52 protein-coding genes and 2 tRNA genes (1 of these 54 cut by a window edge) are annotated in these 56,401 nt (G+C 63.3%); 25 read left to right on the top strand and 29 right to left on the bottom strand.

Going from position 1 to position 56,401, the window contains the following annotated elements:
- Both ttcA and rpsD read right to left on the bottom strand, forming a co-directional pair.
- Positions 1-635 carry the 5' portion of a tRNA 2-thiocytidine(32) synthetase TtcA gene (gene ttcA / locus FJ418_RS28695; protein ID WP_181167129.1) on the bottom strand. The gene continues 250 nt to the left of window position 1, outside the view, so the window shows 635 of its 885 coding nt (coding positions 1-635); the start codon lies at positions 633-635; its stop codon lies beyond the left edge, outside the window.
- Positions 636-746: 111 nt separating this feature from the next.
- The gene (gene rpsD / locus FJ418_RS28690; RefSeq protein WP_140627561.1) at positions 747-1,364 is read right to left on the bottom strand and encodes a 30S ribosomal protein S4; all 618 of its coding nucleotides are present in this window, start codon (positions 1,362-1,364) and stop codon (positions 747-749) included.
- Positions 1,365-1,730: 366 nt separating this feature from the next.
- Between rpsD and FJ418_RS28685 the strand changes: the two genes are divergently transcribed.
- A complete protein-coding gene (locus tag FJ418_RS28685; protein ID WP_140647512.1) occupies positions 1,731-1,931 on the top strand; it encodes a hypothetical protein in 201 nt (66 codons plus the stop codon).
- A gap of 68 nt (positions 1,932-1,999) precedes the next feature.
- Here the strand turns inward: FJ418_RS28685 and FJ418_RS28680 are convergent, their stop codons facing one another.
- Positions 2,000-2,182, bottom strand: a complete 183-nt coding sequence (locus FJ418_RS28680; RefSeq protein WP_140647513.1) for a DUF3008 family protein — start codon at positions 2,180-2,182, stop codon at positions 2,000-2,002.
- 173 nt (positions 2,183-2,355) lie between these two features.
- Between FJ418_RS28680 and FJ418_RS28675 the strand changes: the two genes are divergently transcribed.
- Positions 2,356-3,738, top strand: a complete 1,383-nt coding sequence (locus FJ418_RS28675) for an RNB domain-containing ribonuclease (RefSeq protein WP_140871461.1) — start codon at positions 2,356-2,358, stop codon at positions 3,736-3,738.
- A gap of 152 nt (positions 3,739-3,890) precedes the next feature.
- Here the strand turns inward: FJ418_RS28675 and murI are convergent, their stop codons facing one another.
- The 3 genes from murI to FJ418_RS28660 all read right to left on the bottom strand — a co-directional run bounded on the left by murI (position 3,891) and on the right by FJ418_RS28660 (position 6,397).
- Complete coding sequence (murI, locus tag FJ418_RS28670; RefSeq protein ID WP_140871458.1) at positions 3,891-4,691, bottom strand: glutamate racemase; 801 nt, start codon at positions 4,689-4,691, stop codon at positions 3,891-3,893.
- 176 nt (positions 4,692-4,867) lie between these two features.
- Positions 4,868-5,467: a hypothetical protein gene (locus FJ418_RS28665; protein WP_140871456.1), complete on the bottom strand. Its 600-nt coding sequence runs from the start codon at positions 5,465-5,467 to the stop codon at positions 4,868-4,870.
- 81 nt (positions 5,468-5,548) lie between these two features.
- Positions 5,549-6,397, bottom strand: a complete 849-nt coding sequence (locus FJ418_RS28660) for an RNA methyltransferase (protein ID WP_140871453.1) — start codon at positions 6,395-6,397, stop codon at positions 5,549-5,551.
- A gap of 208 nt (positions 6,398-6,605) precedes the next feature.
- Between FJ418_RS28660 and FJ418_RS28655 the strand changes: the two genes are divergently transcribed.
- Positions 6,606-7,817: an NADP-dependent isocitrate dehydrogenase gene (locus FJ418_RS28655; RefSeq protein ID WP_140871450.1), complete on the top strand. Its 1,212-nt coding sequence runs from the start codon at positions 6,606-6,608 to the stop codon at positions 7,815-7,817.
- 86 nt (positions 7,818-7,903) lie between these two features.
- Positions 7,904-8,530, top strand: coding sequence for a glutathione S-transferase family protein (locus FJ418_RS28650; RefSeq protein WP_140871447.1), 627 nt, complete (start codon positions 7,904-7,906; stop codon positions 8,528-8,530).
- 239 nt (positions 8,531-8,769) lie between these two features.
- Here the strand turns inward: FJ418_RS28650 and alaS are convergent, their stop codons facing one another.
- A complete protein-coding gene (gene alaS, locus FJ418_RS28640) occupies positions 8,770-11,439 on the bottom strand; it encodes an alanine--tRNA ligase (RefSeq protein WP_140871444.1) in 2,670 nt (889 codons plus the stop codon).
- Positions 11,440-11,778: 339 nt separating this feature from the next.
- Positions 11,779-12,876, bottom strand: coding sequence for a recombinase RecA (recA, locus tag FJ418_RS28635; RefSeq protein ID WP_095765184.1), 1,098 nt, complete (start codon positions 12,874-12,876; stop codon positions 11,779-11,781).
- A 281-nt stretch (positions 12,877-13,157) separates the two neighbouring features.
- Between recA and FJ418_RS28630 the strand changes: the two genes are divergently transcribed.
- Positions 13,158-14,096, top strand: a complete 939-nt coding sequence (locus tag FJ418_RS28630) for a carbohydrate kinase family protein (protein WP_140871441.1) — start codon at positions 13,158-13,160, stop codon at positions 14,094-14,096.
- A gap of 39 nt (positions 14,097-14,135) precedes the next feature.
- Positions 14,136-15,053, top strand: a complete 918-nt coding sequence (locus tag FJ418_RS28625) for a pseudouridine-5'-phosphate glycosidase (protein WP_140871438.1) — start codon at positions 14,136-14,138, stop codon at positions 15,051-15,053.
- Positions 15,054-15,314: 261 nt separating this feature from the next.
- Here the strand turns inward: FJ418_RS28625 and FJ418_RS28620 are convergent, their stop codons facing one another.
- Positions 15,315-15,638 carry a TfoX/Sxy family protein gene (locus tag FJ418_RS28620; protein WP_140871435.1) on the bottom strand — a complete coding sequence of 108 codons (324 nt, stop codon included), beginning with the start codon at positions 15,636-15,638 and terminating at the stop codon, positions 15,315-15,317.
- Between the two features lie 89 nt (positions 15,639-15,727).
- Between FJ418_RS28620 and FJ418_RS28615 the strand changes: the two genes are divergently transcribed.
- Together FJ418_RS28615 and FJ418_RS28610 are read left to right on the top strand one after the other, a co-directional pair.
- Positions 15,728-16,225, top strand: a complete 498-nt coding sequence (locus FJ418_RS28615; protein WP_140647785.1) for a GFA family protein — start codon at positions 15,728-15,730, stop codon at positions 16,223-16,225.
- A 15-nt stretch (positions 16,226-16,240) separates the two neighbouring features.
- Entirely contained in the window at positions 16,241-16,699 is a 459-nt protein-coding gene (locus tag FJ418_RS28610; RefSeq protein WP_140856994.1) for a RidA family protein, read from the top strand.
- A 22-nt stretch (positions 16,700-16,721) separates the two neighbouring features.
- Here the strand turns inward: FJ418_RS28610 and sufA are convergent, their stop codons facing one another.
- The 8 genes from sufA to FJ418_RS28570 form a co-directional block, all read right to left on the bottom strand.
- Complete coding sequence (gene sufA, locus FJ418_RS28605) at positions 16,722-17,102, bottom strand: Fe-S cluster assembly scaffold SufA (RefSeq protein WP_140647787.1); 381 nt, start codon at positions 17,100-17,102, stop codon at positions 16,722-16,724.
- A gap of 88 nt (positions 17,103-17,190) precedes the next feature.
- The gene (locus tag FJ418_RS28600) at positions 17,191-17,583 is read right to left on the bottom strand and encodes an SUF system Fe-S cluster assembly protein (RefSeq protein WP_140647788.1); all 393 of its coding nucleotides are present in this window, start codon (positions 17,581-17,583) and stop codon (positions 17,191-17,193) included.
- Between the two features lie 5 nt (positions 17,584-17,588).
- Positions 17,589-18,830, bottom strand: a complete 1,242-nt coding sequence (locus FJ418_RS28595; RefSeq protein ID WP_140871432.1) for a cysteine desulfurase — start codon at positions 18,828-18,830, stop codon at positions 17,589-17,591.
- An 85-nt stretch (positions 18,831-18,915) separates the two neighbouring features.
- Positions 18,916-20,187 (bottom strand): Fe-S cluster assembly protein SufD, encoded by a 1,272-nt coding sequence (gene sufD, locus FJ418_RS28590; protein WP_140783291.1) that lies wholly within the window; start codon positions 20,185-20,187, stop codon positions 18,916-18,918.
- A 22-nt stretch (positions 20,188-20,209) separates the two neighbouring features.
- Positions 20,210-20,965 (bottom strand): Fe-S cluster assembly ATPase SufC, encoded by a 756-nt coding sequence (gene sufC, locus FJ418_RS28585; protein ID WP_140871429.1) that lies wholly within the window; start codon positions 20,963-20,965, stop codon positions 20,210-20,212.
- A gap of 33 nt (positions 20,966-20,998) precedes the next feature.
- Positions 20,999-21,238: a hypothetical protein gene (locus tag FJ418_RS28580; RefSeq protein ID WP_140647792.1), complete on the bottom strand. Its 240-nt coding sequence runs from the start codon at positions 21,236-21,238 to the stop codon at positions 20,999-21,001.
- Positions 21,235-22,758, bottom strand: coding sequence for a Fe-S cluster assembly protein SufB (gene sufB, locus FJ418_RS28575; RefSeq protein ID WP_140647793.1), 1,524 nt, complete (start codon positions 22,756-22,758; stop codon positions 21,235-21,237). The genes FJ418_RS28580 and sufB overlap by 4 nt, the downstream gene beginning before the upstream one ends.
- A gap of 239 nt (positions 22,759-22,997) precedes the next feature.
- The gene (locus tag FJ418_RS28570) at positions 22,998-24,158 is read right to left on the bottom strand and encodes a cysteine desulfurase family protein (RefSeq protein ID WP_140871426.1); all 1,161 of its coding nucleotides are present in this window, start codon (positions 24,156-24,158) and stop codon (positions 22,998-23,000) included.
- Positions 24,159-24,425: 267 nt separating this feature from the next.
- Between FJ418_RS28570 and FJ418_RS28565 the strand changes: the two genes are divergently transcribed.
- Positions 24,426-25,100, top strand: a complete 675-nt coding sequence (locus tag FJ418_RS28565; RefSeq protein ID WP_140647795.1) for an alpha/beta hydrolase — start codon at positions 24,426-24,428, stop codon at positions 25,098-25,100.
- A 26-nt stretch (positions 25,101-25,126) separates the two neighbouring features.
- On the opposite strand, the gene FJ418_RS28560 is transcribed toward FJ418_RS28565, so the two are convergent.
- Together FJ418_RS28560 and FJ418_RS28555 are read right to left on the bottom strand one after the other, a co-directional pair.
- A complete protein-coding gene (locus tag FJ418_RS28560; protein WP_181167128.1) occupies positions 25,127-25,996 on the bottom strand; it encodes a phosphatase PAP2 family protein in 870 nt (289 codons plus the stop codon).
- A 47-nt stretch (positions 25,997-26,043) separates the two neighbouring features.
- Positions 26,044-27,687, bottom strand: coding sequence for a glycosyltransferase family 39 protein (locus FJ418_RS28555; protein WP_140871423.1), 1,644 nt, complete (start codon positions 27,685-27,687; stop codon positions 26,044-26,046).
- 222 nt (positions 27,688-27,909) lie between these two features.
- Between FJ418_RS28555 and tyrS the strand changes: the two genes are divergently transcribed.
- Positions 27,910-29,163, top strand: a complete 1,254-nt coding sequence (gene tyrS / locus FJ418_RS28550) for a tyrosine--tRNA ligase (RefSeq protein WP_140871421.1) — start codon at positions 27,910-27,912, stop codon at positions 29,161-29,163.
- 26 nt (positions 29,164-29,189) lie between these two features.
- Here tyrS and FJ418_RS28545 read toward each other — a convergent pair whose 3' ends face one another.
- Positions 29,190-31,883 carry an AAA family ATPase gene (locus FJ418_RS28545; RefSeq protein ID WP_140871418.1) on the bottom strand — a complete coding sequence of 898 codons (2,694 nt, stop codon included), beginning with the start codon at positions 31,881-31,883 and terminating at the stop codon, positions 29,190-29,192.
- A gap of 180 nt (positions 31,884-32,063) precedes the next feature.
- Here FJ418_RS28545 and FJ418_RS28540 point away from each other — a divergent pair, with 180 nt between their 5' ends.
- Positions 32,064-33,500: an aminotransferase class V-fold PLP-dependent enzyme gene (locus FJ418_RS28540; RefSeq protein WP_140871415.1), complete on the top strand. Its 1,437-nt coding sequence runs from the start codon at positions 32,064-32,066 to the stop codon at positions 33,498-33,500.
- A 79-nt stretch (positions 33,501-33,579) separates the two neighbouring features.
- Here the strand turns inward: FJ418_RS28540 and FJ418_RS28535 are convergent, their stop codons facing one another.
- Complete coding sequence (locus FJ418_RS28535; protein WP_140871412.1) at positions 33,580-36,981, bottom strand: DUF3971 domain-containing protein; 3,402 nt, start codon at positions 36,979-36,981, stop codon at positions 33,580-33,582.
- Between the two features lie 95 nt (positions 36,982-37,076).
- On the opposite strand from FJ418_RS28535, the gene FJ418_RS28530 reads away from it, so the two are divergent.
- Positions 37,077-37,544: a peroxiredoxin gene (locus tag FJ418_RS28530; RefSeq protein WP_140647802.1), complete on the top strand. Its 468-nt coding sequence runs from the start codon at positions 37,077-37,079 to the stop codon at positions 37,542-37,544.
- A gap of 140 nt (positions 37,545-37,684) precedes the next feature.
- On the top strand, positions 37,685-38,965 hold the full coding sequence (locus FJ418_RS28525) for a M23 family metallopeptidase (RefSeq protein ID WP_140871409.1): 1,281 nt from the start codon (positions 37,685-37,687) through the stop codon (positions 38,963-38,965).
- A gap of 17 nt (positions 38,966-38,982) precedes the next feature.
- On the opposite strand, the gene FJ418_RS28520 is transcribed toward FJ418_RS28525, so the two are convergent.
- The 3 genes from FJ418_RS28520 to FJ418_RS32110 are packed head-to-tail and all read right to left on the bottom strand — an operon-like array spanning position 38,983 to position 41,522.
- Positions 38,983-40,209, bottom strand: a complete 1,227-nt coding sequence (locus tag FJ418_RS28520) for an amidohydrolase (protein WP_140871406.1) — start codon at positions 40,207-40,209, stop codon at positions 38,983-38,985.
- On the bottom strand, positions 40,196-41,374 hold the full coding sequence (locus tag FJ418_RS28515; RefSeq protein WP_140871403.1) for a M24 family metallopeptidase: 1,179 nt from the start codon (positions 41,372-41,374) through the stop codon (positions 40,196-40,198). Before FJ418_RS28515 ends, FJ418_RS28520 begins: the two co-directional genes overlap by 14 nt.
- Positions 41,367-41,522 carry a hypothetical protein gene (locus FJ418_RS32110; RefSeq protein ID WP_181167127.1) on the bottom strand — a complete coding sequence of 52 codons (156 nt, stop codon included), beginning with the start codon at positions 41,520-41,522 and terminating at the stop codon, positions 41,367-41,369. The genes FJ418_RS28515 and FJ418_RS32110 overlap by 8 nt, the downstream gene beginning before the upstream one ends.
- Before the next feature lie 115 nt (positions 41,523-41,637).
- On the opposite strand from FJ418_RS32110, the gene FJ418_RS28510 reads away from it, so the two are divergent.
- The 7 genes from FJ418_RS28510 to FJ418_RS28480 all read left to right on the top strand — a co-directional run bounded on the left by FJ418_RS28510 (position 41,638) and on the right by FJ418_RS28480 (position 47,572).
- The gene (locus FJ418_RS28510; RefSeq protein WP_246683251.1) at positions 41,638-43,074 is read left to right on the top strand and encodes an FAD-binding oxidoreductase; all 1,437 of its coding nucleotides are present in this window, start codon (positions 41,638-41,640) and stop codon (positions 43,072-43,074) included.
- Positions 43,071-43,805, top strand: coding sequence for a FadR/GntR family transcriptional regulator (locus FJ418_RS28505; RefSeq protein ID WP_140871400.1), 735 nt, complete (start codon positions 43,071-43,073; stop codon positions 43,803-43,805). The genes FJ418_RS28510 and FJ418_RS28505 overlap by 4 nt, the downstream gene beginning before the upstream one ends.
- A 2-nt stretch (positions 43,806-43,807) precedes the next feature.
- Positions 43,808-44,242, top strand: coding sequence for a VOC family protein (locus FJ418_RS28500; protein WP_181167126.1), 435 nt, complete (start codon positions 43,808-43,810; stop codon positions 44,240-44,242).
- Between the two features lie 68 nt (positions 44,243-44,310).
- A complete protein-coding gene (locus tag FJ418_RS28495) occupies positions 44,311-45,363 on the top strand; it encodes an ABC transporter substrate-binding protein (protein ID WP_181167125.1) in 1,053 nt (350 codons plus the stop codon).
- Positions 45,363-46,136 (top strand): ABC transporter ATP-binding protein, encoded by a 774-nt coding sequence (locus tag FJ418_RS28490; protein ID WP_140651283.1) that lies wholly within the window; start codon positions 45,363-45,365, stop codon positions 46,134-46,136. The genes FJ418_RS28495 and FJ418_RS28490 overlap by 1 nt, the downstream gene beginning before the upstream one ends.
- Positions 46,133-46,888, top strand: a complete 756-nt coding sequence (locus FJ418_RS28485; RefSeq protein ID WP_140650919.1) for an ABC transporter permease — start codon at positions 46,133-46,135, stop codon at positions 46,886-46,888. Before FJ418_RS28490 ends, FJ418_RS28485 begins: the two co-directional genes overlap by 4 nt.
- Positions 46,889-47,032: 144 nt before the next feature.
- Positions 47,033-47,572 (top strand): hypothetical protein, encoded by a 540-nt coding sequence (locus tag FJ418_RS28480; RefSeq protein WP_348639925.1) that lies wholly within the window; start codon positions 47,033-47,035, stop codon positions 47,570-47,572.
- An 80-nt stretch (positions 47,573-47,652) separates the two neighbouring features.
- Here FJ418_RS28480 and FJ418_RS28475 read toward each other — a convergent pair.
- Positions 47,653-47,728, bottom strand: a tRNA-Val gene (locus FJ418_RS28475).
- 218 nt (positions 47,729-47,946) lie between these two features.
- Between FJ418_RS28475 and FJ418_RS28470 the strand changes: the two genes are divergently transcribed.
- Positions 47,947-48,023, top strand: a tRNA-Asp gene (locus tag FJ418_RS28470).
- Between the two features lie 287 nt (positions 48,024-48,310).
- The gene (locus FJ418_RS28465; RefSeq protein WP_181167124.1) at positions 48,311-49,216 is read left to right on the top strand and encodes an ankyrin repeat domain-containing protein; all 906 of its coding nucleotides are present in this window, start codon (positions 48,311-48,313) and stop codon (positions 49,214-49,216) included.
- 49 nt (positions 49,217-49,265) lie between these two features.
- Here FJ418_RS28465 and FJ418_RS28460 read toward each other — a convergent pair whose 3' ends face one another.
- Positions 49,266-50,222, bottom strand: a complete 957-nt coding sequence (locus FJ418_RS28460; RefSeq protein ID WP_140871394.1) for a phytanoyl-CoA dioxygenase family protein — start codon at positions 50,220-50,222, stop codon at positions 49,266-49,268.
- Between the two features lie 147 nt (positions 50,223-50,369).
- Here FJ418_RS28460 and FJ418_RS28455 point away from each other — a divergent pair, with 147 nt between their 5' ends.
- A complete protein-coding gene (locus FJ418_RS28455; RefSeq protein ID WP_140871391.1) occupies positions 50,370-51,230 on the top strand; it encodes an AraC family transcriptional regulator in 861 nt (286 codons plus the stop codon).
- 66 nt (positions 51,231-51,296) lie between these two features.
- On the top strand, positions 51,297-51,500 hold the full coding sequence (locus FJ418_RS28450; protein WP_140871388.1) for a hypothetical protein: 204 nt from the start codon (positions 51,297-51,299) through the stop codon (positions 51,498-51,500).
- Between the two features lie 229 nt (positions 51,501-51,729).
- Here FJ418_RS28450 and rbsK read toward each other — a convergent pair whose 3' ends face one another.
- The 3 genes from rbsK to ugpC are packed head-to-tail and all read right to left on the bottom strand — an operon-like array spanning position 51,730 to position 54,202.
- Positions 51,730-52,659 (bottom strand): ribokinase, encoded by a 930-nt coding sequence (gene rbsK, locus FJ418_RS28445; protein ID WP_140871385.1) that lies wholly within the window; start codon positions 52,657-52,659, stop codon positions 51,730-51,732.
- A 4-nt stretch (positions 52,660-52,663) separates the two neighbouring features.
- Positions 52,664-53,116, bottom strand: coding sequence for an RbsD/FucU family protein (locus tag FJ418_RS28440; protein WP_140677348.1), 453 nt, complete (start codon positions 53,114-53,116; stop codon positions 52,664-52,666).
- Between the two features lie 27 nt (positions 53,117-53,143).
- Complete coding sequence (ugpC, locus tag FJ418_RS28435) at positions 53,144-54,202, bottom strand: sn-glycerol-3-phosphate ABC transporter ATP-binding protein UgpC (protein ID WP_140871383.1); 1,059 nt, start codon at positions 54,200-54,202, stop codon at positions 53,144-53,146.
- Positions 54,203-54,483: 281 nt separating this feature from the next.
- Between ugpC and FJ418_RS28430 the strand changes: the two genes are divergently transcribed.
- Positions 54,484-56,148, top strand: a complete 1,665-nt coding sequence (locus FJ418_RS28430; RefSeq protein WP_140647812.1) for a sugar ABC transporter substrate-binding protein — start codon at positions 54,484-54,486, stop codon at positions 56,146-56,148.
- Positions 56,149-56,401: the final 253 nt, after the last annotated feature.

Raw genomic sequence — 56,401 nt, 5'->3', positions numbered from 1 at the left:
TCGGCCTCAGCACCATAGGCGAGCGGCCGCAGCACCAAGACGTCACCTTCGTCATTGAGGAGCTTGGGCGGCATGGCGGCGAGACGCCCGCCGTGGAACAGGTTCATGAAGAAGGTTTCGAGTATGTCCTCGCGGTGATGGCCGAGCACCAGCGCCGAGCATCCCTCCTCGCGCGCGATGCGGTAGAGATGGCCGCGCCGTAGCCGCGAGCAGAGCGAGCAATAGGTGCTGCCCTCGGGCAACTTGTCGGTCACCACCGAGTAGGTGTTCTGGTATTCGATGCGGTGGGCGATGCCGTTGGCGTTGAGATAGTCAGGCAGGATGTGCTTCGGGAAATTCGGCTGGCCCTGGTCGAGATTGCAGGCGAGCAGTTCGACCGGCAGCAGGCCGCGCCATTTGAGATCGAGCAGCAGCGCGAGCAGGCCATAGGAATCCTTGCCGCCGGAGAGCGCCACCAGCCAACGCTCGCCGGGTTTCACCATGGCGAAATCCTCGATCGCCTGACGGGTGAGCCTCAACAGCCGCTTGCGCAGCTTGTTGAATTCGACCGAGGACGGCACGTCGGCAAACAGCGGATGGAAGCCGCCGTCGGTCTCGTCGCCGATCGGCTCGAGCGTTTTGACATCTGGCAGCATATTCATGGCGCCGGCCCTGCGTTCTGTTGGCGCCCGGCTTAGCGGACATAGCGGACAAAGAAAAGGCCGCCTCGAGAGGCGGCCTTGGATGCTGCGGCTGATTGATGTCGATCAGCGCGAGTAGAATTCGACGACCAGGTTCGGTTCCATCTGCACGGCGAACGGAACGTCCGACAGGCCGGGAACGCGAGCAAAGGTCGCGGTCATCTTGTTGTGGTCGGCTTCGATGTAGTCCGGCACGTCGCGCTCGGCGAGACCAACCGATTCCAGCACGATCACGAGCTGCTTCGACTTCTCGCGCACCTCGATGACGTCGCCCGGCTTGCAGCGATACGAACCGATGTTGGTGCGCTTGCCGTTGACGTTGACATGGCCGTGGTTGACGAACTGACGGGCGGCGAAAATGGTCGGCACGAACTTGGCGCGGTAGACGACCGCGTCAAGACGCGACTCGAGCAGGCCGATCAGGTTCTCGGAGGTGTCGCCCTTGCGGCGGTTGGCCTCTTCATAGACCTTGCGGAACTGCTTTTCCGAAACGTCGCCATAGTGACCCTTCAGCTTCTGCTTGGCGCGCAGCTGCAGGCCGAAGTCGGAAAGCTTGCCCTTGCGGCGCTGGCCGTGCTGGCCGGGGCCGTATTCACGCTTGTTGACCGGGGACTTCGGGCGGCCCCAGATGTTTTCGCCGAGACGGCGGTCGATCTTGTATTTCGCGGATTCGCGCTTGCTCATCGCATTCCCTTTCAAAACAATATACCCGGAACCCCATGGCTCCGGGCGAAGGAAACGCGCCCTCCTCTGGCCTCCGTTTTCGAGACCTGACAGGGTTTTCCACGCAAAGCGACGGAGAACCCACGGGACACGTCAAAAGAAACCACCGGGCGTCGCCACCCGGTGTTGGTGGGGCTGTTAAACACAGATTTAACCGCTGTCAAGCTTACGGCTGGCCGCGCGGGTCGCAACCCGATAACATTTCCCGCGTTGCGTGCGGTGCCGGTTGTGGCGAAGGCCGCCGGCAGCAGAGGGGCGTAGCGTTCAAGGAGCCGCGCTGCTCTGCCATCTTAATGAAGGGACTGGAGCAGAGGAGCCCGAATTCCCATGAAAAAGTTCTTCCTTACCCTGACCGGGGCCGCTGTGCTGGCGGGGTCCATGGCTGTCATGACGCCGGAACCCGCCATGGCCAGGCATTGGAGTGGCCACAGGCAGGTATGCCGCGTCGTGGTGACGAAAAGAGTGGTCTGGCGCCACGGCCATCGCCACGTTGTCCGTTACAAGACGAAGCGCTGCTGGTGGCGATAGCGGGCAGCTGAGTCAACCTGAACAAGCCCGCGAGCGATACCGCGGGCTTCTTCATGTGATGCTGCGATCTATGACTTTTTGCCGGGCAGATCCTTGCGTTTGGTCTCGGCGAACTCTTCGAGTTGCTTCTCGCTCATCGATTCATACATTTCGCGCGAAGCGCCCCTGAGCTCGCTTTTCTTGATCTCGCCGCGCTTGGCGGAAAGTGCTGCCCCGGCGGCCTTTTGCTGTGCTTGTGATGTGGCGGGCATGGCGATTTCTCCGGTTTCTCCTTTGCTGTGAGAAGAAACGCCGCGCTGAAGCGGCAGTTCCAGCGGCAGTGGCTCGGCCGTCGGTCTGCTTGGGGCCGGCCGTCGGGCGGGCGGCCTTGGCGGTCTCGCTGGCAAGCCTTCCCGTGTCGGGAACGCCAGTGTAGGACGGTTGCATGAAATCGCTGACCGATCCCTCACAAGCGCTCTCCACCGGCCTCGCCAAAATCCGCACCGAGTTCCACGTGCCGGACGGATTTCCGCCTGCTGTGGTTGCCGCGGCGGAGGCGGCGGCAAAGCGTGTGCCCGGGCAGCATGCCGACCGGACGGCAATGCCCTTCGTAACACTCGATCCGGCAAGTTCCACCGATCTCGACCAGGCGTTCTCGATCGAGGCCAGCGGTGGCGATCTTCTCTTGCATTATGCCATTGCCGACGTCGCCTGGTTCGTCGAGGACGGCGATGCGATTGATATCGAAGCCTGGAACCGGGGCGAAACGCTCTATTTGCCGGACGGCAAGGCCGGGCTGTACCCGCCGGTGCTCGCCGAGGCTGCGGCGAGCCTGCTGCCCGATGGACCGCGCCCTTCGGTCATCTTCACGGTCCGGGTCGCTGGCGACGGCGCGGTGAAATTGGACGGCGCGGAACGGGCCATTATCCAAAGCCGCGCGAAGCTCGCCTATGACAGCGTGCAGCCCTCGGACGTTCCAGCCGGCTTCGCGGAACTGGCGCGGCGCATGGCGGCAAACGAAGAGCGGCGCGGCGCCTCGCGCGTCGATCCGCCCGAGCAGGAGGTGGAGAAGGTCGCCGACGGCACGTTCCGGCTGTCGTTCAGGCCGCTGCTGCAATCCGAGCAGGACAATGCAGCACTTTCGTTGGCCGCCAATATGGCGATTGCCGACGCCATGCTGGCGCGCAAGACCGGGTTGTTCCGGGTGATGTCGGGGCCGGACGCCTCCAAGGTGCAAAGACTGCGCAACGCGGCACAGGCGCTTGGGCTTTCCTGGCCCGCCTCCACCAGCCTGCGCGACTATCAGCGCACGCTCGATCCGGCCGATCCGAAACAGGCCGCGCTGATGCTGGAAATCCGCCGCGCAGGCAACGGTGCGTCCTACCAACCCTATCACGAGGGTGTCGTCCCCTGGCATGAGGCGATGGCTGCGACCTATGCGCATGCCACCGCGCCGCTCAGGCGGCTGGCCGACCGCTATGTCGTGCGCTGCACGCTGGCGATCGCCAACGGCCAGCCCGTGCCGCAGGCCGTCACCGACGCGTTCGCCAGATTGCCGAAGGTGATGGGGCGTGCGGATGCCCGCGCTTCGCAGATCAACCATGCCGCCATCGACCTTGCCGAGGCGGTCATGCTCAAGGGACGCGAGGGCGAGACGTTCAAGGCCGTCGTCACCGACTTCGTCGATCATGGCGTGCGCGCGCAGCTTGCCGACATGCCCGTCGTCGCCAACGTGAAGGCCTCCGGGCTCAGGCAGGGCGACAATCTCAACCTGAAGCTGGTCTCGGCCGATCCGGATCAGCGCAGCATCGTCTTCGAGCCTGTTTAGCGGCTGGGTGAAGGCGCGTTGAGATTCAGGTCAGGCCGAGTCGAAAATGGCGGGTTCCGAGAACCGGAGCGGAGCGTACTTAAGGTACGTGAGCACCGGAAGCGCAGGAACCTGGCATTTGCGGGCCGGCCTCACCTGAATATCGACACGCCTTAGCGCGCGGTCAGTCCAAAGCCCTGGATGAGTCGCCTGGTGGCAAAATCCACCTTGCCGGAAGTGAAGACGGCGAGATCGGGCTCGCTCTCGCCCGATGTCTCTCCGACCGGTTCGATGAGCGACATGGCGCGCCGCGCGATCGCCTCGGCCGGATCGATCCAGTCGACCGGCCAGGGCGCGGTCTTGCGCATGCGGTTGACGAGAAACGGATAATGCGTGCAGGCGAGCACGACGATGTCGGTGCGGTTGCCGTCGCGCTCGATGAAGCAGGGCGCGATTTCGGCGCGCACGGCCTCCTCGTCGACGAAACCTTGGCGCATGTAAATCTCGGCGAGCCCGGCCAGCCGGTCGCTGCCGACCAGGCGCACATGGCATTTCTGCGCCCATTTGCTGATCAGGTCGCGCGTGTATTGGCGCTTCACCGTGCCCGGCGTCGCCAGCACCGATACCAGGCCCGAGCGGGTGCGTTCGGCGGCCGGCTTGATGGCCGGAACGGTGCCCACGAAAGGATGGCCGGGGAATTTGTCGCGCAGCGCATCGATCACCAGTGTCGAGGCGGTGTTGCAGGCAATGACCGAAATCGCCGGCTGAAGCCGATCGAGCACCTTGCGGAACAGCGTAAGTATGTGATCCTTGAGCGCCGGTTCCTCCCAGGCGCCATAAGGAAAAGCCGCGTCGTCGGCGACATAGACGAATCGGCGATCGGGCATCAGCACGCGCGCCTCGCGCAGCACGGTCAGCCCGCCAACGCCGGAATCGAACATCAGGATCGGGCGTTGGCTTGATCGATCGCTCATTGTCATCCGGCCCTGAGAAGCATCAGGCCCGTGATTGGACCGACGGCGCTTCTATCGCGAATGATCGTGGTCTTGAAGAGGCGAATGCGAGCAGCTTTTGCGCAGGCGCCAGGGCATGGTGCCGAAAAGTGTGAAGCGGTTTTCGGACGACGTCATGCTCTATCTCTAAGACTTACTCAAATCCCGCGCTTGCCGAAGCCGGCGGGGCGCGGCCTGCCGAAAGGCTGCGGTGCCGGCGGGACGCGCGCGGCGGCACGTGGGGCGGCCGGCACGCTGGCTGTTACGGTGCGTCCGGCACGCGCCGGTGCCGGCAGCGGACCGTCGAAGTCGAAAACATCGGTCAATTCATCGATATTGCTGCCCGCGACCGGCTTCGCCCACAGGATCGTGCACCAGAGGCCGAACACCGAAAGTCCAAGCAGGTTCAGCCCGCCTGGAATGCTCGCGGGATCGCCGAATTTGACGGCCAGCAGGACGCCTGCCTGCAGAAGGGCGTAGACGGCGGAAAGGGCGATGTAGGCCCACAGGATCCAGCGACGCCCGTTGGCATCGCGGGTGCGGCGCGAGGCGATGTTGCCGCGCAACGCGACAAAGACGAGGGAGGCGATGAGGACGGCACCCGCCATGCCCTGCCGCGCCGGACCAGGCCCTGAATTGAGCAGCCCTTCGAAGCCGATCGTGCTGACAATGCAGATAAGGATTACCACGGTTTCGGCGACGGCGAGACCGAGAGAGTAAAGGAAAAAGCGCAGTCGACCAATATTGGACGTAAACATGTGCCACCCCCACTATTGCGGTCAGGATGGCGTATAACCGAATAAAATTCGGTTACTTCAAATGCTCACAGCTTACCGATTTTAACCTTCTTCGTCTTTGGCGCGACTGCGTGCACCGGCCGGCAATCGTCTCGGATCGTCCCCAGGCGAGCCGTCGCCGCGCGGCATGGCCGGCGAGAACCGGTCGAGCGACGAGATGATGCCGCGCAGCACCTTCAGTTCCGGCTCGGCAAAGCCCGCGCGCGTCAACACGGCGCGCAGATTGTCGACCATCTTCGGCTTCTTTTCTTCTGGGCGGAAGTAGCCTCGCGCTTCCAGCGCGTTTTCCAGATAGGCGAACAGGCTGTGCAATTGCTCCTTGGTCGCCGGCACAAGCTCCGGTCCGGAGAAGTTGGTCTGGGTCTCGTCGGCGAGGCCGGATTTCATCCATTCATAGGACATCAGCAGCACCGCCTGGGCGATGTTGAGCGAGGAAAAGCCGGGATCGACCGGGAAGGTGACGATCTCGTCGGCGAGCCCAACCTCGTCATTATAGAGGCCGAAGCGCTCGCGGCCGAACAGGATGCCGGTATGCTCGCCCACCTCGACACGTGCTCTCAGCGCCCTGCCCGCTTCCACGGGACCGCGCACCGGCTTGAAGCCGTCGCGCTCGCGCGCCGTCGTGGCGAAGACGAAGTTCAGGTCGGCGACCGCCGAGGCCAGATCGTCGAAAACCCTGGTGGCGTCGATGACGTGGTCGGCCCGGCTGGCGGCCGCGCGCGCCTTCTCGCTCGGCCAGCCGTCACGCGGGTTGACCAGCCTGAGCTCGGACAAGCCGAAATTCGCCATTGCGCGGGCGACCATGCCGATATTCTCGCCGAGCTGCGGCTCGACCAGGATGATGGCCGGTCCGGCGGAAGCGGTCTTGGCTGTATTTTCGATGGCTGGCATAGCTGTGGGTAACCGGGGTTTGCGGCGTTTCGGCGTCCCCTGCCACATCCGGACCGGAAAATGAAGCATTCACAACAGCGGCACCCGCCCGCTCCGGCGCGGATCGCGGTTTGCGCGCTGAAAAAGCCTTTGATATACGCTCCGCATCCCCGGCTGAAACCATGCGGGCAAGGCCGTTCAGATCCCCCAGCAACGAGGCATTCTTTCCATGGCGAAGATCAAGGTGGCGAACCCGGTCGTCGAACTCGACGGCGACGAGATGACCCGCATCATCTGGCAGTTCATCAAGGACAAGCTGATCCACCCCTATCTCGACCTGAAGCTTGAATATTACGACCTCGGCATCGAAAACCGCGACGCCACCAACGACCAGGTGACGATCGACTCGGCCAACGCCATCAAGAAATACGGCGTCGGCGTGAAATGCGCGACGATCACTCCCGACGAGGCACGCGTCGAGGAATTCAAGCTGAAGAAGATGTGGAAGTCGCCCAACGGCACCATCCGCAACATCCTCGGCGGCACCATCTTCCGCGAGCCGATCATCATGAAGAACGTGCCGCGCCTGGTGCCGGGCTGGACCAAGCCGATCATCGTCGGCCGTCATGCCTTCGGCGACCAGTACCGCGCCACCGACTTCCGCTTCCCCGGCAAGGGCAAGCTGACGATCAAGTTCGTCGGCGAAGACGGCCAGGTGATCGAGCATGACGTCTATGACGCGCCGGGCGCCGGCGTGGCCATGGCCATGTACAATCTCGACGAGTCGATCCGCGAGTTCGCCCGCGCCTCGCTGAACTATGGCCTGCTGCGCAACTTCCCGGTGTATCTCTCGACCAAGAACACCATCCTCAAGGCCTATGACGGCCGCTTCAAGGACATCTTCCAGGAAGTCTACGAGAAGGAGTTCGAGGCCGAATTCAAGGCGCGGAAACTCTGGTACGAGCACCGCCTGATCGACGACATGGTCGCCTCCAGCCTGAAATGGTCGGGCGGCTATGTCTGGGCCTGCAAGAACTATGACGGCGACGTGCAATCCGACACCGTGGCGCAAGGCTTCGGCTCGCTCGGCCTGATGACCTCCGTGCTGATGACGCCGGACGGCAAGACGGTGGAGGCGGAAGCCGCGCACGGCACCGTGACGCGCCACTACCGCCGGCACCAGAAGGGCGAGGAAACCTCGACCAATTCGATCGCCTCGATCTTCGCCTGGACGCGCGGCCTGGCGCACCGCGCCAAGCTCGACGACAACGCCGCGCTGAAGCGCTTCGCCGAGACGCTGGAAAAAGTCTGCATCCAGACCGTCGAGTCTGGCTTCATGACCAAGGACCTGTCGCTGCTGATCGGCCCCGACCAGCCGTGGCTCTCGACCACCGGCTTCCTCGACAAGATCGACGAGAATTTGCAGAAGGCGATGGGGTGAGGAGCGGTGCGCGAAGCGCATGAAAGGCCCCGAAATGGGCTTTTCAAGCGACGAACGCCCGTAGCCATAGCGGAGGGCCGGGCCGAATGACAAAACCGACCCTCTACGGCGCCGACTACAGCGTCTATGTGCGCATCGCGCGGATGGCGCTGGAGGAGAAGGGCATCGGCTACGAACTGGTGCCGATCGACATCTTCGCCGCCGAAGGCATTCCGGCCTGGTATCTGGAGCATCACCCGTTCGGCCGCATCCCGGCCTTCGAGCATGACGGTTTTCACCTGTTCGAGACCGGCGCAATCGCGCGCTATGTCGATGAAGCCTTCGATGGTCCCGCGCTGCAGCCGGCCGACGTGCGCGGCCGCGCCAGGATGGGCCAGATCATCGGCATGCTCGACGCCTACGGTTATCGCGCGATGGTCTGGGACGTTGCCGTCGAACGGCTGGAAAAGACGCCGGCGAATGAGGCACTGATTGCCAGCGGGCTGAGCCAGGCTGAGACGGTGCTCAAGGTTCTGACCTCGCTGAAGGCTAAGGGCCCGTGGCTGCTCGGGGACCAGTTGACGTTGGCGGACCTGCATGCGGCCCCGATCATCGCCTATTTCCTCAAGGTCGCGGAAGGACGCGATCTGCTGGCGCGCTTTGCGGATATCCGGGATTGGTATGCCCGAATAGCCGGACGGCCGAGCTTTACGCGGACGGAAAAGGTCGCGTAACTCGCTCAGCCTCGGCGCTGCCCCTCATTGCCCTGCCGGGCATTTCTCCCCGTAAACGGGGGAGAAAGAGGCTGGGCGTGGCGCCGCGCCATCTCTCCAACGCTGGCGATTGGCGAAAGCCGCGTTGACAGCGCCCTTCTCCCCGTTCAACGGGGAGAAGATGGCGGCAGCCAGATGAGGGGCAGCGCTGCCCTCGAAGAGGTAGGAACCGGCTTAAGCTAAGCGTATCGCCGGGATCATCACGCCGCTTCCAGCGCCGCCCTCACCGCCGCGATCGCGTCATCGGCCTTGGAAGCGTCCGGGCCGCCGGCCTGGGCCATGTCGGGACGCCCGCCGCCGCCCTGCCCGCCGAGCGCGGCGGAGGCGACGCGGACCAGATCGACGGCGCTGAAACGTCCGGTCAGATCGTCGGTGACGCCGACGACCACGCTTGCCTTGTTGTCCTCGCCCGCGCCGACAAAGACGACTATGCCGGAGCCGAGCGTCTTCTTGCCGGCATCCGCCAGCGGCTTCAGGTCCTTCGGCGCCACGCCGGTGACCGCCTTGCCGAGGAAGCCGACACCTGCGACGGTCTCGTTCGCGGCCGGAGCATCGGCAACGGCCGAGCCGCCGCCCAGCGCCAGTTTCTTGCGCGCCTCGGTAAGCTCCTTTTCGAGCTTTTTGCGTTCTTCGAGCAGCGCCTCGACGCGCAACGGCACGTCGGCCGGCGAGATCTTCAAGGTCGCCGCCGCGGCTTTCAGCCGCCTGTCCTGTTCGTCCAGATGCCTGCGCGCCGCCTCGCCGGTCAGCGCCTCGATGCGGCGCACGCCGGCCGCCACCGCGCTGTCCGACAGGATGCGCACCAGGCCGATATCGCCGGTCGACCTCACATGCGTGCCGCCGCAAAGCTCGACGGAATAGGGCCGATTGGCCTTGGCGCCATGCAGGCCGGTGCCCATCGACACGACGCGCACCTCATCGCCGTATTTCTCGCCGAACAGCGCCATGGCGCCCTCGGCGATCGCGTCGTCGACCGACATCAGACGCGTCGTCACCGGGCTGTTCTGCACGACGATCTCGTTGGCCATGCGCTCGACCTCCTCGAGCTCATCGGCCGAGATCGGCTTGTTGTGCGAGATGTCGAAGCGCAGCCGGTCGGGCGCCACCAGCGAGCCCTTCTGCGCGACATGGGTGCCCAGCAGCTCGCGCAGCGCCTCGTGGATGAGATGCGTCGCGGAATGGTTGGCGCGCAGCCTTGAGCGGCGGGCATGATCGACCTTCAGCTCGACGGCATCACCCGTCTTGACCGTGCCATTGCCCACCTTGCCGAGATGCACGAACAAGCCATCGGCCTTCTTCTGCGTGTCCGAGACCTCGATTGAAAAACCCTCGCCGGAAATCACGCCGGTGTCGCCCATCTGGCCGCCGGATTCGCCGTAGAACGGCGTCTGGTTGACGACCAAGGCGACCGCATCGCCCTGGCTCGCGCTGTCGATGGTCTTGCCGTCCTTGACCAGGGCCTGGACGATGCCTTCCGCCTGCTCGGTCTCATAGCCGAGGAATTCGGTCGCGCCGGTCTTTTCGCGCACCGAGAACCATACCGTCTCGGTCGCGGCCTCGCCCGAGCCCGTCCAATGCGCGCGCGCCTCGGCCTTCTGCCGCTCCATCGCGTCGGTGAAGCCGGCGATGTCGACCGAGATGCTGCGCTGGCGCAGCGCATCCTGCGTCAGATCGAGCGGGAAGCCATAGGTGTCGTAGAGCTTGAAGGCCGTCTCGCCATCCAGCATGTCGCCGGCATGCAGCGTCTCCGTAGCGTCCGAAAGCAGACCGAGGCCGCGCACCAGCGTCTTGCGGAAGCGTGTTTCCTCGAGCTTCAAGGTTTCGGTGATCAGCGCCTCGCCGCGCACGAGCTCGGGATAGGCCTGGCCCATCTCGCGCACCAGCGCCGGCACCAGCTGCCACATCAGCGGCTCCTTCGCGCCAAGCAGCTGCGCATGGCGCATGGCACGGCGCATGATGCGGCGCAGCACATAGCCGCGCCCCTCATTTGACGGCAGCACGCCATCTGCCACCAGGAACGAGGACGAGCGCAGATGATCCGCGATGACGCGATACGACCCCACGTTCTCCTGGTTCGGCCCCTGGCCTAGCGCCGAGGACGCCGCGTCGATCAAATGCCTGAACAGGTCGGTCTCGAAGACGCTTTCGACGCCCTGCAGGATGGAGGCCATGCGCTCCAGGCCCATGCCGGTGTCGATCGAGGGACGCGGCAGGTCGATGCGCTCTTCCTTCGTCACCTGCTCATACTGCATGAACACCAGGTTCCAGAATTCCAGGAACCGGTCGCCGTCCTCTTCCGGGCTGCCGGGCGGGCCGCCCCAGATATGCTCGCCGCGATCGATGAAGATTTCCGAGCACGGACCGCACGGGCCGGTGTCGCCCATCGCCCAGAAATTGTCCGAGGTCGGGATGCGGATTATGCGGTCGTCGGAGAAGCCGGCGATCTTCTTCCAGTAACCAGCCGCCTCGTCGTCGGTGTGATAGACCGTGACGAGCAGCTTGTCCTTCTTCAGGCCGAAACCCTTGGTGATCAGATTCCAGGCAAGCTCGATCGCGCGCTCCTTGAAATAGTCGCCGAACGAGAAATTTCCGAGCATCTCGAAGAAGGTGAGATGGCGCGCGGTATAGCCGACATTGTCGAGGTCGTTGTGCTTGCCGCCTGCACGCACGCTCTTCTGCGCGGTGGACGCTCGCGAGTAGGGACGCTTCTCCAGGCCGGTGAAGACGTTCTTGAACTGCACCATGCCTGCGTTTGTGAACATCAGTGTCGGATCGTTGCGCGGCACCAACGGGCTGGAGGCGACGATCTCGTGGCCCTCCTTGCGGAAGTAGTCGAGAAATGTCGACCGGATATCGTTCACGCCACTCATTGCGTACTGCCTTTTCGCGAGAACCGCCGGCGTCGCCGGCGGCTGATGGGCTTTGGTGTTTCCAGAAGATAGATGGGCCTTTTAGCCGTAGCTCTTGAGCCTGTCCAGAAACACAGAGTTAGGTCAATCCGCCGGCGAGCGACGGCCCGGCGCCGCCCGCAAAATGCAAAACCGCCGGCGCGAAGGCCGGCGGTTCGGGTACGCAGTACTCAAGAACTCGATTACATAAGCATAAGACGATAAACAAGGATTGTGGCCGAACTCCGGCTAAGCCGACGAATAGCTTTCGCCCAATCCCGAACAGGAACTGCTGCGCGGTCTTCCTGGAACGAACCGGCCCTACAAGGCGCCGGCTTCGTCCTCGAAACCGTCGTCGCCGCCTTCGGAGCCGCCATTCTCGAGAAATTTCTCGGCGATCAGCCCGGCATTCTGGCGCAATGCAAGTTCGACCTCACGCGCCGTATCGGGATTGTCGCGCAGGAACAGTTTTGCGTTCTCGCGACCCTGGCCGAGGCGCTGCGAATTGTAGGAGAACCAGGCGCCTGACTTCTCGATGACGCCGGCCTTGACGCCGAGATCGATAAGCTCGCCGGTCTTCGACACGCCCTCGCCATACATGATGTCGAACTCGACCACCTTGAAGGGCGGGGCCAGCTTGTTCTTCACCACCTTGACGCGGGTCTGGTTGCCGACGACCTCGTCACGGTCCTTGACCGAGCCGATGCGGCGGATGTCGAGGCGCACCGAGGCGTAGAATTTCAGCGCGTTGCCACCGGTGGTCGTCTCGGGCGAGCCGAACATGACGCCGATCTTCATGCGGATCTGGTTGATGAAGATGACCATTGTGTTGGAGCGCGAGATCGAGGCGGTCAGCTTGCGCAGCGCCTGGCTCATCAGGCGAGCCTGAAGACCGGGCAGCGAATCGCCCATCTCGCCTTCGATTTCAGCGCGCGGCGTCAGTGCCGCCACCGAGTCGACGACCAGCACGTCGATGGCGCCCGAACGCACCAGCGTGTCGCAGATTTCCAGCGCCTGCTCGCCGGTGTCGGGCTGCGAGATCAAAAGGTTCTCGAGGTCGACGCCAAGCTTGCGGGCATAGACCGGATCGAGCGCGTGCTCGGCATCGACGAAGGCGCAGATACCGCCCTTCTTCTGGGCTTCCGCCACCGTGTGCAGCGCCAGCGTCGTCTTGCCCGAGCTTTCCGGCCCGTAAATCTCGATGATGCGGCCGCGCGGCAGGCCGCCGACGCCGAGCGCGATATCGAGACCGAGCGAGCCGGTCGGCACGGTTTCGATCTCGACCACCTGCTCGTTGGCGCCGAGCCGCATGATCGAGCCCTTGCCGAAAGCGCGCTCGATTTGCGACAGCGCCGCGTCCAGAGCCTTTGATTTGTCCACTGCCTTATCCTCTACAAGCCGCAAAGAATTCTGAGCCATGATACATCACCCCTTGGTCGTCAATGAAGGCCGGACAATCCGTGATCCCGGTGTGTTTTGTACCTTTTTTGTTCTCACTTGGCAAGGGGCAGCAAGCAGCTGAAAAACAATCAATATCTGGATATGTTCTTTCTTTGTCCCACCAGGGCTGGAGCGAAACAGAACCACTGGTCCAGAAGAGATTTGATATCCGCATGTCCCGAATCGCGGCGCCGATTGCGAGGCGACGCGCAGAAACCTAGTGTGCGCAGCCAACTATCAACCAAGGTTACCATATCCGCATGCCGACATCCCCAACAATCCTGGCGCTGGGCGGAGCCCATATCGACCGGCGCGGTCAGGTCTCGGGCGCCTATGTGCCCGCCGCTTCGAATCCCGGCATCATGCGCGAGGACGTCGGCGGCGTGGTTTTCAACGCGCTGCGCAGCGTGGTGAAGCGCGGCGTGTCGGCCTCGCTGATATCGGTGCGCGGCGGCGACGCTGCGGCCGACACCGTCGCCTTGGCGATCGACAACGCCGGAATAGCGGACCTCTCGGTGGTGTTCCTCGACCGCACGACGCCGAGCTACACGGCGTTGATCGACGCCGAAGGTGAACTGATCGTCGGGCTGGCCGACATGGTGCTCTACGATCTTGCCTTCCCCAAGCAGATGAGGCGTTCCAAGGTGCGCGAGGCGATAGCCGCGGCCGACGCCATCCTGTGCGACGCCAACCTGCCGACGGCGGCGCTGGAGCGCCTGGTAGCGCTTGCCGGTGGCCGGCCGGTCTTCGCCATCGCCGTCTCGCCGGCCAAGGTCGTGCGCCTGGCGCCGCTGCTCGACGACCTGTCGGTGCTTTTCATGAACCGCCGCGAAGCCGCCGCGCTGGCCGGCGCCGAGCTAATCGGCGAAACCCTTGTCGACGCGCTCAGGCGGGCCGGCCTGAATACCGGCGTGGTCACGTCCGGCAGCGCCCCGGTTCTGGGCTTCGACGACACCGGCATCTTCGAGATCGATCCACCCGCGCCGCGCAAAGTTGCCGACGTGACCGGAGCCGGCGACGCCTTGACCGGCGCAACCGTCGCCGCCTTGCTGCGCGGCCTGCCGCTGCGTGCCGCGCTGCGCGAGGGCCTTGCCGCGGCGATGCTTGCCATCGAGAGCCCGGAGGCCGTTCCGTCCTTCACGGCGGGCAACTTCACGCAGGCGCTCGGCCTTGTGCCGGAGGCGCGGGAGGTGGCATAGGGCCACCAGACATCCACTTCCTCCTGATCGGAGACAGCCGTGACACCCGACACCGCCCGCCCCTTCGTCGACATCCACCCGCCCGTGGCGGAGGCGCTTGCCGCCGGCCGGCCAGTGGTGGCGCTGGAAAGCACCATCATCACCCACGGCATGCCCTACCCCGACAATGGCGCGATGGCCGCCAAGGTCGAACAGATCATCATCGATGGCGGCGCGGTGCCGGCGACGATCGCCGTGGTCGACGGCCGCATCAAGATCGGCCTGTCCGACGGCGAGCGCGAATCGCTTGCCATGACCGGTGACGCCATGAAGCTGTCGCGCGCCGATATCGGCTTCGCCGTCGCTCAAAAGCGTACCGGCGGCACCACCGTTGCGGCCACCATGATCGCCGCGCACATGGCCGGCATAAAGGTCTTCGCCACCGGCGGCATAGGCGGCGTCCACAAAGGCGCGGAAAAGAGCTTCGACATCTCGGCCGATCTCGACGAGCTGGCGCGCACGCCGGTTGTCGTCGTCTCTGCCGGCGCCAAGGCGATCCTCGATATCGAAAAGACACTGGAAGTGCTGGAGACGCGCGGCGTGCCGGTGATCGGCCATGGCTGCGAGACGATGCCCGCCTTCTGGTCCAGGCAGTCGCCCTTCCGCGCGCCGCTGACGCTCAATGCGCCGCAGGACATTGCGCATTTCTATCGCACGCGGCAGGCGCTGGGCCTCGGCGGCGGCATCCTCATCGCCAATCCGGTGCCGCGGAACGACGAGATCCCGGCCGACGAAATGGCCGGCTATATCGAAGCCGCGCAGAAGGCCGCCGAAGCCCAGAACGTCACCGGCAAGGCGGTGACGCCCTTCCTTTTGTCGAAGATCCTGGAGCTGACCGGCGGCCGCAGCCTGAAGACCAACATCGCGCTGGTAGAGAACAATGCTCGGCTGGCGGCGGAGATTGCCAAGGCGTTGTAGGCGCGAAACGCTCAGCTACCGGCAGCGATAGCCAAAAGCGAACGCCGCGTTCCGTCACACCCCCCTCTGGCCTGCCGGCCATCTCCCCCGCAAGGGGGGAGATTAGCAGCTTGGCCGCCGGCATTCTTCTTGCAACGTCGGCGATTGGCGAAAGTCGTGGCGAGGGTCAATCTCCCCCCTTGCGGGGGAGATGTCCGGCAGGACAGAGAGGGGTGCTGTCCCTCGGCATCTCCAAAAAGCCGTCACAACGCCCCTCGAAAATTATCTCTCCGTCCGCCTACCCGCCTCATAAGCGCGCCGCGCCCATACCGCCATTTCGTCGGGGTCGTCGAAAGCCTCGTCGGGAATGCTCCAGTATGGCATCGCCACCTCCTTGCCGTGCCGCGAGCCTGTATAGGTCCATTGCTTGCAGCCGGCGGCTTCGAAGTCGGGGATGCTCTCCTCGTCGGCCTTGAGCAGCAATTCGCCGCGCACGACGAGCGCGACGATGACGCCGTCGCGATAGATGCCCTTGCCCCCGAACAGTTTTCTGATGCTGATCGGTCCCAGGCTTTCGAACAATTCTTCAAGGCGCGCGTTGTCCATGCCGCGATCATCTCATCCGGCATGGGCCTTGTCATCGCCGCAACCAAAAGCATGCTGACAGGTTGAGATCGGAAAACGGAGATCCCGCCATGCCCGTCCTGCTCAAAGGTTCCTGCCGCTGCGGCGCCGTCCGCTTCGAGGTGGAAAGCCACACCCCGGTGCCGTTCATGCTCTGCTACTGCTCGATCTGCCGCAAGCAGCAGGGCGGCGGCGGTTTCGCCATCAATCTCGGCGCCGACTGCGAGACGCTTGATATCAGGGGCAAGCGCAATCTCGGTGTCTACCGCGCCGAGATCGAGGACGACGAGCATCCGCATTGCGAGGTCTCGACCGGCGAACGCAATTTCTGCAGGAAATGCGGCGCAGCGCTGTGGCTCTACGACCCGACCTGGCCGGACCTCGTGCATCCCTTCGCCTCGGCGATCGACAGCGACCTGCCGACGCCGCCGGAAAAGGTGCATCTGATGCTGAAATACAAGGCGAACTGGGTCGAGCCGGTGGTCGGGAAAAAGGACAAGGTGTTCGACGTCTATCCCGAGGAATCGATCGCCGACTGGCACAAACGGACGGGGATGTGGGTGGATTAGCGACAGGAGGCCGAAATGAACCTCACGACGCACAAGAAATTCAAAGGCGATCGTTTGATGCCTTGGGGCAAGGGCACGGTCGTCTCGGACGCGAAGGGATATGTTTTTCTGTCCGGCAACACCGCCACCATCGACGATTACGATCCGTCGAAACACCAAGGGGGCGCCGTTGGCGACGCGGCAACGCAGTGGCGCGAGATCCTCGCGAACATCAAGTCGGATCTGGAGGAGCTTGGCAGCTCGCTCGACCATCTGGTCAAGGTGACGTTCTACGTCAAAGGACCTTTCCCGTCCGGCGGCGTTCTCAGCTCACCCAACTTTCGTCTGGACGTGCTGGACGAATTCTTCGCCGAACATTGCCCGAAGCACTGCAGCCACAACAACCCGCCGCCATCGGAGGTGATCGGCGTCGCCGCCCTGGCGCAGCCGGATCTTGTTGTCGAGCTCGTCGTCATTGCGGCGCTGCCGGACTGAGCGGAAGCGCCGGCGGGCTTGGTCAGGCCGAGGCGCGTGCCTCGGCAAGCGCCTTGAGGTCGGCAGGCTTCAGCTCGACGGATTCGCCGCAGCCGCAGGCCGAGCTCTGGTTCGGATTCCTGAAGGTGAAGCCGGTGCGCAACGTCGTCTGCTCGAAATCCATCTCGGTGCCAAACAGGAACAACGCCGCTTCCGGCGCGACATAGACATGCGCGCCGTCGCGTTCGATATGGTCGTCCTTGGGGTTCGGCTCGGTGACCAGGTCGACCGTGTATTCCATGCCGGCGCAGCCGCCCTTCTTGATGCCGAGCCGGATGCCATGCGCACCTTCGCGCGTGGCGACGATCTCGCGCACCCGGTCGGCGGCCTTTTCGGTCATCGTGATGACGGCGAAGCGTCCCATATCATTCTCCACGTTCGCGCGGGTTCAAGGCCCGCGGAATGAGTCTGCCCTTAAGATGGTGAAGTTTCACCTAGCGTGCAAGTCAAGCTCAATACCACCCGACCGCGACCTGCGCCTCTTCCGACATGCGGTCGGGCGTCCATGGCGGGTCGAACGTCATGTTGACCTCGACGCCGGAGACGCCTTCGACGGCGCCGACGGCGTTCTCGACCCAGCCAGGCATCTCGCCGGCCACCGGGCAGCCCGGAGCGGTCAACGTCATGTCGATCTTGACCGAGCGGTCGTCCTCGATGTCGATCTTGTAGACCAGGCCGAGCTCATAGATGTCGGCCGGGATTTCTGGGTCGTAGACCGTCTTCAGCGCCGAGACGATGTCGTCGGTCAGCCGCGCCAGCTCATCGGCGGGGATCGCCGACGCCGAAACGATGCCGTTCGCGGCCGTTTCCGGCGCTTTTTCTGCGGTGGTGCTCACGTCGTCCATCATCGTCACGCGAAGAACTTTCGCGCCTTTTCAAGCGCCTCGGCCAAGGCGTCCACTTCGGCCCTGGTATTATACATGCCGAACGATGCCCTGCATGTGGAGGTTACGCCGAAGCGTTTCAACAGAGGCTGGGCGCAATGCGTGCCGGCACGGACGGCGACGCCTTGCCGGTCGATCACCATCGACACGTCATGCGCATGGATGCCCTGCAATTCGAACGAGATGATGGCGCCTTTGCCAGGCGCGTCGCCGAAGATGCGCAGCGAGTTGATCGCGCGCAGCCGCTCATGCGCGTAAGTCTTGAGGTCCGCCTCGTGCGCGGCGATGCGCTCGCGGCCAACCTTCTCCATGTAATCGAGCGCCGCGCCCAGACCGATCGCCTGCACGATCGGTGGGGTGCCGGCCTCGAAGCGATGCGGCGGCTCGTTATAGGTGACGATGTCCTCCGTCACTTCCTCGATCATCTCGCCGCCGCCCATGAAGGGGCGCATCTCTTCCAGCCTGTCCTTCTTGCCGTAGAGCACGCCGATTCCGGAAGGGCCGTAGACCTTGTGTCCGGTGAAGACGAAGAAATCGCAGTCGAGATCCTGCACGTCGATCGGCATGTGGACGGCGCTCTGGCTGCCGTCGACGAGGACCGGAATTCCACGCGCATGCGCGACGCGCACGATCTCCTTGATCGGCGTCACCGTGCCCAGCGCATTCGACATCTGGGTGATGGCGACGAGCTTGGTACGGTCGGTCAGCCGTCTTTCGAATTCCTCGATATGGAAGGCGCCGAGATCGTCGACCGGCACCCAGATCAGCTTGGCGCCCTGCCGCTCGCGGATGAAATGCCACGGCACGATGTTGGAGTGGTGCTCCATGATCGAAAGCACGATCTCGTCACCCTCGCCAATCCGGGGCATGCCCCAGCCATAGGCGACCGTGTTGATCGCCGAGGTGGTGTTGGAGGTGAAGACGATGTTGTCGGTGCTCGGCGCATTGAGAAACCGCTGCACCGACTTGCGCGCATTCTCATAGGCATCGGTCGCGGCATTGGAGAGGAAATGCAGACCGCGATGGACGTTGGCGTATTCCTGGGAATAGGCGTGCTGGATGGTGTCGAGCACCACCTGCGGCTTCTGCGCCGAGGCGCCATTGTCGAGATAGACCAGCGGCTTGCCGTAGACCTGGCGCGACAGGATCGGGAAATCGCGGCGGATCGCCTCGACGTCATATGGGGTGGTTTCGATCTTCTGGTCCATTTCGAAGTCCTTGTCGGCCGAAGCCGCGATCCTTCCGACCGAGCTTCGCTCGGCCACCTTCTCCCACAAGGGGAGAAGGTAGGCGCTACCCGTGCGTCAAAAACCAGCCGTCGAGCCGCGCTTCCAGCGCTTCGACCAGCGCCTCGTCGTCCAGTTCCTCGATCACTTCGGCCACGAATGCCTTCACCAGAAGGCCCCGCGCCGACTTCTCGTCGATGCCGCGAGCCATCAGGTAGAACAGGTGGTTGTGGTCGATCTCGGTGACCGTCGCGCCATGGCCGCAGACGACGTCGTCGGCGAAGATCTCCAGCTCCGGCTTGGTCGAGAACTCGCCGTCGTCCGACAGAAGCAGCGTGTTGCAGGCCATCTTGGCGTTGGTCTTCTGCGCGTATTGATGCACATTGATGCGGCCCTGGAAGACGCCGCGCGCCTTGCCGGTCACGACATTGCGGATCACTTCCGTCGAGGTCGTGTGCGGCACGGCGTGGTCGAGCACCATGGTGGTGTCGGTATGGGTGTCGCCGGCCAGAAGGTTGATGCCGCGCAATTTGAAGTCCGCGCCTTCGCCCGTCGTCCTGACCACGATCTCCTGGCGAACGAGCTTGCCGCCGGCGTTCATCACGAACAGCGTCAGCTTGGCGTCCTTGCCGATATGCGCCTTGAACTGGGCGAGATGCGTGGCCGTATCGGGCTGCTCCTGCACGATCAACCAGGTCACTTCCGCGCCGTCGCCGACCACGAGCTGGCTGACCGAAGAGACGAGCGCCTCGTCGCCCTCGCCCGTCTGGCGCTCGACGACAATCGCCTTGGCGCCGGCGCCGACACGCGCCAAGAGCCGCACATGCGACTGCCCGCCGGCCTGCAGGTTCTGCAATTCGACCGGCTTTTCCAGTTCCACACCGTCGGCGATATCGACGAATAAGCCGTCGGCGACGAAGGCGGTGTTGAGCGCACCGATGGCGTCGTCGCTGCCGTAGGGGTCCAGTCCTGGAGCCACGCTGCCGTCGGTCAGTTTCTCCGACAGGCGCTGCACCGCGACGCCTTCGATCTCCTGCAGCTTCGACTGCGAGACGCCGTTCAGCACCGGCAGCACCGCCGAGCCTTCAAGGATCGGCGCCAGCGCCTTGACGACGGCGTCGGTCTCGAACGCCGGCACCGAAGTGAGCAGCCGGCGCAGGTCCGTATAATGCCAGGATTCGACGCGGCGCGTCGGCAGACCGTGCTTGATCGCCTCGATCGCGTCGTCGCGCTTGACCATCACCGCGCCGTCGCCGGGCAGCAGCGATAGCCGTTCGCCGAAGGCGTCGATCAGCGCCGTCTCGGCCAAGGTCCGCTGGGGCTGTGCATGCATGTTCATGGCTCTTGCCTCGACTGCCATCTCACGCCGCTTCGCCGATCACGCCGGCATAGCCGTTGGCCTCGAGATCGAGCGCCAGCGACTTGTCGCCCGACTTGATGACCTGGCCCTTGTAGAGCACGTGCACGGAGTCCGGCACGATGTGCTCGAGCAGGCGCTGGTAGTGGGTGATGACGACGATGGCGCGCTCCGGCGAACGCAGCGCGTTGACGCCGTCCGAGACGATCTTCAGCGCGTCGATGTCGAGACCGGAATCGGTCTCGTCGAGCACGCAGAGCTTCGGTTCCAGCAGCTTCATCTGCAGGATCTCGGCGCGCTTCTTCTCGCCGCCCGAGAAGCCGACATTGAGCGGCCGCTTCAGCATGTTCATATCCATGCTGAGCGAGGCCGCCGCCTCCTTCACGCGCTTCAGGAATTCCGGCACCTTCAGCGGCTCCTCGCCGCGCGCCTTGCGCTGCTCGTTCATCGCGACCTTCAGGAATTCCATGGTGGCGACGCCCGGTATCTCCATCGGATACTGGAAGGCGAGGAAGATGCCGGCGGTGGCGCGCTCGGCCGGATCCATTTCGAGGATCGACTGGCCGTTATAGAGGATGTCGCCTTCGGTGACCTCGTAGTCCTCGCGGCCGGCGAGGATGTAGGACAGCGTCGATTTGCCCGAGCCGTTCGGGCCCATGATGGCGGCGACCTCGCCGGCTTTCACCGAGAGATTAAGACCGCGGATGATCTCGGTGCCATCGTCGACGATGCGGGCGTGAAGGTTCTTGATCTCAAGCATTTTCGTTCCGTTCCAAAATTTGTCCGTTCAAATTCAATGCCAACGCCAGCGCCAGTCGCCGTCCGTCTTGGCCTTGATGAGCGGGATTGTCGCGCCCGTCAGGGCAACGACAATGAGAATGATCAGCCAAGCCGGGACTCCGAGATCGATCAAACCTATCGATAGCGCGACAGCGATCAGGATCCAGGCGACCACGAAAGCCCAGCCCTTCCAGTTGTCGGGCGTCGCGCCATAGCCGAGGCGCTTCGGCCTGAACCATTTCTCTGCGCTCATCCGACACTGCCTTCGAGGCTGATGCCGATCAGCTTCTGCGCCTCGACGGCAAACTCCATCGGCAGCTGCTGGATGACGTCCTTGACGAAGCCGTTGACGATCAGCGCGATCGCCTCTTCTTCGGGGATGCCGCGCTGCATGACGTAGAACTTCTGGTCCTCGGAGATTTTCGACGTCGTCGCCTCGTGCTCGAACTGCGCCGTCGAATTCTTGGCTTCCATGTAAGGCACGGTGTGCGCGCCGCACTGGTCGCCGATCAGGAGCGAATCGCAATTGGTGAAATTGCGCGCATTGGCCGCCTTGCGGTGCGCCGAGACCTGGCCGCGATAGGTGTTCTGCGAGAAGCCGGCGGCGATGCCCTTGGAGATGATGCGGCTCGACGTGTTCTTGCCGAGATGGATCATCTTGGTGCCGCTATCGACCTGCTGATAACCGTTCGACACCGCGATCGAATAGAACTCGCCGGAGGAATCGTCGCCGCGCAGGATGCAGCTCGGATATTTCCAGGTGATCGCCGAACCGGTCTCGACCTGCGTCCACGAGATCTTCGAACGGTCGCCGCGGCAGTCGCCGCGCTTGGTGACGAAATTGTAGATGCCGCCCTTGCCCTCGGCGTCGCCGGGGTACCAGTTCTGCACAGTCGAATATTTGATCTCGGCATCGTCGAGCGCGATCAGCTCGACCACCGCCGCATGCAGCTGGTTCTCGTCGCGCTGCGGCGCCGTGCAGCCCTCGAGATACGAGACATAAGCCCCCTCCTCGGCGATGATCAGCGTGCGCTCGAACTGGCCTGTGTTCTTCTCGTTGATGCGGAAATAGGTCGACAGCTCCATCGGGCAGCGCACGCCCTTGGGCACGAAGACGAACGAGCCGTCGGTGAATACCGCCGAATTCAGCGTCGCGTAGAAATTGTCCGAGGTCGGCACGACCGAACCCAGATACTTCTTGACCAGTTCCGGATGCTCGCGGATCGCTTCCGAGATCGAGCAGAAGATGACGCCGGCCTGCGCCAGCTCCTTCTTGAAGGTGGTGACAACCGAAACGGAATCGAACACGGCATCGACCGCGACGCGGCCGGACTTGTAGACGTTGTCGCCAACCTCGTCTTCTTCCGCGTCGACAGCTGCGGTCTTCTGCACGCCGGCCAGGATCTCCTGCTCCTTGAGCGGGATGCCGAGCTTCTCGTAGACCTTGAGCAATTCGGGATCGACCTCGCTCAGCGACTTCGGTCCCGGCGTGCTCTTCGGCGCGGCATAGTAGTGGATGTCCTGGAAATCGATCTTCGGATAGTGGACGCGCGCCCAAGTCGGCTCTTCCAGCGTCAGCCAGCGGCGATACGCCCCCAGACGCCATTCGAGCATCCAGTCCGGCTCATCCTTCTTGGCCGAGATGAAGCGAATGATGTCTTCGCTCAGGCCCTTGGGGGCCTTGTCCATCTCGATCTCTGTCTGGAATCCGTATTTATACTGGTCGACGTCGATCTTTCGAACCCGATCGATCGTCTCCTGCACAGCAGGCATAAGCGTTCTCCATCCACGCCGGGGTCAAGGCCCGGCAGTTTTCAAACTATGGCACCGCCGAAATCGCGTCCCAGGGAGGGACTCGCAGCGGAGTAAGTTCCATATAGTGCGTATCGGCCGGAAATTCACCCGGCCAGGACAAAACGCACGGCTCTACCAGGCCCTAAAGCCTGAATTCGTTTTCGAGCAGCGGAAATCAGGGAACCGCAAGCTGGTTCCCGCTCCGATGCTTAGCCGCGTCAGGCGGCTTCTTCCTTGCCCGCGCGGCGGGCGACGATGCCGGCCAGTGCCGCCCGAAACGCCGCGATATCCTCGGCGCCGGTGGCCCGACCGATCGAGACCCGCAGCGCGCCCAGGCTGTCGCCATGGCACATCGCCTTGAGCACATGGCTTGGCCCGACCTTTCCCGACGAGCAGGCTGAACCCGCAGACAGCGCGACGCCGGCGAGATCGAAAGCGATCTGCGCCGTTTCGGCCTTGACGCCGGGAATAGCGAAGAATGTCGTGTTGGCAAGCCTGGGAGCGCCATTTCCGAAGATTTCCGCGTCCGGCGCGAGGTCGCGCACGATCGCCTCGATCTCGTCGCGCCGGCTCGCGATGGCGTCCATGTCGGCGAGACTGGCCAGCGCGACACGCGCCGCGGCGCCGAAACCGGCTATCCCGGCGACGTTTTCCGTGCCGCCGCGGTGGCTCTTCTCCTGGCCGCCGCCATTGATCAGCGGGCGCGGCATCATCAGGTCGGATGCGGCCACGATCGCGCCGACGCCCTTCGGGCCGCCGATCTTGTGCGAGGACAGGATCAGATAATCGGCATAAGGAATTGACATATCGAGCGGAATCCGCCCGGCGGCCTGCACGGCGTCGACAACCAGCACCCCGCCCGCGGCCTTGACGATCTCGCCGATGCGTCCGACCGGCTGGACGACGCCGGTCTCGTTGTTGGCGGCGTGGATCGCCACCAGCGGCAGGCCGGCGGCCTTGTCATGCGCGACAAGCGCGGCAGAAAGCGCCTCGAGATCGGCAATGCCGTTCCGGTCGACGCCGATCTTCGTCACCTGCGCAGGCGCAAACCGCCCGCCATTCAGAACGCAGGGATGGTCGGCCGCAGAGACATAGAGGTGGCTCATGCGCACCGAGCCGCGCCCCATCTGCCAGTCGGGCCCAAGCAGCGTCGAGGCCGCTTCGGTGGCGCCGGAGGTGAAGACGACATGCTCTGGCCTGGCGCCGACCAGCCGCGCCACGTCGCGGCGCGCGTCCTCGACAAGCCGCCGCGCCACACGGCCTTCGGTGTGGACGGATGACGGGTTGGCGGCATCGAGCGCGGCGACCATCGCCGCCCGCGCTTCCGCAATGAGCGGCGCGCTGGCGTTGTAGTCGAGATAGGCGCGGGTTGCGGCCATTTTCGCTCAGTTCGTCCTTTCGCCAACTATCCCACGAGGATAGCGCGTTATTTCCTTGAAATTGCAAGGCAAGCCGTCCTATTTACCCGGCTTGCGGCGCGGGCGGCCGAACCATCGGGTTTCGGCCTCCCAGTTTTGAACAATTCTAAACTAGCTTCTAGGAAGACGCTTGCCCGGCGTCAAGGCCACAGAAGGTGTGGGACCCCGGGAGAGTTGGGGCCAGAAGAGTTCCGGGCTAGCGCATTCATATGCCACGTGGAGTATTTTATGCCTGAGGTCATTTTCGCCGGTCCGGCCGGTCGCCTGGAGGGACGCTATCAGCCCTCGAAGGAAAAGAGCGCCCCGATCGCCATCGTGCTTCACCCCCACCCGCAATTCGGCGGCACGATGAACAACAAGATCGTCTACGACCTCTTCTACATGTTCCAGAAGCGCGATTTCACCACGCTGCGCTTCAATTTCCGCGGCATCGGCCGCAGCCAGGGCGAGTTCGACCATGGCACCGGCGAATTGTCGGACGCCGCCGCCGCGCTCGACTGGGTGCAGTCGCTGCATCCGGATTCCAAGAGCTGCTGGGTCGCTGGCTATTCCTTCGGGTCGTGGATCGGCATGCAGCTTTTGATGCGCCGGCCGGAGATCGAAGGTTTCATCTCGGTCGCGCCGCAGCCCAACACTTATGATTTCTCGTTCCTGGCGCCCTGCCCGTCGTCCGGCCTTATCATCCATGGCGATGCCGACAAGGTGGCGCCGCCGAAGGACGTGCAGGGGCTGGTCGACAAGCTGCACACCCAGAAGGGCATCACCATCACGCAGAAGACGATTCCTGGCGCCAACCACTTCTTCGCCAACGATTCCGAACTGCTCATCCACGAATGTGCCGACTATCTCGACCGACGACTGGCGGGCGAGCTGGCCGATCCGAGGCCGAAGCGCCTGCGCTAGGCACGCTGGCTGCCCAATCCGGGCGCCTAATGGGTCTGCGTTTGGTCGACGCTTATCTGGCCGTCCTCAGCCGGGCCGGCCATCGAAACCCTGCCTCTTGGCGCGTTGGACGGCTTCAGCCGGAATGTCCGCTTGCGCACGGGCAGCTTCGAGCTCGTCTGGCCGAAGATGAAGCCGAGCCGGGCGAACACCAGCCCCGAGACCACCGCAAACGCCAGCCCGAGGCCGAAACCCGCAACCGTGTCGCTTGGATAGTGCGCGCCGACGAAGACGCGTGTCGAGGCGATGCAGGCCGTGACCGCCAGCGCGACAGTCCAACGCCGCGGGAACAGCAGCAACAGGATACCGAACACCGCGCCCATCGTCGTGGCATGGCCGGACGGAAAGCCGGCAAAGCGCGCGTCCATAACGAAAGGATGCAGCGACAGCACGCCGAAGCTGTCGAAGTAAAGCGGCCGGGCCCGGCCGATGCTGTATTTCAGCACGTTGACGGCAAGGCCGGACAGGCCGACCGCGCAAAGCACCAGGAAGGCGAAACACGTCCAGTTATAGACAAGCATCCGCCCGTCCCTGGACAGGCGACGCCAGTCCGTCAGGTTGGCGGCGACGAGGCAGAGCGCTGCCGGAATGAGATACCAGCCGCCCAGGCCGAATTGCGTGAAGAAATCGGTGAAGCGCGCGAAGCCGGGCGACCATTCGCCGCGCATCTCGCCGGCGCTGGCGTCAAGGCGCAGGAAAGCCGCCACGATGAGCAGCAGCCAGGCCAGCAGCCAGACACCCCACAAAATTCGAGGATAACGCGCCGGGCGCACGGCAAAGCGCCGCCTCACGATCGACATCGTGTCGCGGAAATTGCCGAGCGAGCGGCGGTAAAGGGCAAGGGGCGCGGCGGACATGGCTTTAGCGCGTGCTCATAGGGACATTCGATATCCGACGCTATTGTTCACGGCGCCACCCGATAAAGCCCCAGCGACAGTCTGTCTCCTGACGAATAGTTGATGCCGACGATCTCGGTCAGCCGCTTCGCCGACTTGCCCTGGGCGGTCAGCACATCGGCAAGCTTCTGCTCGTCCTTGATCGGCGCCAGCCCAAGCGCGCAGGACGGATCGGCCAGCAGATGCCGCGCCACGCCCTCGACGTCGGTGAGCACGGTCTTGGTGCCGACCAGGAAGACCAGGCTCGGCTCCTGGAACTTCGCCGAGGCAAGCACGGTGGTGTCGCAAAGGCGGTTGGCGTCGACGGCGGCCTTGACGGCGGGGCTGAGCCAGATCGGCTTCAGCGACGGCGCGATGACGCCGAACAGTAGGCTGAAGGTGATGCCGGCGCCGACCGCGATCGCGGCGATGCGGCCAAGTGGCACCTGCAATTGCCGCGGGAAGGCAAGATAGCCGGTGACCAGAGCGGCGATCGCCGCCGGAATGCTCCACCAGGAAAAGGTCTTGGCCAGATAGAGCGGCGCGCCGACGCAGACCACGGCCAAACCGATCGCGACAACGGCAAGGCCGAAGGCGGTCGCCCACCAAAGCCATGTCTGCCAGCGCTTGAGCGGCGCGTTGGCCTGGTCCGCCGGCAAGGTGAGCAGCCAGCCGATCAAAAGCGCCATGCCTGGATAGGCCGGCATCACATAATGCGGCAGCTTGGTCGGGATCGCCTCGAACACCAGCCAGAACGGAATGTACCAGGCGAGGCAGAAGCGCAGGCGCGGATCGTCCCAAAAACGGTTGATGGCCTGCAGCCCGGCGCCGACCGCGATCAGCCCGAAGGGCCACATGAACAGCGAATAGGTCAGCATGTAGAAGCCGGGCGGCAGGCCGTGCGATTCCTCGCCTTGCGCCACCTTGTTCAACATGTCCTTGCCGACCGCTTCCTGGAAGAAGGCACCGCCGCTCTTCCAGCTGATGAGGACGATCCATGGCAGCACGATCACGAGCACGATCAGGACGCCGCGCACCAGCTTCATCTTGAGCAGCCAGCGCCAGTCGCGGTCGAAGGCAATAAGCGCCGCGGCCGTGAGCAGGGACAAGAGCGGCGAGACAGGTCCCTTGATGAGGATGCCGAGCCCCTGCGCAATCCAGAAGATCCAGGGCAGATGCCCGTGTACCGGCTCGTTGCGCTTTGCCGCCCAATAGACCTGTGCCAGCGCGCCTTGCGCCGCCACGCAGCATGCGAGCAGCATCGCGTCGGTCTTGGCGTCGCGCCCCTCGAAGGCGGTGGCGAAGATCGCCGCCATCATCAGGCCGGCGGCCAGTCCGGCATTGGCGCCGAAGAGTTTTGTCCCGGTCCAGCCGACGCCGACGACGGCCAGCGCGATGCCCAGCATCGAGACCAGGCGATAGACCCAGATCGGCGCCGCGGCCCCCTCGCCGCTCAACGCGACCGCCGCCGATTGCAGCCAGTAGATGCCGATCGGCTTTTTGTAGCGCGTGACATCCTGCAGGCGGATGTCGACATAGTCGCCCGTCTCGACCATCTGCTTCGTCGCCTGGACGAAGCGGGATTCATCGCGGTCCACCGGCGGCAGGCTGGCCAGCCCACTGACGGTCATGACGATGCTGAACAGAAAGAGGAAGAGGTAGTTCCTGTTCATCGCGGGAGCTTTTCCGATCTGAAACTGCGGGATGGCCCCGTCGCGGCGCGCTTGTTTTGCGCGGCGCTTCATTACGCCAGCAAAAAGGGTGAAGCAAGGACGGCGCCGCCGCGCTGATCGGACGCAAAACCGGATTCCACTTTTGCTGTCCGCGGTTGGATGCTAAACGCGCGCCTTCATATCAAGCATGGCCAAGCGCCCGGCGATCTCCAGGAAGAAAAAATGTCCGTCTTCAAATCCGATTTCCTGCGCATCATGAGCGAGCGCGGCTTCATCCACCAGATTTCGGATGAATCCGCCCTCGACCAGCTTTTCGCCAAGGAAACGGTGAGCGCCTATATCGGCTTCGATGCCACCGCCAAAAGCCTGCATGCCGGGTCGCTGATCCAGATCATGATGCTGCACTGGCTGCAGCAGACTGGCCATCGGCCGATCGCGCTGATGGGCGGCGGCACCTCGATGATCGGCGACCCGTCCTTCAAGGACGAGGCGCGCAAGCTTTTGACCCCGCAGGACATCGATGACAACCTCGTCGGCATCCGCCGCAATTTCGCGCCTTACCTGAAGTTCGGCAACGGCCCGGGCGACGCGGTCATGGTCAACAATGCCGACTGGCTGATGCAGATCAACTACGTCAACTTCCTGCGCGATGTCGGCCGGCATTTTTCCGTCAACCGCATGCTCGCCTTCGATAGCGTGAAGCTGAGGCTCGACCGCGAGCAGTCGCTGTCCTTCCTCGAATTCAACTACATGATCCTGCAGGCCTACGACTTCGTCGAACTCTACAAGCGCGTCGGCTGCCGGCTGCAGATGGGCGGCTCGGACCAGTGGGGCAACATCGTCAACGGCATCGATCTCGGCCACCGCATGGAGGGTGTGCAGCTCTTCGCCATGACCACCCCGCTGCTCACCACCTCGTCCGGCGCCAAGATGGGCAAGTCGGCTTCCGGCGCGATCTGGCTCGATGGCGACATGCTGAGCCCCTACGAGTTCTGGCAGTACTGGCGCAACACCGAGGACGCCGATGTCGGGCGCTTCCTGAAGCTCTACACCACGCTGCCCCTGGACGAGGTGGCGCGGCTGGCGAAGCTCGGCGGCTCGGAGATCAACGAAGCGAAGAAAATCCTCGCCACCGAGATCACCGCCATGCTGCACGGCCGCGAAGCCGCCGAGACCGCGAGCGAGACCGCGCGCAAGACCTTCGAGGAAGGCGCGCTCGCCGACACGCTGCCCAGCGTCGAGGTAGCCAAATCGGACCTCGAAGCCGGGATTGGCATCCTGGCGCTGTTCGTGAGCGCCGGGCTGGCCGGCTCGAACGGCGAAGCGCGCCGGCATATCCAGGGCGGCGCCGTGCGCGTCAACGACCAGCCGCTGACCGACGACCGGCACGTCGTCACGCTTCAGGATCTCGGTCCGGAAGGTGTCGTGAAGCTTTCGCTCGGCAAGAAGAAGCACGTGCTGGTGCGGCCGGTCTGACCAGGGCCCATCATCGGGGAAAGCCATTATGCGGTGCGCATCCTGTTACGGACCAGCTCCGTGAACGGCCTTGCCCCAAGGGCTTCGAAGATCGTCAGCGCCTCACGTTGTGCCGATCCGTCGCCCCCAAGCAGCGCGAGAGCACGCTCGAATGGGAGGCCTATGTCACTCCACATGTCTGCCGCGCGACGCCAATTGCCAGCAAAGTACGCGCAATAAGCAGGAGCCATGTCTGAAGCGTCGGCGATTTTCTTGCCGAAAATCATTTGTTGCCAGAAGAACAGCTCGCCATGGATGGCACGGCTCGGCATCATTGCCTCCGCACGCTCAAGGAAATACAGAGCCTCTCCGGCGTCTACTTGTCCTAGCCAGGCACGCTCCGCCTGCAAGATGGCGTAGGGCGCGAAACGTTGCAGTTCCAGCCCCTTGTCCAGGTGTTGGCGAAGCCGCGCTATCAACGGAACGCTCGAGGAGTCACCACGCCGCGTCCATACCCGAGCCAATGCTACCATTGCGGGGTGGCGGACGAAGGGGGTGGCATTTTCGCTGTTAACCACCGGCAACGCCAATTCTGCTGCCTCGTCCCATTGCCCCTGGCGCACAAGCAACTCAGCCAACCAGCCCCGCATGTAGTTGACCCAGGTGTCTAGTTCGCGTTCGAGGCAATATTCGATACCTCTATCCAAAAACGTCCTTGCTTCAGGAAGGCGAAGCAAGTCGATATCGACGCAAGCGCGATTTATAAATGCCCGTGCCGCTTCTTCCGGCAAGTCTTGGTCGAGTGCAATTTCAAGGCTGTGATCGAGTTCCTGCCGAGCTCCGTCGGCATTTACCCATCTTTCAACCGTTCCAATGTTGTTGAGCGCGTGGCACGCGATATCAGGGCGGCCTAATCTTTCCGCAAGCGAGATCGCCTCCTCGCCGTGCCGTAGCGTATCGTCAACCCGATCAGCCAACATCGAAAGTTGCGAAAGATTGGACAGAGCCATGGCCAATTCAGACCCTGGGGGCCGGGTGCTGAGCAGAGCAATGGCTTTCGCGCCGTGTTCCTCAGCTGCTTCGCGCTCGCCAAGAAGATAACTGTATCTTGAAAGCCAACGAAGACTGTCCCCCTCTTTCAACACGTCCATTTTTGCCTGATGAAGGCTGCGGGCCTTCTGGCATGCTTCGATAGCATCGTTAATCCGACCAACCAGATGGCACTCGAAGGCATATTTGTCATAAATTTCAGCGCGCTGCTCTGGGTTGAATGCATCAGCTTGCTGCAACGCTGTTTGGTAATGTCCCACCGCCTCGTGATGCGCGCCCAGCCGAGCGGCCTGCTCGGCGGCCCGTGGCGCAAACTCGCGCGTTGCTTTGAGGTCATGCGCCTCGACAGCATGGTGCACCAGGCGCGCCATCGAAGCGTTCCCTATCGCTTTTAAAGCTGTAAGCACTCTGAAATTGAGGCCACGCTTAACTGGCGGTGGCAAGGCAAGTTCAATCGCTCGACGCGCAATGTCATGTCTGAATGGATAGTCTTCGCCGATCTGCAACAGAATCCCGGCAGCAACACATTCAACAAGCAAACCGAGAGTGCCAGGTCCGCAGATTTCCTCCATGATCTCAACATCGGCACTGCGTGGAAAAACCGAGACCACGTCGAGTAGGGTCCGTGCTTTGGGCGACAGATGCTCGGCTCGTGCTAAGACGGCATCCGAAACGCTCGGCGGAAGAGTTTGACTGGGCCCGGCGCGAAGCAATTCCGTCACGAAAAAGGCGTTGCCACCGGTAGCGAGGTAGATGGACTGCCCGTTCTGTCCCAGTTTGTTGGCAAGCGCAGCTACTCCCGCTTCGGTCAGCAGCGGCACGTCAATGCGCACGACATTGTTCACCGGGATGTCGCTCAAGGCGCGACGAAGACGTCTCTGTCCTTCACTATCATCATTGCGAACCGTCAGCAGCAGCAGAGCTCCGGTACTACGAATTCGGCGTCCGAAAAATCGTATGAAGTCGAGCGTCGCATCATCTGCCCAATGAACATCTTCAACGACCAGCAAAGTTGGTTGCGGACCAGTGTCGAAGACCTCCAACGCTCTTGAAAAGATGACCAATCGTTGGCCCGTGCCAGAAGGGATCGTCCAACCAGCCTCGCGTGCGAGATCATGCAGCGGACCAAGAGGATCGGGAACGGACAGATTTTCGCAAGAACTACGCAGGATCCGGGTATGGCTTGCAACGCTGGCCGCAAATGCCTCCACAAGGGAGGTCTTTCCCGCTCCGGACTCGCCCAGCAACGCAATCACGCGTCCACGCTTCTGTGCTGCGTCTGATAGTAGTCGGTGGAGTTGATCCAATTGTGTTTGGCGTTCCGCCAGCGGCAGCTCACCTTCTGTGAGTTCCCGTCTGCGACCGATCTCGACGTGCAGCACTTCCTCCGTGAACAGATAGCCCCGGCGCGGCACCGTCCTGATCAGCTTTTGCTCCTTGTCGCCAAGGCTGCGCCTTATGTCGGAAATGCATTGGGTCAGCGAGTCTTCTGTGACAGTGACGTCGGGCCAGGCAGAATTCATCAACTCATTCTTGGGCACGACGCGCCCGGCGTTGCGGATCAGATAGCCTAGCAGCTCCATTGATTTCGGCCGCAACGCGACCTCGCCCTCCTCTCCGCGCAAGAGCCCGTTACCGAGATCTAGTGCAAACCCGGCGAAGCGGTAAATCGGCGAGTGCAAGTCGTTCACCTAGATGCTCATTATTCTCAGAACTGTTTCAGCGCTTTTTCAGGCTGCTTTCGGGACATGTCATTCGAACCGTCGCAATCTGGCACTCATTCGTTTGTCGAAGCAATCGGGATCGATGAAAGTAATCCGCGAGGGCCAAACCTCCTTTTGGGTCTCCAGCTCGTCGAAAGGGCCCAGGTCATGAGCGCCGCGCTAGAACTTGCTTGCCAGGCGGCAGGTGAATGGATCAGGGGGTTGGATACCCGGCCAGTTGGAGCCACGGCGGCCCTGCCGGAGCTCCGGCGATCTTTTGGCGGTCCCTTGCCTGCGCATGGCCTAAGCGCGGAGGAAGTCGTGCGGACACTGGCAAGGGACGCCGCCCCCGGAATGCACGGCAATGCGGGCGGACGTTTTTTTGCCTGGGTGTTTGGCGGTGGACTGGAATCCGCGCTGGCGGCAGACTGGCTCGTCGCCACATGGGACCAGAACGCCGCGCTTTATTCCGCCAGTCCTGCTTCAGCAGTGATCGAAGAGATCGCCGGAGAATGGATCAAGGAGTTGCTCGACCTACCACGTGACGCTTCTTTCGCGTTCACCAGCGGTTGCCAGATGGCGCATGTCACGGGCCTTGCCGCGGCGCGGTTCGGGCTGCTTGAGCGCGCCGGCTGGAACGTCGAGGATGACGGACTGTTTGGTGCGCCCGCGATACGCGTGCTGACCAGCGACCAACGGCACGTCACCATAGACCGTGCGGTGCGCTTCCTGGGCATCGGCCGCAACGCCCTTGAAATGTTGCAAACCGATGAGGATGGGCGCGTCCCTGCTGCCGCACTCGACAGAGCGCTTTCGAGTGACTCCAGACCTACCGTCCTCGTGCTCAACGCCGCTGACCTGAACATCGGCGCATGCGATCCATTCAAGGAATTGATCCCGCTGGCACATTCCGCCAACGCGTGGGTTCACATCGATGGCGCCTTCGGCCTGTTCGCACGTGCAAGCCGCACATATCGCGATCGGCTCGACGGCGTGGAATTGGCGGACAGCTGGGCGACCGATGCTCATAAATGGCTGAACGTTCCGTTCGATTGCGGCATTGCCATAATCCGGGATCGCACGGCGCATCGCGCGGCGATGACATCGAGCGCGTCATACGTCGCGCCGACATCCACAGCGCGCGACCAGTCGGACTGGAACCCGGAATACTCCCGCCGCGCGCGCGGGATTCCCGTTTACGCCGCGCTGAGGGAACTCGGCCGCAGCGGCGTAGAGGCTCTGGTCGACCGCTGTTGCATGCATTGCGCCGACATCGTCGACGGGATTGGCGAACTGCCGGGTGCGCAGATACTTGCACGGCCCACACTTAATCAGGGCCTGGTCCGGTTCGGCCGACCGGGAGCGTCACCCGAGGAAAACGACGCTTTCACGGACGAGACAATTCGAAGGATCAACGAGACCGGCGAAGCCTTCTTCTCGAGTACAACCTGGCGCAACCGTCGCGCCATGCGGGTCAGCGTGGTTAACGCGCGCACCACCGAGTCGGACGTCAGGCGTGCGATTGCGGCCGCGACAAGCGTATTGCTGCGGAATTTTGACGAGAGCGTCGCGAATCGAGCGAGCAATCGCGACAGCAATGGCTAGCAAGGTTCATGGTCGTGAATTCGGCCCAGGCGAACGAGCCTCCGATCGATCTCGATGGCTGAGCCGGTTGAGTTTGGTCTCAACGATACTCGAAGATCGAGCGGAATATGCCTGGCGCCACAACCGATAGCGGATTGATGTTGAGCGTCGGCTTGTTTGCGTTGCCGCGCAGCCGATAGGTGACGCCGATCAGTCCGCGGTCGCGTCCGTTGCCGAGCAGCGGCCCGAACAACGGCAGCTCGCCGAAGATGCGATTGAGACCATAGACCGGCATGAAGGTCCCGGTCATGTCCATGTTGTTGTTCGGGTCGTAGAGCGTGCCCTGGAAGGTCGTGCCGATGCGCGGGCCGCGCAGCAGGCCGTTCGCCAGTTTCAGATAGCCGGAACCCTTGTCGATCTCGGCAAAGCCGCGCTCGAACTGCACCCTCGATGTATCGATGTTGCCTTTGACGGCTTCGTTCAGGCTGCGTGTATCGCCGGCCGGCGTTGTCGACACGATCGAAGCCAGCTTGGGCTCGTTGACCACATAGAAATTGCTGGCATCCACCTGCCCCTTCATCGGCCCGTCGCCGGCGCCCGAGAGCGACAGCGTGATCGCGCCGCCTTCCATATGCTCGTAAACGTTGAGGAAACGCAGGATCGCGCCGGCATCGGCCGACTTGACCCGAAGCGAGCGGCCGCCCTCGCTGGTGGTGTTGTTGATCGCGATCGCGGCGCCGGAGCTTGCCGCGGCCGTGACGTTGAGCCCGTTCACGCGCGATCCGGCGGCGCTGTATTCGAGCTTGAGGTTGGAGAGCACTTCGTCATGGAAACCGGCCAGCGATGCCACATCGGCGCTCACCGAGATCGCACCGTTGCCGGCGCCCTTCGTGGCGGTATCGACATCCGAGGTGAACTGCTTGATCAGCGAGCGGGCGTCGAGCGACGCGCCGCTGACATCGACAGCGTAGCTCTTGCCGGAACGCTTGACCGAAACGGCAACGTCGTCGCCTCTGTTCAACGCGACTTTGCTGAAGCGGGCCGCGGACAGCGAGCCGTTGACCAGCGTCACATTGCCATCGATCGAGAAGCTTTTTCCGCCGAGATCGAAATCCGTCAATGTGGTGGTGCTGCCGGACTTCGCCATGTCGAAAGCGACCTTGGCGGGAATGCCGGCGCCCTTGCTCCAGCCTGCCCAGGGAATGTCGAGCCTGGCGTTGGTCAGGTCCGCCGAAACCTGCTGGGCGCCCTCGCCGCTCTTGTCGATCGCCACCTTGATGGTTCCCGAAAGCAGGTCCGACAGGCCGGGCATGCTGGCATTGCGCGTCTTGTCGTCGAGGACCAGTGTAACCTTGCGTCTTCGCGCCGGCCCGTCGTCGGCAAGCGGCTCGATCAGATCGAGTTCGGCTGGAATACCGTTGAGCTTGGCCTCCGCGGAAATCACCGCCTGCTTTGGTCCGACGGTGATTGAGCCATCGGCGTCGGTCACCGTCTGGTCCTCGAACGGCTTGGCCAGCGACAGGTTTTGATAGTCGAGCGAAACCAGCCAATCGAGCGTCGAGGTGTCCATGCCCCTTGTCAGGGGAATGTCCGCCCTGACGTGGCCGGTGAGGGTGCCGGACAGGTCTTCCGGCGCCAGTCCGACATGGCGCATGGCATTGATCGGCTCGTAGGAGGCGAGCTCGGCGATCGCCGGCGCCTCACCCGCGACGTCGATGTCGAGCTTGCCGACCACAATCGGCAGGTTCGCGTTCTTGATCGTCAACGTGCCGCCGCTTGCCGCCACGGTGCGGCCGCTCGGCATATAGACGCTGCCCGAGGAAAGCGTGATGTCGACATCGTTGCCGTGGAACGCGACGACGCCGGCGGCGTCGCGGACCGGCGGGATGCGCCCGGCGGTATCGAAGCGCGATCCCTCGATCTGGAAACGGCCGAACACTTCGTCGCCGGTAAGCGGCACGCCGTTGCCCAGGCGCCCCGGCACGACCTGGAACTGCAGATTGGCGTCGGTCACCGTGCCGCCGAACAGATTCCCCAACACCCAAAGCCGCGCATTGCGGGCCGAGAACCACGGCCATAATTGCTTGACATGCGAGACCGGCATGTCGTGCACGTTGAGCGACAGCGATACGCCTGGCGGGCCGTTGTCGATGAAGGCGACAGTGGCCGCGCCCAGCACCTCGCCCGATCCGCCGGAGCGCACGCCGATCTGCTCGGCGACGAGCTTGCGGCTCTTGGGCTGGTAGACTCCGGCGATACGGGCCAGGAACTGAAGCGCCGGTTCCGGCGATTCCGAAGGCGCCAGCGTCGAACCGTCGCTGGTGAGGTCATAGCGGTAGGCGGGCTCCTCCCCCGCCACTGCCGGCTTCGGCCCGATCGATCCGGCGAGGTCGAAGCTGGAGCGGCCGCTCCTGATCCGCAGCCGGTCGACCGAGATCTTGTTCGAACCGGCCACCAGCGTGGCATCGGCATCGACATCGGTCGGCAACAGCCCGCGTTCGTCCAGGTCGAGCACCGAACCGTCGAGCGAGAGCGAAGCCGCCAGGCGCGATGGGCTGTCGCCCGACGCTTCCGAGCCGGAAAGCTTCAACGCGATCGAACCCAGTCTGGCGCCATCGGCCGCCGGGGCGACCTCGGTCGAACTGCCCTCGGCGGGGGCGCCTTCTATCTCGAGGTTGGCGTCCAGCGACGAAATGCGCCTTGCCGTCGCATCACGCGTCGCCGAGGCGGTCAAGGTCGCGCGCCGGCCATCGACAACGGCATCATAGGAGGCCTGCATGCTTCCCGTACCGGTCTGAGCGACGGTCGCCGAGGCGACGGTCATGCGCTTGACCGGTCCGGTGTCCGGCAGTTCGAACTCGACATTGCGCAGATCGATCTGGCGCATCGAGTCCTCACGCACGGCATCCAGCGCGTCATTGACGCCTGAAAACACCGCCGCCGACACTTTCTCCGGGTCGACAAGCCCGTCCTCGTTGCGCAGCGCCGCCGTCCAGTCGCCGCCGCCGGAGGGCATGGCGGCCACCACGATGCGGGCGTCGGAAAATCTGGCGCTGGTCAGCCTGACATCGCCGGAAAGCAGCGGCAGCAGGCGCATGCCGAAACGCACGCGCCCGATATCGGCCATCGGCTTGCCGTCGGCCGTCTTCAGGCTGACATCGTTCACCTGCAGGGCGACGAAGCTCGACCCATCGAGCGTCAGCCGCGCCGCGCCGACGGTGACGTGGACATCGACGCCGGCCAGCTTCTCGATGGCGGTCTCCGCCTCGGTCCGGAGGCGCTCCGTGCCGATACCGGAGGCGCCGAGGACATAGACGCCCGCCGCCGCCAGAAGCACGAGCGCGCAAAGTCCGGCAAACATCCGGCCGAGGGAGCGGAAACGCCGCCGCACCGCTGCCCGGCCGAGCGGCGGCACGCTGCACGCGGACGGAAGCCTAGCCAGGTCGGTGATCTCGTCACGCCTGAACCTGATCTTCTCGTGCTGCGGTTCTTCCTGATCCAAGCAATATTCCGTTGTGACGAACTCGTCGTGGACGAATCCCCGCTTCACGTTATATCGATGATTTCCCGCGCGTAACCGCAAACAAGGGCATCGATATGGCTGATCTCGACGTGGGCGACGCAGCGCCCCAATTCGATCTTCCGCGTGACGGCGGCGGCTCTTTCAGCCTCGCCGCGCTCCGGGGTAAGCCGGTTGTACTCTACTTCTATCCGCAGGACGACACCACAGGTTGCACCGCCGAGGCCATCAGCTTCTCGCAGTTGAAGCCGGAGTTCGAGAAGGCTGGCGCCGTGGTGATCGGGCTGTCGCCCGATAGCGTGAAGAAACACGACAAATTCAAGGCGAAGTACGATCTCACCGTCGATCTCATCGCCGACGAGGAGCGCAAAGTGATCGAGGCCTATCAGTTGTGGGTCGAGAAGACGATGTACGGGCGCAAATATATGGGTGTCGAGCGCGCCACCTTCCTGATCGGCAAGGATGGGCGGATCGCCCGCGTCTGGCGCAAGGTTCGCGTCAAAGGCCACGCCGAAGAGGTGCTTGAGGCCGCCCGCGCGCTCTGAGCCGCCGACACGTCTTATCACAACCTCGCACTCGCGATGCGGGCAAAGATTGCGCCGAGATCCCGGCCGGCAAAACTTTGTTAACCCTAATAATGTGTAATCAGGCTTGTCGTTGGTCCCGTAACGAAAGCTTGGTCCCCGTGAAACCAACCGGTCAGTCAGCTGTCTTCGGCAGGCGTAAGGAACCGCACACGGTCATCATCGCCCGGGGCAACGAGATAAGGCATTTCACCATCCGCCCCTGGCTCGCCGCCCTCATCGGCTCGGCCCTGGCGGCGATCGCCATCGGCTATTTGCTCGCGACTTCCTATCTGGTGCTGCGCGACGACCTGATCGGCGCCACGACGGCAAGACAGGCGCGCATGCAGCAGGCCTATGAGGACCGCATCTCGGCCCTTCGCGCCCAGGTCGACCGCATCACCAGCCGCCAGCTTCTCGATCAGCAGCTGATGGAGACCAAGGTCAGCGAGCTGCTGGCCAGGCAGACCCAGCTCAGCGAGCGGCACGGACGGCTTGGGCCGATCCTCGAGCGCGCCGAGAACGAGGTCGGCGACGTTCCCGCGACGAGCGCAGCGGCGCCTAAGCCAGACGCAAATCCAGAGGTCACCGGCAGCCTTTCGCAGGCGCCGACCTATTCCGTCGCATCCTTGAGCGCCGGCGACACCAGGCCCTTCTCGCTCTGGTCGACAAGGTCCGACCCGCTTGACGGCGAAACGGCCGCCGATCGCGCCGACAAGCTGTTCGTCTCGATCAATACGTCGCTGAAGGCCATCGAGAACCAGCAGCTTTCGCGCATCACCACGCTTGCCGACAACGCCTACAAGAATGCCGACGCCATCGCCCAGGCGCTGGAAGCGGCGGGCCTGCCGGTCGACAGCGAGTTCGGCAAGAGCGACGTCGGCGGCCCACTGGTTCCGATTGATCCCTCGATGGTTTTCGACAGCAAGGTCAAGGAACTGGACGAGGCACTCGATGCGCTCGACGGGGTCAAGAAGGAGGCGCGCAAGCTGCCGCTCGCCAACCCCGCTCCGGGCCATACAGTGACCAGCCCGTTCGGTGTGCGCACCGACCCGATCCTCGGCACCGCCGCCTTGCATACGGGAATGGATTTCAGGGCGCCGATCGGCATGCCGGCCAAGGTCACGGCCGCCGGCACCGTCACCAGGGCCGGCTGGGCCGGCGGCTACGGCCGCATGGTCGAGGTCGACCACGGCAACGGCTTTGCCACACGTTACGGGCATTTGAGCGAGATCGATGTGAGTGTCGGCCAGAAACTCGCCGCCGGGGAGGTCATCGGCAAGACCGGCAGCAGCGGCCGTTCGACCGGGCCGCACCTCCACTACGAAGTGCGTCACGACGGCGAGGCGGTCGACCCGCTGCGCTTCCTGACTGTCGGCAAGAAGGTCGCGCAGTACCTCTAACAGATTGGCGGTCCTCGCTAGACGCCAGGATTCTCCTGCCCGGCCAGGTACATCGTTGCCGCGGAAACCAACGTAAGGACGCCGTTCTTCAACGCGGCCTCGTCGACGCGAAACCGGGAATGGTGAAGCGGATAGACCGATCCGACCTCCTCGTTGCGGATGCCGAGCCGGAAATAGACCGACGGACGCTTCTCGCTGTAGTAGCCGAAGTCATCGGCGATGCTCCAGCCGGGCATGGTGAGGACATTGTCCGCGCCGATGCTGCCCTTGGCGCTGGCAAGGATCAGTTCGGCCATTTCGACATCGTTGACGACGCCGGGTTCGCCGCGATGGATGTCGACCTTCACCTTGGCGCTATGGCTGACCGCTACGCCCTCCAGCACCTCGCGAACCCGGCGCCAGGCGCGCTCGCGGGTGGCATCATTGCCGCTGCGTATTGTGCCTTTCAACGCGACCTTGCCGGCGGTGACATTGTAGGCATTGCCGCCATTGATGGCGGTCACCGAAATGACCAGCGGATCATAGGGATCGGTCTCGCGCGAAACGATCTTCTGCAATTCGCTCACCATGGAGCAGGCGACAGTCAGCGCGTCGACACCTTCATAGGGCTTTGCCGCATGCGCCGCCGAGCCGGTGACCAGCACGTCGAACGTGTCGCATGCCAGAGTGTAGGGCCCGGAGCCGACGGCGACCTTGCCGGAAAGCGTGTACGGATCGACGTGGACGCAGATCGCCGCGTCGACGTCGTCGAGAAGTCCCTCCTCCACCACCCGCTTGCCTCCTGACGGCTCGTCTTCCTCGGCCGGCTGGAAGATGAGCCGAACGGTCCCGCCGAAACTTTCGCGTGAGCGATGCAGATGCGCTGCCACCGCAAAGCCCATCGCGGCATGGGCGTCGTGGCCGCAGGCATGCATCACGCCTGGATTTTCCGACGCATAATCGACGCCGGATTCCTCTTCGATCGGCAAGGCGTCTATGTCGGCGCGAATGGCGAGCTTGCGGTTGGACGACCTGCCGGTGCCGATGATATCGACTGCAAGCCCATAGCCGGCGACGTCGCGGATGTCGGCGATACCTTCGCTTGCGAGCATCTCCCGCAAATAGCGTTGCGTGCCCGCCTCGCGGTTTGAAAGCTCCGGGTGACGATGCAAGTGACGGCGGATCTCGATCATCCGATCGAGAATTCCGCCATCGATGTCGGCCGCGGTATCGCTTGCTGAAGACGGCCGGTCAGGCTTTGACATGGATATCGCGCGGGAACTTCGTCAGCGTTTCGTTGCCGGTATCGGTCACGAGAATGGTCTCGCTGATCTCGATGCCCCAGCCGTCCATCCACATGCCCAGGATGGAGTGGACGACATTGCCGGGTTGGAGCACCGTCTTGTCGCCGGGCCGCAGGCTGATCGTATGCTCGCCCCAATCCGGCGGATAGGCAACGCCGATGGAGTAGCCGATGCGCGATTCCTTCTTCAGCCCGTGGCGCTGGATAACCTTGCGCCAGGCAGCTTCGACCGCTTCGGCGGACGTACCCGGCCGCACCGTATCGAGCACCGCATCCATGCCCTCGATCACAGCCTTTGCCGTGCCCGCGACGCGGGTCGGCGTCTTGCCGAGCTGCATCGTCCTGGCGAGCCCGGCGGCATAGCGGCGGCAGACGCCGGCTAGCTCAAGCGCGATCGTTTCGTCCTTTCCGAACCGACGGTCGCTCCACATGATGTGCGGCGCGGAAGCGTTTTCGCCGCCGAGGATCGTCGGCGGCAGCGCCGTGATATCGCCGGCGAAATCGGGACTTCCGGCAATCTGCGCCGCCTGGATGGAAGCAATCGCATCGCATTCGCGCACACCCGGCGCAATGACTTCGTAGGCCCGCGCGACCGCCGCCTCAGCCAGCCTCGATGCCTTGCGCAGATAAGCGATTTCCGGCGCCGATTTCACCGCGCGGATCCAGTTCACGAGCAGGTCGGCGTCGTGCCATTTCGCATTGGGCAATCCGGCGACGAGCCGCGCATGCGCCTTCGGTGAAAAATAATAGGCTTCGAGCTCGATGCCGATGTCGCGGCTGCCCCAGCCCTTGGCGACGATCCACGCCGCGATCCAGTCCATGGGATGCCGATCGGCGCGCTGGACATGGTCCTCCGGAAATCCGACCACGTTTTCCGGCTTCATCCAGGCCGTCAGCAAGCCGCCGGCCGCATCCATGGCGCGGCCGATCCAGACAGGCTCGGCATCCTCGATCGGAACAAGCACCACCTGCGGCGTGTAGAACGACCAGCCGTCATAGCCGGTGATGTAATGCTGGTTGGCCACGTCGTTGACGATCAGGAGTTCGATGCCGCGCTTTGCCATCTCGGCGCGGATTCTTGCGAGCCGCCGCTGGTACTCTTCGCGGGCAAAAGGCAGTTCAATCATCTTTTCTCCTCACCGGATCGATCTGGTCGGGGACGAGCCGCAGCTTCCCCTGCCGCCCACCATCGCGGTGGTTTTGACGGTCGGCAATCGGCCAGAACCACGCATCGGCAGGGCCTATGCACGCCTCCTTGCCGGCGACATGGATCAACCACCGCATCCACCATAGGAAAGGTCGCTGATATCCACCGTTCAGGGAAGAAACCGTTGACTCGAATTAAGTTGTAGGATGATATGCATCACCCGATATCCAGACATGAACTTTCATGACCGTTCATCGCCTCTCGCCGGAAATCCTCAGCGCCATGGAAGGCGCAGTCGGCCGAAACGGCATCGCCGTGGAGCCGGCTGGAATGGCGAAATATCTGGGCGACTGGACCGGCGATTATCGCGGCAACGCCCTGGCCGTGCTGCGGCCCGCATCGGTGGCCGAGGTCCAGGCGCTGATGCGCCTATGCAATGAGCTCGGGCTGGGTGTCGTTCCGCAGGGCGGCAACACCGGACTGGTATCGGGCGCGATCGACAACAAAGGTGGCGGCCTGGTCGTCGTCAGCCTCGAGCGGCTGAACGCTATCCGGCAGATCGATACGAAAAACTTCACGCTGCGCGCCGACGCCGGTTGTGTGCTGCAGACGATCAAGGATGCTTGCGAGACGAAGGATTGCCTGTTCCCGCTGGCGCTCGGCGCGCAAGGCAGCTGCCAGATCGGCGGCAATGCGGCGACCAATGCGGGCGGCGTCAACGTGCTGCGCTACGGCATGGCGCGCGACCTGATCCTCGGGCTAGAGGTTGTGCTAGCGGATGGCGAACTGTGGAACGGCTTCTCCGGCCTTCGCAAGAACAACAGCGGCTACGACCTGAAGCAGCTTTTCATCGGCTCAGAGGGCACGCTCGGCATCATTACGGGTGTCGAGGTCAAGCTGTTTCCGAAACCGGCCAAAACAGAGACCGCCTATCTCGGCCTGGCCTCGTTCGAGGCGGCCGTTGAGCTGTTCAACGGGGCGCGCCGCGACTGTTCGGACCTAATCTCCGCTTTCGAGATCATCGGCTCGGAATGCATCGAGCTCGCCCGGCTGATCGACCCCGCATTGGGAGCGCCGGTCTCGGCGCCCGTCCAGGTGCTCATCGAATTGTCGTCCGGCGCCGCCATCGACCTCAACAGTCTGCTTGCCGGCTTTCTCGCCGAAGCCATGGAGAACGGCCTGGTGACCGACGCGGCTCTCGCCGCAAGCACCGCGCAGGCCAGGAGTTTTTGGGCCATCCGGGAAGGTCTCGTCGAAGGCCAAGCCAGGCGTGGCTATCATGTGCGCACCGATCTGTCGGTGAGGATTTCCGACATCCCGGCCCTGATCGAGCAGGCCCGCCGCTTCGTCGCGAACGACCATCCCGGCTGGATCCCCCTCGCCTACGGCCACGCCGGCGACGGCAATATCCATTTCAACGTGCTGCCGCCTCTCGACCTTGCCGAGTACGAGGCTCGTGCACGTGGCGCTGAGGTCATTGCCGGGCTCTATGAAATCGCCGTCGGCCTCGGCGGCTCGATCAGCGCGGAGCACGGCATCGGCCGCAGCCGCCGCAAGGAATTCTGGGCCGGACTCTCGCCGGCGCATCGCCGCATGGTCGCGGCGCTGAAGAGCGCCCTTGACCCCAAGGGCCTGATGAATCCCGGCTGTCTGTTGCCCGCGACGGAAACTTTTCCATGAAGCAAAGACTGGCCGCCATCGGTACCATCGAAACCTTGCCGCATCGTGTCGCGGCTTTCCTCAGTCGCGAGATCGAATCGGGCGAGCTGAACCCCGGCGCACGGCTGCCGACCGAGCAGGAACTGTCGGAAAAATTCGGCGTCAGCCGCAATGTGGTGCGCGAAGCGATCGCCCAGCTTCGTGCCGATGGCATGATCGAGGCGCGCCAGGGCATCGGCGCTTTCGTGCTGGCGCTTGAGCAGCGGGCCGCGATCCGCATCGACCGCGAGGCGCTCAAGGACACGCACAACATGGAGCGGCTGTTCGAGCTGCGCTGCATCCTCGAAGCCGAATCGGCGGCGCTGGCAGCGGCGCGGCGCAATCAGGAACATCTCGATTCGATCAAGGCGGCACTCGGCCGCATGGGCGGCGAAGAGCGTTGGGAGGAAGGCAGCATCGACGCCGACCTGCTCTTCCACCGCGAGATCGCGCGCGCCACCGGCAACAGCTACATCCACACCTTCATTTCCTTCGTCTGCGAGCAGATCCGTCACTCGATCCACTACGCGCGCATGACCAATCCGCTGCACGACCTCGTGGAGATCAATGTCGGCGAGCATGTGCGCATCTATGACGCCCTGGTGGCGGGCGATCCGGAGGCGGCGGAAGCGGCGATGCGCGCGCACATCGTCGGTGCGGCCAACCGCGTCGGCGTCAAGCTGCCGCTCTCGAAAGCCAACGGAGCGAAATAGCCATGCCGGCAAGCATCACCCGCATCTCCGACGTCTGCCTGCTGGTCGAAAACATCGACAGGACGGTCGATTTCTACGTTGAAAAACTCGGCTTCCGCCTGCGCCGCCGCGCCGAGGGCTTTGCCGATTTCCATGGCGAGGGCGTCACGCTCGCCGCCTGGGAGCTCGACCACATCAACCGGCATACCGGCGTGTCCAACCTGAGATCGCCGCGCCACGCGCACAAAGTCTGCGTCGCCGTGCAGCTCGACACGCCAGCCGATATCGACCGGCTGCATGGCGAACTGAGCGCCAAGGGCGTGCCCTTCTACGGCCCGCCCGAAAACTATGTCTGGAATGCGCGCTGCGCCTATTTCACCGACCCGGACGGCACACTTTGGGAGCTTTACGCCTGGCTCGACGGCGGCCCTGGCGATTACCACGACGAACAGCCGTAGACGACGCCGAGCCGAAGGGAACGGCGCCTGAAGAAAAGACGAGAAAAGTCTGCAACAGGAGCAAAAAAATGAATGGGAACAGGGACTTCGAATTGAACCGTCGCGCTTTCGTGAAAGGCGGCATGGCAGCCGTTGCGGCCGCGTCGGCCGGCATGCAACTAGTGCTGACGCCCGGCGCGAAGGCCGCGGGCAAGGTCGTCATCCAGTATGATTGGCTGATGTCCAACGGACAGATCGGCGACATCGCGGCCGTCGCCAACGGCTATTTCAAGGATGCCGGGTTGGAGGTCGAATTCAGCCCCGGCGGCCCGAATGCGTCAACCGTGCCGCCGGTGATCTCAGGAGCCGCGCAGCTTGGCCAGTTCTCGGAAACGCCGCAGCTTTATTCCGCCCGCGCCAGCGGCGTGCCGGTCAAGATCATCGCCTGCGGCTTCCGCACCGGTCCTTATGCATTGACGTCCAAGCCCGCAAAACCGATCCGCGGCGTGGCCGACCTCAAGGGCAAGAAGATCGGCATCCAGCCGACGGCGCGCTTCGTCATCGATGAGATCCTGGCCAAGAACGGCATCGATCCGTCGGAGGTAATCATCGTCAATGTCGGTTTCGACAAGGCACCGCTGGTGCGGGGCGATGTCGACGCGATCGGCGGCTGGATCACCAATACCCAGGCGCTCAGCGTCGTCGGCGACGACCGCATCGACCTCCTGACGCGCGACCTCGGGCTGAGCTCCTACGCCGATGTCTATTTCGCCACCGACGCGGCGATCGAGAAGGATCCCGGGACGCTGGCGAAGTTCATCGGCGCTGTCGGCAAAGGCTGGGGCTGGGTGCACGCCAACCCGCAGGAAGCGGTCAAGAAGATGGTCGCCGCCTATCCGGAAATGGATCTCGGCTGGGAGGAAAAGACCGTCAATCTGGTGCTGAAACTCTCCTTCGACAGCGCCACCGCCAGGGACGGCTGGGGCACGTTCGATCCCGCCTCGATCGACGAGCAGTTGGCGCTGCTCGACAAGGTCGGCCAGTATCCGAACGGCCGGCCGGCCGCCAAGGATGTCTACACCACCAAGATCCTGGAGCTTTCCGCCGCCGACCGGCCCAAGCTCGACGCGCCCGCGGCATGATGCCAAGCGCGATCGAAGCCCGACGGCTGGATGTCGGCTATGGCGGCCGGCAGACGGCCGTCAAAGTGCTCGCCGGCCTCGACTTGACTGTCGCGGCCGGTTCCTTCCTGTCGATCCTGGGGCCGTCCGGCTGTGGCAAGTCGACCTTGCTCAGGGTGGTAGCGGATCTGATCGACCCGCTCGGCGGCTCGATCAGCGTGCTTGGCGAAACGCCGCATACGGTGCGCTCGCGCCGCGATGTCGGCTTCGTTTTCCAGGATTCCACACTGCTGCCCTGGCGCACGGTGCGCGACAATGTGCGCCTGCCGCTTGGCGTCGGCCAGCGCAGCCTGACGCGAAAGATCGAGGACCGCAGCGCCGAACTGCTGGAATTGATGGGGCTCGGCGGGCTCAGTGAGCGCCTGCCGCACCAACTCTCCGGCGGCCAGCGCCAGCGCGTTGCGATCGCGCGTGCCCTCCTCGGCGAGCCCAAATTGCTGTTGATGGACGAACCCTTTGGCGCTCTGGACGAGATCACGCGCGACCGATTGAACGACGAATTGCTGGCGCTCTGGCGGCGCACCGGCACGACGATCCTGTTCGTCACGCATTCGATTGCGGAAGCCGCCTATCTCGGCGAGCGCGTCATCGTGCTGGCCGCTAATCCTGGGCGCGTCGTCAAGGATCTCGACATGCGGCCCTTCAAGCAGGAAGGCAATCGCTGCAGCCGCGAAGATCCGGCGATCGTCGTCGCCATGGCCGATCTGCGCGTGGCGCTGGAGCACGCATCGTGAGACAGGCGCCGCTTTCCCCGCAAATGACCGTCACTCTTCCGGTCCTGGGCGCGGCTTCGATCCTGCTTGCCTGGCAATACATTCTGCCGTTGCTCGGCGTGCCGGCCTATATCGTGCCGACACCGACAGCGATCTTCGGTGTCTTCCAGAAGAATTTTACGCTTCTCATCGATAATCTGAGGCCGACGCTGATCGAAGCGGTGGCCGGCTTCGTCATCGGCGATCTGGCCGCCGTGCTGCTGGCCGTGCTCTTCGTCCACAGCCGCGTCCTGCAAGCCGCCTATTTCCCGATCGTGCTCTTCTTCAACACCATCCCGATCCTGGCGCTGTCGCCGATCATCATCCTGATCTTCGGCCTCGGCATGACGCCGAAGATCGTCATCGCCGCGGTGATCTGCTTCTTCCCAACGCTGGTGAACATGATCCGCGGCCTCGATTCGGCCAGCGACAACGAACACGAGCTGTTCCGGGTACTGTCGGCGACGCGCTCGGAGATTTTCTGGAGCCTGCGCCTACCCCGTGCCCTGCCGATGCTGTTCTCTTCGCTGAGGATCTCGTCAGCCACCGCCGTGATCGGCGCCATCGTCGGCGAGTGGATCGGCTCGGACAAAGGGCTCGGCGCGCTGATCATCCAGGCCACCTTCAATTACCAGTCCGACCGGCTCTACGCCGCGATCGTTCTGTCGTCATCGCTGTCGATCGCGCTGTTCTGCCTGGTGGTTCTGGTCGAGCGGCGGATCATCAAATACTGAGCCGGGCCATCGGTAGGAACCACCCGGCGTTCTGCGCTCGCACGTCGAGTTAATGATAGCCTCCCGACAGCAATCAGGCATTCATCGCGCATTTAGTCGGTCTGCGATAGGATGCCTGCGTACAACCAAACCGGGAGACAATTCGTGTTAAAAACTTTTCACGTCTCGATCCGAACGATGCTGGCCTTCATGTGTCTGGCCGGGCTGGTCGCCGCGGCGTCCGCCCTTTTCCCCACCTCGGCCTCGGCGCAGCAGCTGCGGCGATGCGCCGATGAAGGCGGCATATGCCGCTTGCCCTATCCCACGGAGGTCGTTTACGGCGCACGGGGTCGAACAACCTCGCGGTTTTTCGATCGTCAGTCCGTGCCCTGCTCGAATCGCCTTTTTGGCGACCCCGCTCCCGGCCGCGACAAGGCCTGCTATTTCGTGGCGCGCGGCGGCGGTTATGGCGATGACAACAATTACGGGGACAATGATTACGGCTCACGCCCGGACCGCGGCGAATGGGTAGCCTGCGCCAGGGAGGGCGAGTTCTGCGGTTTCCGCGGCCGCGCGATGGTCAGATACGGCGCACGTGGCCAATACACGCAGAATGTTTTCAGAAACGGCGTCCGCTGCGGCAACAACGCTTTCGGCGATGATCCCGCGCCGGGCGCCCACAAGCGCTGCTACGTGAGGCAATAGCGGCCTGAACCCGGCTCTCGACAAGGTGGCGGCCCGGCAAGGGCCGCTGCCGCATTCTGCGTTCTGCTTGTCCGGCGGACTGGTGGGCGATGACGGGCTCGAACCGCCGACATCTTCGGTGTAAACGAAGCGCTCTACCAACTGAGCTAATCGCCCGCTTGAGCGCGGACCTTTAAGCAGTTAGGGCCGTATTCGCAAGGCCAAATGAACGGACGGCGTGCGCCCTGCAGTGCGGATTTTCCCAGGCTCAATGGCGCTGTCAAAAAACCTTCTCCTGATTGCTATAATGCTTGAATACCGCGCTTGACACCCGCAGGCGAACCCCTTATCCAGCGCCCCAACGACGAACACGGCTGACACGTGCTCGTCAGTGCGCGGGTGTAGCTCAGTCGGTTAGAGTGCCGGCCTGTCACGCCGGAGGTCGCGGGTTCGAGCCCCGTCACTCGCGCCATTCATTTCCCAAAATGGCTATATTCCAAAGTGACTCCTGACACTGGCGGGAGAAAGAACGGGACCTTGTAGGCAGCCGAACGAGAGCGCTTCGGCCGTCCGCTTGGCCTTTATATAAGCATCTGCTAAAGTTAATTTTTACAAGAGTCCGAGCCGCCGTGCGAGCCAACCTTCCGCGCTTTTCCCAGCAGTGGGTCGGCCGCGTGATTGCACGCCAGCCAATGCTGGCACTGCCGATTGATGCTGTCTCGCAGTTGGAGGGGCGCAAAACTCATCACGGAGGATGCGATGACCAGTCCAAGCATGTGGATAATATGGGCTTCGTGGTTTCTTTGGCTTTTTACCCTGCCCGTCCAAGCAAGCAGCTTGGGTGACCTTGTCAGACACGGCGACACCGCGAGGGTGGCTTCTGCCTTGGACAAAGGCGCCGCCGTCAACGAAGTTGACGGTGTTACGGCGCTCTATATCGCCTGTGAGGGCGGGAATGTCGAAATAGCAAAGCTTCTGATAGATCGTGGGGCGGACGTTAACATGCCCGTCAGCTGGCAAAGAACGCCCCTCTACGCTGCCAACAATGGTGGCTACCCAGACATCGTGAAGCTGTTACTGGATAACGGAGCCGACCCAAATCAGGTGGCGAAATCGCAATCCCCGCTGCACGTGGCTGCCGAGAAAGGCTGTCTTCGTTGCGTAATCCATCTCGTGGACGCTGGAGCAGACGTCAACGCGCTGACATCAAATGGAAATCCACCCATACACCTGGCCAAGCTCGGTGGTCACGAAGACGTCGTCGCCTACTTGCGGGATCACGGCGCCGGACGACCGGCCATTGCGCCGATTTCGGCGCGACTTGCATCGGCAAACGTTGAATCGGGCAAGGGGATTTTCGACCAAACATGCGGGGTCTGTCATCTTTCAGCGCCGGGCCTCAAGGTTCCCAAACGGGTCAATCTTTGGGGCGTTGTAGGGCGACCAAAAGCTTCACAAGGCGATGTCCCGTATTCATCGGCTCTAAAGGAAGCGGGCGGCACATGGACCTTTGAAGATCTCAATTCCTTCATCTCAAACCCGGCATTCGCATTGCCTGGAACAGACATGATTTTCCCGGGCCTGCGGGACGAGAACCAGCGAGCAAACCTGATTGCTTACCTGCGGACCCTGAGTGACAAGCCGTCGCCGCTTCCCGAGAATTGATTGCTCCTGCGGTGCTGCATGGTGGAGGAGCGGACCCCTAAAAACGCCATCATCCGTTCCAGCTGACCAGCCCCAGCAACCTTTCGCCGAGCGGCGTCAGCTTTGCCGTCTCGGCGTTTCTCTTCTCCCACCCGCGCGGATCGCCCGCAAAGCCGGCGCGCCGCGGCGCCTCGCGCTCGCGCCAGGATCGGATCCGCGCCTCGCGCTCGCCGAGATCGCCCTCATCGGCCGGGAACATGGAGATGTACTGCGCCATCCTCACCTTGCCGTCGGACGTGTTCGGCGCCACGCCATGCGCCAGGAGCGAATTGAAGATCATCAGGTCGCCCGGGAAAAGTTCGAGCTTCTCGATCCTGTCCTCGATCCCCCTCATGTCCGGGTGGTGCGGATCGCGGCCGGCTGGCTGGGTTTTGACCCATTCATCGAAATGCTCGAACAGATAGGGCACACATTGGAAACCGCCGATATCACCGCCGTCCTGGTGAACCAGCGAAAGCACACCCTGGACCGAGATCGGCTTGGGCTCGAGCGAGGTGTCGGCGTCCCAGTGGATGAAACCAGGGGATGCGCGTCTGCCCTTGTTGGGGGTGTTGAGGTTGGCGCGGTCGATCGCGACCCACAGATCCTCCATGTCCCAGATGTCGACAAAGGCGTCGTAGACGCGGCGCGCCATGCGATTGTCCCACAGGAACTGGTGGTTGTAGATCTCGACCATGCCGGCGTTGTTGATTTCCTTCAGCGCATAGTCGCGCCGCTGGGTAACATCCCAGGTCGCCGGATCGCTGGGGTCCTTTTCCTCGAATTGCCAAAGCAACGCCTTGAGGCGCTCGACATTTTCCTTTGGCACTGCATTGCGCACGATCACGAAGCCTCGCTTTTGCCAGTGGGCGAAATCCGCCTCTGAAAGCACGCGCAGCGGAAGCGTTTTCTTGATCCTGGACAATTGGGTCGTTACCCGGCTGGACGTCGGGTGATCGTCCTTGGTGATGTCCTTCGCGTGGGCCATCGATTTCCTCCTCGATCTTGTCTTGTCGAACACGAGGCTAACCGAACGGCGGACCTGCATGTTGTCCCTGACAGGCCGTCAATGATACTATTCTGGCGTCCATCATTCTTTCTATGCCGTTCGAGGCAAATTCCTTGGTGGCACGCCATGAAGCCGTATCTTGAGAAAGTCACAATCGCCGATGACGCCTCATGGTCGATGGTAAGGGTCCCGCGCGACCCGACCATTCCCTTCGAATGGCACCATCATCCGGAGTATGAACTGACGCTCACCCTGAACTCGCGCGGGCGCCGCTTCGTCGGCGACCATGTCGGCAACTATGACGATGGCGATCTCGTGCTGCTCGGCCCGAACCTGCCGCACACATGGTCTTCTTCGGGCAAGATCGACGTGGGCAGGCCGCATCTGGTCATGGTCATCTGGTTCCGGCCCGAATGGGCACGTGGATTGACCGGGCTCCTGACGGAGCTGCGACCGGTCGCCGGCCTGCTGGAAAGATCGGCGCGCGGGCTGAAATTCTCGCAAGGCGCGACCGGGCGCGTCAGGGCGCGTATCGAAGCGATCTTCGACAAGCCGCCCGCGGAGCGGCTGCTCGACCTCATTTCGGTCCTGCTGACGCTTGCCGGGGATGACGAGGCCGAGCCGCTGACTGCGCCGTCCCGCTCGCCCTCGCCCATCGCCTCGAGCGGATCGCGCATAGATCGCGTGCTGGACTATCTGCACGCGCACTACACCGACGATCTGAGCATCGACCGTCTCGCCCGCCTCGCCGCGCTCAGCCCGTCAGGCTTTCACCGCATGTTCACGCGGCACACGCGCTTGACCCTGGTCGAGTATGTGACGCGGCTGCGCATCGGCGAAGCCTGCGCCCTTCTCACGGAAGAAGACAAGCCGATTGCCTACATCGCCGAGCTTGTCGGCTATCGCTCACTGGCCAATTTCGGCCGTCAATTCAAGGCGTTGAAAGGGCTTACGCCGCGCGAATATCGCGGCAGGTTCGCCAGCTGAGGTCTTTCTCGGAACCATTCCAACCTTGTCCCGTTCAGCCCACGGGCGAAAAAACGGGAGATAAAGATGGCTGTGAGATGTCGGATTTCCATCGACGATGACAGGGATATCGACGAGCTCGCCTTCCAGGAATTGCCGCGGGTGGGCGAAAGCGTGTCGATGCCGATCGAAGGGTCGAGCAGGGACCTGCGGGTGCTGCGCGTCGTGCATATGCCCGGCAGCGAGCAAGGCGCAACGACGATGCTGGAGCTGACCAGCAGGATTCTGTAGCGCTATCTATCCTTGGAAATCATTCGCCCAGGACAACCCCGGAAGCGATAATCCGGGCCGTCCGTTCGGTGAGCTTTTGACGCTTCACGAGCGTGGGCTTTTCGTAAGGCTTTTTCATCCTGCCGTTCCAAATCGGCGCCGCCGACAGGACGATGAACGCGCTCGCCTCAGTAGCGTTCCGGAATAAGCGGCCTCTAACAAAGCCGCGAAAAATGGACGGCGGGAGGTCTCAGGCCCTGGCGAGCAGCGCTTCGACCTCTTTGAGGGTCGGCATGGACGGCGCAGTGCCGGGGCGCGTCACCGAAATGCCGGCGACCGCGCAGGCAAAGCGGATGGCCTCCAGCGGCTCGACGCCTTTTGCCAGGGCCGCGGCCAAGCCGCCATTGAACGCGTCACCTGCCCCCGTGGTCTCGACCACCGGGCCGGCATTGACCGCGCCGACATGCTCGGATCGTTCCTTGGTGTGCAGCAACGCACCCTTCTCGCCGAGCGTCACGATGACGGCGCCGACACCCTTGGCCAGCAGAGCGTCGGCGGCGCGGCGGGCGTCGTCGATCGACGAAACCTTGATGCCGGTCAGTCCTTCGGCTTCGGTCTCGTTGGGCGTGACATAGTCGCAGAACGCGTAGATGCGGTCGGGCAGGCTGGCGGCCGGCGCGGGATTGAGGATGGTCGTCACCCCTGCTCCACGCGCGATCTCCAGTGCCTTCAATGCCGCGTCGATCGGCTGTTCGAGTTGGGTGACGAAGACGCCGGCGGACCGGATGAGCTCGGCACGCGCTTCGATGTCGGCTGGGGAAATCAGCATTGCAGCGCCCGGGCTGACGATGATGGCGTTGTTGCCGCTGCCTTCCTCGACGAAGATATAGGCAGCGCCCGTATAGCTGTCCGGCGTGTCGATGACGGCGCTTTTCACGCCCGCGTCCTTCCAGGTCTGCTTGGCCATGTCGGCGAAAGCATCGACGCCGAGGCGCGTCAGGAAGGTGATGTCGGCGCAGAGCTTGCCGGCGGCCACGGCCTGGTTCGATCCCTTGCCGCCCGGGCCGAGCTTGAAGGAATTGCCGAGGATCGTCTCGCCCAGGCGCGGCTGGCGGTCGGCGCGATAGGCGGTGTCGGCGACGAACACACCCAGGATCACAACAGGCTTGCCGGTGGCCATGTCCTTACTCCGCATCCGGCGGCACGACGCCCTTGCGGAAGGCAAAGCAGCCATAGAAGCGGCGCTCGCCGGTCTGGATCACGCAATAGGCTTTCTTGGAGCGCTCGTAGAAGGCATAGCGCTCGATCGAGATCATCGGCCAGGGCTTGCCCTCGGCCGCGTCGATCTCCTTCTGCACCTCCTTCTGCACCGGTGGGATTTCGTTCGGCTTGCCGACGATCTCCATGCGCGCCGCCGCATCGTTGACGAAAGTATCCAGCGGCAAGACCGACAGCACCGCCTTCACCACTTCGGCCGCCGTCGCATCGATACGCAACAGCTTGCCGAGCACGGTTTGCCGCGCCACGGAATCGGACGGGAAATTGGTGTCGGCGATGATCAGGTCGTCGCCATGGCCCATCGCCCGCAGCGCCTGGAGCACATCGGCATTGAGCAGCGGATTGATCCCTTTGAGCATGGTTTCCTCTTGAAGGGTTGTGTGCGGTCAGAGACGCTTGCCGGTCCCGGCGTCGAAGAGATGGACCTGGTCGAGACGCGGCTTGAGCTTGAGCGTGTCGCCAGGCTTGAAGTCGTGGCGCTCGCGAAACAGCGCCACCATCTCGCCCTCGCCGAAGCGCACGAAGGCCAGCGTCTCGGAGCCTGTCGGCTCGACCACCGAGACGGTGGATGCGACGCCGTCCGGATGGATCTCCAGATGCTCCGGCCGCACGCCGTAGACAACGGGCTGGCCATCCTCGGCGATAACTCCCGACGGCATCGGGAATGCCGTGCCCGCGATCTCGACGACCGGCTTCTCAGCCTTCTTCACAGTGCCCTTGAGCAGGTTCATCGAAGGCGAGCCGATGAAGCCGGCGACGAAAAGGTTCGCCGGCCGATCGAACAGCTCAAGCGGGGCGCCGACCTGCTCGATGCGGCCGTCGCGCATCACGACGATCTTGTCGGCCATGGTCATGGCCTCGATCTGGTCATGGGTGACGTAGATGGTGGTCGTCTTCAGCCGCTGGTGCAGCTCCTTGATCTCGGTGCGCATCTGCACGCGCAGCTTGGCGTCGAGGTTGGAAAGCGGCTCGTCGAACAGGAACACCTGCGGATTGCGCACGATGGCGCGGCCCATGGCGACGCGCTGGCGCTGGCCGCCGGAAAGCTGGCGCGGGTAGCGCTTGAGGTAGGGCGCGAGGTCGAGGATGTCGGCGGCGCGCTTGACGCGTTCGGCGACGACGGCCGGATCGGTGCCGCGCAGCTTCAGCGCGAAGGCCATGTTCTGCTCCACCGTCTTGTGCGGATAGAGCGCATAGTTCTGGAACACCATGGCGATGTCGCGCTTCGCCGGCGGCAGGTTGTTGACGACGCGGTCGCCGATCGAAATCGTACCGCCGGAAACGGTCTCCAGCCCGGCCACCATCCTCAAAAGCGTGGACTTGCCGCATCCTGACGGACCGACCAGAACGACGAACTGTCCGTCGGCAATATCGACGCTGACCTCATGCAGGACCTTGACGGTTCCGAACGCCTTGGCCACACTGCTGATCGCGACTTGAGCCATCGTCTCCCCTTTATCGTTTGCGGTGAAGCTAGCCATTGCCAACGGCGACGGCAAGTCGGTATCTTATAGATAAAAAGCCAATCTTGTTGACAAGGTAATCGATTACGCGAATAGTGGCGAGTGCCAATCCGAGAGCAGGCCTGTTATCCTGAAATCGGAGCTCCGGCGACGCAGGGTGGGGTCCCACGTCCCCGTATGATCGAGGAGAACCGAGAGACGTTTCGACGTCCGAGAGATTGGCACTTCAATTCAATGGCTGTTGTTCTGGGAGGAACCTGTAGATGAGAGTCGATCTGTATGAAAAACTGATGCGCGCCGGAGCGAACCGCCGCGATCTGCTGAAGGGCGCTGCCAGCATGGCCGCGATCGCCGCCGCCTCCGGCGCCGGGCTCGGCGCGCTGACGAGGCCGGCCGCAGCCGATGACGACCTGCGCAAGAAAATCCTGCAGATCCCGGGCGTCGGCAAGGGCCAGCCCACTGACGCCGACTTCCAGAAAGTCGGCGAGCTCTGCCTCGAAGCGACCAAGGCCAATGTCAAGGAAGGCGAGTTCGCCGGTGTCGAGCTGACCTTCATGGGCCTCAACAACCAGAACCTGCACAATGTGCTATTCCGCGGCTTCCTGAAGCCATGGGAGGCCTATACGGGCGCCAAGATCAGTTGGATCGACCTCGCCCAGGCCGACTACAACGCCCGCCTGCAGCAGTCGATCGCCACCGGCACCGTCGATTTCGACATCATCGAGATGGGTGCGCCCTTCGAAGGCGATGTCTGCGGCAAGGGCCTCACCTCCGAGATGCCCGACTGGGTCAAGAAGCAGATCGACTTCGACGACCTCGTCAACTACCTGAAGCCGCCGGTCGGCACCTGGGACGGCAAGCAGTATCGCGTGACCATCGACGGCGACACGCACAACTTCAACTACCGCACCGACGTGTTCGCCGATGCCGACCTCGCCAAGCAGTGGAAGGACAGCGGCGCCACCACCGAATGGGGGGTGCCGAAGACCTGGCAGGAAGTGCAGGCCGTCACCAAGTTCCTCAAGGGCAAGAAATTCAAGGGCCAGGACGTTTATGGCTATCTCGACGCGCCCAAGCCCTGGGGCGGTTTCGGCTTCTACTTCCTCGGCAGCCGCGCCACGGCCTACGCCAAGCATCCCGACGACAAGGCCTGGCTGTTCGATGCCGACACCATGAAGCCGCGCATCAACAATCCCGCCTGGGTGCGTGCCATCCAGGACGTGATCGACGCCCTGCCGTCCGAGCCCGCCGACCAGATCAACGCGGATCCCAACACCACGGCCTTCCAGCAGTTCCTGGCTGGCACCGGCTCGATGATCCCCTGGTGGGGCGACGTCGGCTCGAACGTCAAGACCAATGACTCCTCGGTCATCGGCGACGTCACCGGCTTCTCGATCCTGCCGGGCTCCGACGACGTCTACAACTCCAAGACCGGCAAGTGGGACAAGCTTGCCAGCGGCCCGAACTATGCGCCGAACTGCGCCTATCTCGGCTGGGGCGTCTATGTCATGGCCCGCGTCGACAAGGACGAAAAGAAGAAGAAGGCGGCATGGTCCGCCGCCGCCCATCTCGGCGGCAAGGACCTGTCGATCTGGACGGCGATGTACCCATCGGGCTTCCAGCCCTACCGCAACTCCCATTTCAACATTCCGGAATGGGTGGCGGCCGGTTACGACGAGGCCTTCATCACCTCCTATCTCAAGTCGGAAGGCGATTCCTACAACCACCCGAACGCCGCGATCGAGCCGCGCATCCCCGGCATCTTCCAGTACTACTCCGCCGCCGAGGACATTCTGGCCAACACCTTCGCCGGCAAGATGAAGGCACAGGAAGGCGCCGACGCCATCGCCGCGGCCTGGGAAAAGCTGACCGACCAGATCGGCCGCGAAAACCAGGTCAAGCTCTACAAAGCCTCGCTCGGCATGTAGGCTGGCTTGTGAGACGTCGCGGCCCGGTGGCACATCGTCACCGGGCCGCGTCTTTACCGGCTTGGCCGGTTTGATGCGTTAGAGCAATTCCAGGAAAAGTGTGAGCGGTTTTCCGTCCGGAATTGCGTAAAAACAAAGAGATAGAGCGGTTCACCGTTTCCGTGAAACGGTGAAGCGCTCTAGGGCTTGTTGAGATTCATCGTGAGTTTATGACGGCGGCAGCGAGATGGATGATGGCACTGAAACTCTGGTC

Origin of the sequence: Mesorhizobium sp. B2-8-3, from assembly GCF_006440815.1 — a bacterium.
GTDB lineage: Bacteria > Pseudomonadota > Alphaproteobacteria > Rhizobiales > Rhizobiaceae > Mesorhizobium.
The sequence above is the reverse complement of the archived record's forward strand: the minus strand, read 5'-3'. Positions and strand labels throughout refer to the sequence as shown.

Bases quoted from the DNA above. Each gene is read 5' to 3' on its own strand.
- rpsD (WP_140627561.1), bottom strand. From the start codon at position 1,364: ATGAGCAAGCGCGAATCCGCGAAATACAAGATCGACCGCCGTCTCGGC.
- FJ418_RS28685 (WP_140647512.1), top strand. From the start codon at position 1,731: ATGAAAAAGTTCTTCCTTACCCTGACCGGGGCCGCTGTGCTGGCGGGG.
- FJ418_RS28680 (WP_140647513.1), bottom strand. From the start codon at position 2,182: ATGCCCGCCACATCACAAGCACAGCAAAAGGCCGCCGGGGCAGCACTT.
- FJ418_RS28675 (WP_140871461.1), top strand. From the start codon at position 2,356: ATGAAATCGCTGACCGATCCCTCACAAGCGCTCTCCACCGGCCTCGCC.
- murI (WP_140871458.1), bottom strand. From the start codon at position 4,691: ATGAGCGATCGATCAAGCCAACGCCCGATCCTGATGTTCGATTCCGGC.
- FJ418_RS28665 (WP_140871456.1), bottom strand. From the start codon at position 5,467: ATGTTTACGTCCAATATTGGTCGACTGCGCTTTTTCCTTTACTCTCTC.
- FJ418_RS28660 (WP_140871453.1), bottom strand. From the start codon at position 6,397: ATGCCAGCCATCGAAAATACAGCCAAGACCGCTTCCGCCGGACCGGCC.
- FJ418_RS28655 (WP_140871450.1), top strand. From the start codon at position 6,606: ATGGCGAAGATCAAGGTGGCGAACCCGGTCGTCGAACTCGACGGCGAC.
- FJ418_RS28650 (WP_140871447.1), top strand. From the start codon at position 7,904: ATGACAAAACCGACCCTCTACGGCGCCGACTACAGCGTCTATGTGCGC.
- alaS (WP_140871444.1), bottom strand. From the start codon at position 11,439: ATGAGTGGCGTGAACGATATCCGGTCGACATTTCTCGACTACTTCCGC.
- recA (WP_095765184.1), bottom strand. From the start codon at position 12,876: ATGGCTCAGAATTCTTTGCGGCTTGTAGAGGATAAGGCAGTGGACAAA.
- FJ418_RS28630 (WP_140871441.1), top strand. From the start codon at position 13,158: ATGCCGACATCCCCAACAATCCTGGCGCTGGGCGGAGCCCATATCGAC.
- FJ418_RS28620 (WP_140871435.1), bottom strand. From the start codon at position 15,638: ATGGACAACGCGCGCCTTGAAGAATTGTTCGAAAGCCTGGGACCGATC.
- FJ418_RS28615 (WP_140647785.1), top strand. From the start codon at position 15,728: ATGCCCGTCCTGCTCAAAGGTTCCTGCCGCTGCGGCGCCGTCCGCTTC.
- FJ418_RS28610 (WP_140856994.1), top strand. From the start codon at position 16,241: ATGAACCTCACGACGCACAAGAAATTCAAAGGCGATCGTTTGATGCCT.
- sufA (WP_140647787.1), bottom strand. From the start codon at position 17,102: ATGGGACGCTTCGCCGTCATCACGATGACCGAAAAGGCCGCCGACCGG.
- FJ418_RS28600 (WP_140647788.1), bottom strand. From the start codon at position 17,583: ATGGACGACGTGAGCACCACCGCAGAAAAAGCGCCGGAAACGGCCGCG.
- FJ418_RS28595 (WP_140871432.1), bottom strand. From the start codon at position 18,830: ATGGACCAGAAGATCGAAACCACCCCATATGACGTCGAGGCGATCCGC.
- sufD (WP_140783291.1), bottom strand. From the start codon at position 20,187: ATGAACATGCATGCACAGCCCCAGCGGACCTTGGCCGAGACGGCGCTG.
- sufC (WP_140871429.1), bottom strand. From the start codon at position 20,965: ATGCTTGAGATCAAGAACCTTCACGCCCGCATCGTCGACGATGGCACC.
- FJ418_RS28580 (WP_140647792.1), bottom strand. From the start codon at position 21,238: ATGAGCGCAGAGAAATGGTTCAGGCCGAAGCGCCTCGGCTATGGCGCG.
- sufB (WP_140647793.1), bottom strand. From the start codon at position 22,758: ATGCCTGCTGTGCAGGAGACGATCGATCGGGTTCGAAAGATCGACGTC.
- FJ418_RS28570 (WP_140871426.1), bottom strand. From the start codon at position 24,158: ATGGCCGCAACCCGCGCCTATCTCGACTACAACGCCAGCGCGCCGCTC.
- FJ418_RS28565 (WP_140647795.1), top strand. From the start codon at position 24,426: ATGCCTGAGGTCATTTTCGCCGGTCCGGCCGGTCGCCTGGAGGGACGC.
- FJ418_RS28560 (WP_181167128.1), bottom strand. From the start codon at position 25,996: ATGTCCGCCGCGCCCCTTGCCCTTTACCGCCGCTCGCTCGGCAATTTC.
- FJ418_RS28555 (WP_140871423.1), bottom strand. From the start codon at position 27,687: ATGAACAGGAACTACCTCTTCCTCTTTCTGTTCAGCATCGTCATGACC.
- tyrS (WP_140871421.1), top strand. From the start codon at position 27,910: ATGTCCGTCTTCAAATCCGATTTCCTGCGCATCATGAGCGAGCGCGGC.
- FJ418_RS28540 (WP_140871415.1), top strand. From the start codon at position 32,064: ATGAGCGCCGCGCTAGAACTTGCTTGCCAGGCGGCAGGTGAATGGATC.
- FJ418_RS28530 (WP_140647802.1), top strand. From the start codon at position 37,077: ATGGCTGATCTCGACGTGGGCGACGCAGCGCCCCAATTCGATCTTCCG.
- FJ418_RS28520 (WP_140871406.1), bottom strand. From the start codon at position 40,209: ATGTCAAAGCCTGACCGGCCGTCTTCAGCAAGCGATACCGCGGCCGAC.
- FJ418_RS28515 (WP_140871403.1), bottom strand. From the start codon at position 41,374: ATGATTGAACTGCCTTTTGCCCGCGAAGAGTACCAGCGGCGGCTCGCA.
- FJ418_RS28510 (WP_246683251.1), top strand. From the start codon at position 41,638: ATGACCGTTCATCGCCTCTCGCCGGAAATCCTCAGCGCCATGGAAGGC.
- FJ418_RS28505 (WP_140871400.1), top strand. From the start codon at position 43,071: ATGAAGCAAAGACTGGCCGCCATCGGTACCATCGAAACCTTGCCGCAT.
- FJ418_RS28500 (WP_181167126.1), top strand. From the start codon at position 43,808: ATGCCGGCAAGCATCACCCGCATCTCCGACGTCTGCCTGCTGGTCGAA.
- FJ418_RS28495 (WP_181167125.1), top strand. From the start codon at position 44,311: ATGAATGGGAACAGGGACTTCGAATTGAACCGTCGCGCTTTCGTGAAA.
- FJ418_RS28490 (WP_140651283.1), top strand. From the start codon at position 45,363: ATGCCAAGCGCGATCGAAGCCCGACGGCTGGATGTCGGCTATGGCGGC.
- FJ418_RS28465 (WP_181167124.1), top strand. From the start codon at position 48,311: ATGACCAGTCCAAGCATGTGGATAATATGGGCTTCGTGGTTTCTTTGG.
- FJ418_RS28460 (WP_140871394.1), bottom strand. From the start codon at position 50,222: ATGGCCCACGCGAAGGACATCACCAAGGACGATCACCCGACGTCCAGC.
- FJ418_RS28455 (WP_140871391.1), top strand. From the start codon at position 50,370: ATGAAGCCGTATCTTGAGAAAGTCACAATCGCCGATGACGCCTCATGG.
- FJ418_RS28450 (WP_140871388.1), top strand. From the start codon at position 51,297: ATGGCTGTGAGATGTCGGATTTCCATCGACGATGACAGGGATATCGAC.
- rbsK (WP_140871385.1), bottom strand. From the start codon at position 52,659: ATGGCCACCGGCAAGCCTGTTGTGATCCTGGGTGTGTTCGTCGCCGAC.
- FJ418_RS28440 (WP_140677348.1), bottom strand. From the start codon at position 53,116: ATGCTCAAAGGGATCAATCCGCTGCTCAATGCCGATGTGCTCCAGGCG.
- ugpC (WP_140871383.1), bottom strand. From the start codon at position 54,202: ATGGCTCAAGTCGCGATCAGCAGTGTGGCCAAGGCGTTCGGAACCGTC.
- FJ418_RS28430 (WP_140647812.1), top strand. From the start codon at position 54,484: ATGAGAGTCGATCTGTATGAAAAACTGATGCGCGCCGGAGCGAACCGC.